Annotated in this window: 61 protein-coding genes, 3 tRNA genes and 1 pseudogene (1 of these 65 only partly in view); 36 read left to right on the top strand and 29 right to left on the bottom strand. The window is 71.0% G+C overall.

Features of this window, described 5'->3' with window-relative positions:
- Positions 1–171 precede the first annotated feature (171 nt).
- The 5 genes from AB0M83_RS31695 to AB0M83_RS31715 form a co-directional block, all read right to left on the bottom strand.
- Positions 172–426 (bottom strand): hypothetical protein, encoded by a 255-nt coding sequence (locus tag AB0M83_RS31695; RefSeq protein WP_364522469.1) that lies wholly within the window; start codon positions 424–426, stop codon positions 172–174.
- 21 nt (positions 427–447) lie between these two features.
- Entirely contained in the window at positions 448–912 is a 465-nt protein-coding gene (locus AB0M83_RS31700) for a hypothetical protein (protein WP_364522471.1), read from the bottom strand.
- Between the two features lie 5 nt (positions 913–917).
- Positions 918–1,472: a SigE family RNA polymerase sigma factor gene (locus AB0M83_RS31705; protein WP_364522473.1), complete on the bottom strand. Its 555-nt coding sequence runs from the start codon at positions 1,470–1,472 to the stop codon at positions 918–920.
- Positions 1,473–1,476: 4 nt separating this feature from the next.
- Positions 1,477–1,779 (bottom strand): hypothetical protein, encoded by a 303-nt coding sequence (locus AB0M83_RS31710; protein WP_364522475.1) that lies wholly within the window; start codon positions 1,777–1,779, stop codon positions 1,477–1,479.
- Positions 1,780–2,094: 315 nt separating this feature from the next.
- Positions 2,095–3,294, bottom strand: a complete 1,200-nt coding sequence (locus AB0M83_RS31715) for an Ig-like domain-containing protein (RefSeq protein ID WP_364522477.1) — start codon at positions 3,292–3,294, stop codon at positions 2,095–2,097.
- A gap of 469 nt (positions 3,295–3,763) precedes the next feature.
- On the opposite strand from AB0M83_RS31715, the gene AB0M83_RS31720 reads away from it, so the two are divergent.
- A complete protein-coding gene (locus tag AB0M83_RS31720; RefSeq protein WP_003097368.1) occupies positions 3,764–3,967 on the top strand; it encodes a cold-shock protein in 204 nt (67 codons plus the stop codon).
- A gap of 85 nt (positions 3,968–4,052) precedes the next feature.
- Here the strand turns inward: AB0M83_RS31720 and AB0M83_RS31725 are convergent, their stop codons facing one another.
- A complete protein-coding gene (locus AB0M83_RS31725; RefSeq protein ID WP_364522478.1) occupies positions 4,053–4,487 on the bottom strand; it encodes a hypothetical protein in 435 nt (144 codons plus the stop codon).
- Positions 4,488–5,905: 1,418 nt separating this feature from the next.
- Here AB0M83_RS31725 and AB0M83_RS31730 point away from each other — a divergent pair.
- From AB0M83_RS31730 to AB0M83_RS31760, 7 genes are all read left to right on the top strand, one after another.
- The gene (locus tag AB0M83_RS31730) at positions 5,906–6,160 is read left to right on the top strand and encodes a hypothetical protein (protein WP_086683067.1); all 255 of its coding nucleotides are present in this window, start codon (positions 5,906–5,908) and stop codon (positions 6,158–6,160) included.
- Positions 6,161–6,327: 167 nt separating this feature from the next.
- On the top strand, positions 6,328–7,092 hold the full coding sequence (locus AB0M83_RS31735; RefSeq protein ID WP_364522480.1) for a hypothetical protein: 765 nt from the start codon (positions 6,328–6,330) through the stop codon (positions 7,090–7,092).
- Between the two features lie 99 nt (positions 7,093–7,191).
- Positions 7,192–7,264 (top strand) — tRNA-Glu (locus tag AB0M83_RS31740).
- A 37-nt stretch (positions 7,265–7,301) separates the two neighbouring features.
- Positions 7,302–7,375, top strand: a tRNA-Asp gene (locus tag AB0M83_RS31745).
- 31 nt (positions 7,376–7,406) lie between these two features.
- Positions 7,407–7,480 (top strand) — tRNA-Phe (locus AB0M83_RS31750).
- 485 nt (positions 7,481–7,965) lie between these two features.
- Positions 7,966–8,316, top strand: coding sequence for a YciI family protein (locus AB0M83_RS31755; protein WP_364522482.1), 351 nt, complete (start codon positions 7,966–7,968; stop codon positions 8,314–8,316).
- 34 nt (positions 8,317–8,350) lie between these two features.
- Entirely contained in the window at positions 8,351–9,136 is a 786-nt protein-coding gene (locus AB0M83_RS31760; protein ID WP_364522484.1) for an arylamine N-acetyltransferase, read from the top strand.
- Here the strand turns inward: AB0M83_RS31760 and AB0M83_RS31765 are convergent.
- Together AB0M83_RS31765 and AB0M83_RS31770 are read right to left on the bottom strand one after the other, a co-directional pair.
- Positions 9,130–11,442, bottom strand: coding sequence for an EAL domain-containing protein (locus AB0M83_RS31765; RefSeq protein ID WP_364522486.1), 2,313 nt, complete (start codon positions 11,440–11,442; stop codon positions 9,130–9,132). The genes AB0M83_RS31760 and AB0M83_RS31765 overlap by 7 nt on opposite strands.
- Before the next feature lie 40 nt (positions 11,443–11,482).
- Positions 11,483–12,232, bottom strand: coding sequence for a rhomboid-like protein (locus AB0M83_RS31770; protein WP_364522488.1), 750 nt, complete (start codon positions 12,230–12,232; stop codon positions 11,483–11,485).
- Between the two features lie 171 nt (positions 12,233–12,403).
- Between AB0M83_RS31770 and AB0M83_RS31775 the strand changes: the two genes are divergently transcribed.
- On the top strand, positions 12,404–12,916 hold the full coding sequence (locus AB0M83_RS31775; protein ID WP_364522490.1) for a hypothetical protein: 513 nt from the start codon (positions 12,404–12,406) through the stop codon (positions 12,914–12,916).
- Here AB0M83_RS31775 and AB0M83_RS31780 read toward each other — a convergent pair whose 3' ends face one another.
- Positions 12,917–13,363 carry a pyridoxamine 5'-phosphate oxidase family protein gene (locus AB0M83_RS31780; protein ID WP_364522492.1) on the bottom strand — a complete coding sequence of 149 codons (447 nt, stop codon included), beginning with the start codon at positions 13,361–13,363 and terminating at the stop codon, positions 12,917–12,919.
- Positions 13,364–13,450: 87 nt separating this feature from the next.
- Here AB0M83_RS31780 and AB0M83_RS31785 point away from each other — a divergent pair, with 87 nt between their 5' ends.
- Positions 13,451–14,026 (top strand): TetR/AcrR family transcriptional regulator, encoded by a 576-nt coding sequence (locus AB0M83_RS31785; RefSeq protein ID WP_364522494.1) that lies wholly within the window; start codon positions 13,451–13,453, stop codon positions 14,024–14,026.
- On the opposite strand, the gene AB0M83_RS31790 is transcribed toward AB0M83_RS31785, so the two are convergent.
- On the bottom strand, positions 13,977–15,308 hold the full coding sequence (locus AB0M83_RS31790; protein WP_364522496.1) for a nucleobase:cation symporter-2 family protein: 1,332 nt from the start codon (positions 15,306–15,308) through the stop codon (positions 13,977–13,979). The two genes, AB0M83_RS31785 and AB0M83_RS31790, sit on opposite strands and share 50 nt — an antisense overlap.
- Positions 15,309–15,427: 119 nt before the next feature.
- On the opposite strand from AB0M83_RS31790, the gene AB0M83_RS31795 reads away from it, so the two are divergent.
- The 5 genes from AB0M83_RS31795 (at position 15,428) to AB0M83_RS31815 (ending at position 19,917) form a co-directional block, all read left to right on the top strand.
- Positions 15,428–16,567: a 5-methyltetrahydropteroyltriglutamate--homocysteine S-methyltransferase gene (locus AB0M83_RS31795; RefSeq protein WP_364522497.1), complete on the top strand. Its 1,140-nt coding sequence runs from the start codon at positions 15,428–15,430 to the stop codon at positions 16,565–16,567.
- Entirely contained in the window at positions 16,567–16,884 is a 318-nt protein-coding gene (locus tag AB0M83_RS31800; protein WP_364522499.1) for an NIPSNAP family protein, read from the top strand. The genes AB0M83_RS31795 and AB0M83_RS31800 overlap by 1 nt, the downstream gene beginning before the upstream one ends.
- 193 nt (positions 16,885–17,077) lie before the next feature.
- On the top strand, positions 17,078–17,863 hold the full coding sequence (locus AB0M83_RS31805; RefSeq protein ID WP_364522501.1) for an IclR family transcriptional regulator: 786 nt from the start codon (positions 17,078–17,080) through the stop codon (positions 17,861–17,863).
- A gap of 63 nt (positions 17,864–17,926) precedes the next feature.
- Positions 17,927–19,147 (top strand): FAD-dependent oxidoreductase, encoded by a 1,221-nt coding sequence (locus AB0M83_RS31810; RefSeq protein WP_364522602.1) that lies wholly within the window; start codon positions 17,927–17,929, stop codon positions 19,145–19,147.
- Positions 19,148–19,179: 32 nt separating this feature from the next.
- The gene (locus AB0M83_RS31815) at positions 19,180–19,917 is read left to right on the top strand and encodes a Clp protease N-terminal domain-containing protein (RefSeq protein WP_364522503.1); all 738 of its coding nucleotides are present in this window, start codon (positions 19,180–19,182) and stop codon (positions 19,915–19,917) included.
- A gap of 96 nt (positions 19,918–20,013) precedes the next feature.
- On the opposite strand, the gene gndA is transcribed toward AB0M83_RS31815, so the two are convergent.
- Together gndA and AB0M83_RS31825 are read right to left on the bottom strand one after the other, a co-directional pair.
- Positions 20,014–21,453 carry an NADP-dependent phosphogluconate dehydrogenase gene (gene gndA, locus AB0M83_RS31820; RefSeq protein ID WP_364522505.1) on the bottom strand — a complete coding sequence of 480 codons (1,440 nt, stop codon included), beginning with the start codon at positions 21,451–21,453 and terminating at the stop codon, positions 20,014–20,016.
- A gap of 85 nt (positions 21,454–21,538) precedes the next feature.
- On the bottom strand, positions 21,539–22,459 hold the full coding sequence (locus AB0M83_RS31825) for an MBL fold metallo-hydrolase (RefSeq protein ID WP_364522507.1): 921 nt from the start codon (positions 22,457–22,459) through the stop codon (positions 21,539–21,541).
- A gap of 234 nt (positions 22,460–22,693) precedes the next feature.
- Between AB0M83_RS31825 and AB0M83_RS31830 the strand changes: the two genes are divergently transcribed.
- The 4 genes from AB0M83_RS31830 (at position 22,694) to AB0M83_RS31845 (ending at position 25,932) form a co-directional block, all read left to right on the top strand.
- A complete protein-coding gene (locus tag AB0M83_RS31830) occupies positions 22,694–23,557 on the top strand; it encodes a helix-turn-helix transcriptional regulator (protein WP_364522509.1) in 864 nt (287 codons plus the stop codon).
- Positions 23,558–23,657: 100 nt separating this feature from the next.
- Entirely contained in the window at positions 23,658–24,485 is an 828-nt protein-coding gene (locus AB0M83_RS31835; RefSeq protein WP_364522511.1) for an SAM-dependent methyltransferase, read from the top strand.
- A complete protein-coding gene (locus tag AB0M83_RS31840) occupies positions 24,482–25,330 on the top strand; it encodes an SAM-dependent methyltransferase (protein WP_364522513.1) in 849 nt (282 codons plus the stop codon). Before AB0M83_RS31835 ends, AB0M83_RS31840 begins: the two co-directional genes overlap by 4 nt.
- The gene (locus AB0M83_RS31845) at positions 25,327–25,932 is read left to right on the top strand and encodes a class I SAM-dependent methyltransferase (protein ID WP_364522515.1); all 606 of its coding nucleotides are present in this window, start codon (positions 25,327–25,329) and stop codon (positions 25,930–25,932) included. The genes AB0M83_RS31840 and AB0M83_RS31845 overlap by 4 nt, the downstream gene beginning before the upstream one ends.
- 245 nt (positions 25,933–26,177) lie before the next feature.
- Here the strand turns inward: AB0M83_RS31845 and AB0M83_RS31850 are convergent, their stop codons facing one another.
- Both AB0M83_RS31850 and AB0M83_RS31855 read right to left on the bottom strand, forming a co-directional pair.
- Entirely contained in the window at positions 26,178–26,432 is a 255-nt protein-coding gene (locus tag AB0M83_RS31850; RefSeq protein ID WP_364522517.1) for a hypothetical protein, read from the bottom strand.
- A 3-nt stretch (positions 26,433–26,435) separates the two neighbouring features.
- Positions 26,436–26,696: a hypothetical protein gene (locus AB0M83_RS31855; RefSeq protein ID WP_364522519.1), complete on the bottom strand. Its 261-nt coding sequence runs from the start codon at positions 26,694–26,696 to the stop codon at positions 26,436–26,438.
- A gap of 285 nt (positions 26,697–26,981) precedes the next feature.
- Here AB0M83_RS31855 and AB0M83_RS31860 point away from each other — a divergent pair, with 285 nt between their 5' ends.
- The gene (locus AB0M83_RS31860) at positions 26,982–27,236 is read left to right on the top strand and encodes a DUF397 domain-containing protein (protein WP_285482105.1); all 255 of its coding nucleotides are present in this window, start codon (positions 26,982–26,984) and stop codon (positions 27,234–27,236) included.
- Positions 27,237–27,347: 111 nt separating this feature from the next.
- Here the strand turns inward: AB0M83_RS31860 and AB0M83_RS31865 are convergent, their stop codons facing one another.
- The 5 genes from AB0M83_RS31865 to AB0M83_RS31885 all read right to left on the bottom strand — a co-directional run bounded on the left by AB0M83_RS31865 (position 27,348) and on the right by AB0M83_RS31885 (position 31,842).
- On the bottom strand, positions 27,348–27,893 hold the full coding sequence (locus tag AB0M83_RS31865) for a hypothetical protein (RefSeq protein ID WP_364522604.1): 546 nt from the start codon (positions 27,891–27,893) through the stop codon (positions 27,348–27,350).
- Positions 27,894–27,948: 55 nt separating this feature from the next.
- On the bottom strand, positions 27,949–29,091 hold the full coding sequence (locus tag AB0M83_RS31870; RefSeq protein WP_364522520.1) for a hypothetical protein: 1,143 nt from the start codon (positions 29,089–29,091) through the stop codon (positions 27,949–27,951).
- Between the two features lie 14 nt (positions 29,092–29,105).
- The gene (locus tag AB0M83_RS31875; RefSeq protein ID WP_364522522.1) at positions 29,106–29,498 is read right to left on the bottom strand and encodes a hypothetical protein; all 393 of its coding nucleotides are present in this window, start codon (positions 29,496–29,498) and stop codon (positions 29,106–29,108) included.
- Positions 29,495–30,892, bottom strand: a complete 1,398-nt coding sequence (locus AB0M83_RS31880) for a hypothetical protein (RefSeq protein WP_364522524.1) — start codon at positions 30,890–30,892, stop codon at positions 29,495–29,497. The genes AB0M83_RS31875 and AB0M83_RS31880 overlap by 4 nt, the downstream gene beginning before the upstream one ends.
- A gap of 95 nt (positions 30,893–30,987) precedes the next feature.
- Complete coding sequence (locus AB0M83_RS31885; RefSeq protein ID WP_364522526.1) at positions 30,988–31,842, bottom strand: alpha/beta hydrolase; 855 nt, start codon at positions 31,840–31,842, stop codon at positions 30,988–30,990.
- 54 nt (positions 31,843–31,896) lie between these two features.
- Here AB0M83_RS31885 and AB0M83_RS31890 point away from each other — a divergent pair, with 54 nt between their 5' ends.
- Positions 31,897–32,451 carry a CGNR zinc finger domain-containing protein gene (locus AB0M83_RS31890; RefSeq protein ID WP_364522528.1) on the top strand — a complete coding sequence of 185 codons (555 nt, stop codon included), beginning with the start codon at positions 31,897–31,899 and terminating at the stop codon, positions 32,449–32,451.
- Here the strand turns inward: AB0M83_RS31890 and AB0M83_RS31895 are convergent.
- From AB0M83_RS31895 to AB0M83_RS31905, 3 genes are read right to left on the bottom strand one after another with little or no spacing between them, the layout of a single operon-like run.
- The gene (locus AB0M83_RS31895) at positions 32,448–33,308 is read right to left on the bottom strand and encodes an oxygenase MpaB family protein (protein WP_364522529.1); all 861 of its coding nucleotides are present in this window, start codon (positions 33,306–33,308) and stop codon (positions 32,448–32,450) included. The genes AB0M83_RS31890 and AB0M83_RS31895 overlap by 4 nt on opposite strands.
- Positions 33,308–33,883, bottom strand: a complete 576-nt coding sequence (locus AB0M83_RS31900) for a TetR family transcriptional regulator (protein ID WP_364522531.1) — start codon at positions 33,881–33,883, stop codon at positions 33,308–33,310. The genes AB0M83_RS31895 and AB0M83_RS31900 overlap by 1 nt, the downstream gene beginning before the upstream one ends.
- On the bottom strand, positions 33,850–35,226 hold the full coding sequence (locus AB0M83_RS31905) for an amidase (RefSeq protein ID WP_364522535.1): 1,377 nt from the start codon (positions 35,224–35,226) through the stop codon (positions 33,850–33,852). Before AB0M83_RS31905 ends, AB0M83_RS31900 begins: the two co-directional genes overlap by 34 nt.
- A 190-nt stretch (positions 35,227–35,416) precedes the next feature.
- Here AB0M83_RS31905 and AB0M83_RS31910 point away from each other — a divergent pair, with 190 nt between their 5' ends.
- Positions 35,417–36,445 (top strand): D-cysteine desulfhydrase family protein, encoded by a 1,029-nt coding sequence (locus AB0M83_RS31910; protein WP_364522537.1) that lies wholly within the window; start codon positions 35,417–35,419, stop codon positions 36,443–36,445.
- An 84-nt stretch (positions 36,446–36,529) separates the two neighbouring features.
- Here the strand turns inward: AB0M83_RS31910 and AB0M83_RS31915 are convergent.
- Together AB0M83_RS31915 and AB0M83_RS31920 are read right to left on the bottom strand one after the other, a co-directional pair.
- Positions 36,530–37,090: pseudogene (locus tag AB0M83_RS31915) on the bottom strand (DUF998 domain-containing protein); the annotation flags it as partial.
- Positions 37,091–37,125: 35 nt separating this feature from the next.
- On the bottom strand, positions 37,126–37,920 hold the full coding sequence (locus AB0M83_RS31920; RefSeq protein ID WP_364522539.1) for a protein phosphatase 2C domain-containing protein: 795 nt from the start codon (positions 37,918–37,920) through the stop codon (positions 37,126–37,128).
- A 170-nt stretch (positions 37,921–38,090) separates the two neighbouring features.
- Here AB0M83_RS31920 and AB0M83_RS31925 point away from each other — a divergent pair, with 170 nt between their 5' ends.
- Both AB0M83_RS31925 and AB0M83_RS31930 read left to right on the top strand, forming a co-directional pair.
- Positions 38,091–38,300 (top strand): helix-turn-helix domain-containing protein, encoded by a 210-nt coding sequence (locus AB0M83_RS31925; RefSeq protein WP_284750436.1) that lies wholly within the window; start codon positions 38,091–38,093, stop codon positions 38,298–38,300.
- The gene (locus AB0M83_RS31930; RefSeq protein WP_364522541.1) at positions 38,300–38,827 is read left to right on the top strand and encodes a Clp protease N-terminal domain-containing protein; all 528 of its coding nucleotides are present in this window, start codon (positions 38,300–38,302) and stop codon (positions 38,825–38,827) included. Before AB0M83_RS31925 ends, AB0M83_RS31930 begins: the two co-directional genes overlap by 1 nt.
- Here the strand turns inward: AB0M83_RS31930 and AB0M83_RS31935 are convergent.
- Complete coding sequence (locus AB0M83_RS31935) at positions 38,824–39,468, bottom strand: hypothetical protein (RefSeq protein ID WP_364522543.1); 645 nt, start codon at positions 39,466–39,468, stop codon at positions 38,824–38,826. The genes AB0M83_RS31930 and AB0M83_RS31935 overlap by 4 nt on opposite strands.
- Positions 39,469–39,529: 61 nt before the next feature.
- Here AB0M83_RS31935 and AB0M83_RS31940 point away from each other — a divergent pair, with 61 nt between their 5' ends.
- Positions 39,530–40,978: a PLP-dependent aminotransferase family protein gene (locus AB0M83_RS31940; protein ID WP_364522545.1), complete on the top strand. Its 1,449-nt coding sequence runs from the start codon at positions 39,530–39,532 to the stop codon at positions 40,976–40,978.
- 496 nt (positions 40,979–41,474) lie between these two features.
- On the opposite strand, the gene AB0M83_RS31945 is transcribed toward AB0M83_RS31940, so the two are convergent.
- Positions 41,475–42,866: a hypothetical protein gene (locus AB0M83_RS31945; protein ID WP_364522546.1), complete on the bottom strand. Its 1,392-nt coding sequence runs from the start codon at positions 42,864–42,866 to the stop codon at positions 41,475–41,477.
- Between the two features lie 694 nt (positions 42,867–43,560).
- A complete protein-coding gene (locus AB0M83_RS31950; RefSeq protein ID WP_364522548.1) occupies positions 43,561–44,727 on the bottom strand; it encodes a pyridoxal phosphate-dependent aminotransferase in 1,167 nt (388 codons plus the stop codon).
- 29 nt (positions 44,728–44,756) lie between these two features.
- Between AB0M83_RS31950 and AB0M83_RS31955 the strand changes: the two genes are divergently transcribed.
- On the top strand, positions 44,757–46,055 hold the full coding sequence (locus AB0M83_RS31955; RefSeq protein WP_364522550.1) for a DUF445 family protein: 1,299 nt from the start codon (positions 44,757–44,759) through the stop codon (positions 46,053–46,055).
- Positions 46,056–46,269: 214 nt separating this feature from the next.
- Here the strand turns inward: AB0M83_RS31955 and AB0M83_RS31960 are convergent, their stop codons facing one another.
- Entirely contained in the window at positions 46,270–46,740 is a 471-nt protein-coding gene (locus tag AB0M83_RS31960; RefSeq protein ID WP_364522552.1) for a CGNR zinc finger domain-containing protein, read from the bottom strand.
- A 90-nt stretch (positions 46,741–46,830) separates the two neighbouring features.
- Between AB0M83_RS31960 and AB0M83_RS31965 the strand changes: the two genes are divergently transcribed.
- From AB0M83_RS31965 to AB0M83_RS31975, 3 genes are read left to right on the top strand one after another with little or no spacing between them, the layout of a single operon-like run.
- On the top strand, positions 46,831–47,199 hold the full coding sequence (locus AB0M83_RS31965) for a VOC family protein (RefSeq protein ID WP_364522554.1): 369 nt from the start codon (positions 46,831–46,833) through the stop codon (positions 47,197–47,199).
- Positions 47,200–47,227: 28 nt separating this feature from the next.
- Complete coding sequence (locus AB0M83_RS31970) at positions 47,228–47,581, top strand: zf-TFIIB domain-containing protein (protein ID WP_364522606.1); 354 nt, start codon at positions 47,228–47,230, stop codon at positions 47,579–47,581.
- 1 nt (position 47,582) lies between these two features.
- Entirely contained in the window at positions 47,583–48,194 is a 612-nt protein-coding gene (locus AB0M83_RS31975) for an AAA family ATPase (protein WP_364522556.1), read from the top strand.
- Between the two features lie 14 nt (positions 48,195–48,208).
- Here the strand turns inward: AB0M83_RS31975 and AB0M83_RS31980 are convergent, their stop codons facing one another.
- Positions 48,209–49,354, bottom strand: a complete 1,146-nt coding sequence (locus tag AB0M83_RS31980; RefSeq protein ID WP_364522558.1) for a methyltransferase domain-containing protein — start codon at positions 49,352–49,354, stop codon at positions 48,209–48,211.
- 148 nt (positions 49,355–49,502) lie between these two features.
- Here AB0M83_RS31980 and AB0M83_RS31985 point away from each other — a divergent pair, with 148 nt between their 5' ends.
- From AB0M83_RS31985 to AB0M83_RS32015, 7 genes are all read left to right on the top strand, one after another.
- On the top strand, positions 49,503–49,928 hold the full coding sequence (locus AB0M83_RS31985) for a helix-turn-helix transcriptional regulator (RefSeq protein ID WP_364522560.1): 426 nt from the start codon (positions 49,503–49,505) through the stop codon (positions 49,926–49,928).
- A complete protein-coding gene (locus tag AB0M83_RS31990) occupies positions 49,925–50,617 on the top strand; it encodes a hypothetical protein (protein ID WP_364522562.1) in 693 nt (230 codons plus the stop codon). Before AB0M83_RS31985 ends, AB0M83_RS31990 begins: the two co-directional genes overlap by 4 nt.
- A 101-nt stretch (positions 50,618–50,718) precedes the next feature.
- Entirely contained in the window at positions 50,719–51,012 is a 294-nt protein-coding gene (locus tag AB0M83_RS31995; RefSeq protein ID WP_329052779.1) for a DUF2516 family protein, read from the top strand.
- Positions 51,013–51,025: 13 nt separating this feature from the next.
- Positions 51,026–51,568, top strand: coding sequence for a YbaK/EbsC family protein (locus AB0M83_RS32000; protein ID WP_364522564.1), 543 nt, complete (start codon positions 51,026–51,028; stop codon positions 51,566–51,568).
- Complete coding sequence (locus tag AB0M83_RS32005) at positions 51,565–52,572, top strand: ornithine cyclodeaminase family protein (protein ID WP_364522566.1); 1,008 nt, start codon at positions 51,565–51,567, stop codon at positions 52,570–52,572. Before AB0M83_RS32000 ends, AB0M83_RS32005 begins: the two co-directional genes overlap by 4 nt.
- Positions 52,569–54,011 carry an aromatic amino acid lyase gene (locus tag AB0M83_RS32010; protein ID WP_364522568.1) on the top strand — a complete coding sequence of 481 codons (1,443 nt, stop codon included), beginning with the start codon at positions 52,569–52,571 and terminating at the stop codon, positions 54,009–54,011. The genes AB0M83_RS32005 and AB0M83_RS32010 overlap by 4 nt, the downstream gene beginning before the upstream one ends.
- A 5-nt stretch (positions 54,012–54,016) precedes the next feature.
- On the top strand, positions 54,017–54,093 hold the 5' end (the start) of the coding sequence (locus tag AB0M83_RS32015; protein ID WP_364522570.1) for a cadmium resistance transporter. Its footprint extends 487 nt past the window's final position; 77 of the gene's 564 nt are visible here — the first part of the coding sequence; the start codon lies at positions 54,017–54,019; the stop codon falls past the right edge of the window.

Raw genomic sequence — 54,093 nt, forward strand, 5'->3', positions numbered from 1 at the left:
CCCGGTGCGGTTGCCTAAACTCTCCCGGCGAGGTCGCCGGTCCCGCTGCACCAGATCCACACCGTTGGCCGCGGCGCCACCGTCCCCCCCGCGGCCGCTCAGCGCTGAGCGGCCGCCGGAAACACGTGTGCCCCGCCCGGATCACCGGGCGGGGCACACGTGTTTCGCGGGTCAGCTGGCGTCGTTCCGAGGAGCGAAGCGCTTGCGGGACCAAGCGGCGAGCGCGCCCGCCACTACAACAGCGATTCCGGTTTCGACGATGAGTGCGGCGAACACCATGTGCTTCCTCCTCGGGTTCTCGGGCCGGCGGCTGAGCGTCCGGCTGAGCAGTTGTCCGGTGCCCGATCGGAACACCACCCGGCATATCGCCACGACCCGGCCCGGTATTTCGTCGGAAACCCACTTCGGCGCGGTGATCTGCGCCACGCCGCTGACCTGGGGAAACATCTAGCGCGAGGTGGTGGCGACGGGCGCTTCCCGGCCAGTATCGGTCGGACTCGCCGAGGGTGGCGACGTCGGCCGCTCCGCCTTCCGGGTGGACGGGGTCGGCACCGTCGTCTTCGACGTGCGCGCCGGCGTCCGGCCCGGCTGGGCCTCGGGCGGCGGCGCGATCGAGGTCGCCGGTACCTCGCTGGGCGGCAGCGGGCTGGGGGCGGTGGTGCCGATCGTGGACAGCACCGGGCCGGCGGGTTGCACGGGGTCGGGCGGCCCGGCGCGGTGACCGGCCAGGAAACCGGCCACCGCGAGGATCACCGCCGTCGCCGTCGAGGTGCCGGCGACCGCCCAGCGCTTGCGTCGTCGCCGGACCCGGCCGCCGCGCTCGATCACGTCGGTGGCGTCGAGGCGCATCGGCGGCTGCGAGCCACCGGCCGCGCCGGTCAGGAACGCGCGGACGTCGTCTTCGGGGTCCATGTTCGTCACCTCCCCTCCGTGGTCGCGCTGAAGCTCAGCGCGCCGTAGTGCGGGCCGAGCCGGTTGCGCAGCGTCGCCAGGCCCCGGGAGGCCTGGCTCTTCACCGTGCCGGCGCTGCAGCCGAGTGCCCGCGCCGTCTCTTCGACGCTCAGGTCTTCGAAGTACCGCAGCACCAGCACGGCGCGCTGCTTGGGGGCCAGTACGGCCAGCGCCTGCCGGACCAGCGTGTCCTGCTCGCTCCCGGCGTGTTCCGCCGGGAGTTCCGGTGGTGCATCGGTGAGCCGCTCCCGTTTCCACCTGCTGCGCCGGTGCTCGGCGAGGAACGTGCGCAGCACGACCTTGCGGGCGTAGGCGTCCAAGGCGTCGTGGCGCGACAGCCTCGGCCAGGCGAGGTAGAGCTTGAGCAGCGCGGCCTGCGTGAGGTCCTCGGCCTGGTGCCAGTCGCCGCAGAGCAGGAAGGCCGTGGACCGCAGGCTGTGCGCGCGCTCGCCGAAGTACCGGGCGAACTCGCCGTCCCACGGCGAGCCCGGCCCGGTCGACGGACGGGAGCGGGAAATCACCTGGTTACCGGGTCTCCCACACGGCCGGCAGGTGCAGGTCACCGGTCGGACCCGCGGGCACGGCCCGCGGAACGCGCTGCGGGCGAGTGCTGGGAGCCTTCGTGGCTTCGCGCGGCGGCGCGGGCACGGCGGTCGGTGCCTCGGCCGGCTTGCGGGTGTCGGTCGGCATCGCGGACGGCGGCTGGGTGGGCCGGGTGGTCGCGGACGGTGCCGGCGGCTGCGCCTCCGAAGCCAGCGCGATGCCACCGGTCAGGGCACCACCGGCGAGCACGAGAGCGCCGAGGGAAAGGGCGATACGGATACGCAAGACAGCTCCTCTTCTCGCGGGCGCGGCCGTCGATCGCCGCGCCTCTGCCCTTAGTCATGCGCCGGGTGATCACCGGGGTTGCATCGAGTTTGCGCTGATCTTCAAGACGTTCGGTGGCGAGTTCGGTGGCCCGCGATGGGGTCGCCTCCGGTGCAGTGAATGACTCATTCCTGGCGTCGGACGCCAGGAATGAGTCATTCACTGCGTTCCTGCGGCCACGCGGCGAGCCGGTCGGCGTGGGGTGAACCCCGGAAACCGCGAACGGCCGGGAAGTCCGCGAGGGACTTCCCGGCCGCCCGGTGTTCGTGAAAGGTCTCAGCCGGCCAGCGCCGACAGCTTCTGCCAGCTCGCCCAGTCGTACGTCCAGTCGCTGTAGTCGCCGTCCTTGGCGGTCAGCGTCTGCGTGCTTCCGGTGATCTCGACGGGGTCGCCCGTGAGCACACCGTCGTAGTACTCCTTGGCCCGCGCCGGCGAGAGGTTCAGGCAGCCGTGCGAGACGTTCTTCTTGCCCTGCGCCCACACCGAGGCCGCCAGGCCGTGGATGAACTCGCCGTTGTTGGAAATCCGGACCGCCCACGGCACCACGACGTTCTCGTAGTGGTACTTCGGGTTGCTCATCGCGTACGTGGACTGCTTGCCCATCACGACGTGCACGCCGCTGTGGGTGACGCGGCCCGGGTCGGAGTCGAGGCCGTAGCTCACCGGGTAGTCGGCGATCTGCTGGCCGTCGCGGATCACCTGCATCGTGTGCTGCGTGGTGTTGCCCTTGACGATCTGCGAGCGGCCGATGGCGAAGCTGGCCGACACGTCCTGCTTGCCGTACACGCCTTCGCCGATCTTGACGCCGTAGATCTTGGCGTTGACCTTCACCGTGGTGCCCGGCTTGTAGTACTCCTTGGGCCGCCAGTGCACCGAGGTGTCGCCGTTCATCCAGCCCCACGAGCCTTCGGTCTTCGGCGTGGTCTCGACCGAAAGCGCCTTCTCGACGGAAGCCTTGTCGGTGACGCGGCTCGGGAAGGTCAGCGCGATCGGCATCGCGATGCCGTACGTCTGCCCGTCGCCGACGTTCAGGCTGGCCGACATCTGGCGCTTCGGCTTCACCGTGGTGAACGCGCCGCCGATCGGCACGTTCTTGCCGTCAGCGCCCTGCGCCTGGCCGGACCAGGTGTAGGTCTTGCCGTAGCCGAGCTGCTCGGTGGTGTTCCAGCTCTTCTTGTCCGCCGACGTCTGACCCTGGACCTGCTTGCCCTCCGGGTTGGTCAGCGTGACCGAGACGATCGTGCCGCTGTCGACCTTGACCTCGACGGGTTCGCCGGGCGGCACGTCCTGCGCGCCGCCGGCCGGCGTCACCGTCAGTTTCGCCGGCTGCGCTGTGGGCGCGGGCGCGGAAGTCGGGCCCCCGCCCGACGTCCCGCTCGCCGACACCGTCGGTTCACTGCTGCACGCCCCCAGCGTGAGCACGGCTACCAAGCCCAATGCCACAGCAGCGCCCCGGCGCCGCGTGGATGTCCTCACCGTCAACCCATTCCCCTTTGCCCCTTTGGTACTACCCCTCAACGAGACGTCTCGTGGACCTGCGACGTTGAGCGAGATCGGCGTGACGAAGGTCACAACCGCTTGCCGACGCTGCTTCACGGAGGGGGCACGAGCGACTGCGAGCCGTATCCGGTGATCACGGTGTCGCTGTGCTGCGCAAGACTAACCGGTGGGTCCGACAGAACGGGGCCGGAGCCCTACGACGTTCCGGTGACCTTGGCCCGGACCGGCGTTTTTCGCCTCGATCACGGGGTTCAACTTTGGCCAGATCCCGGTAGTCTGCTTGCAGGCCGTCGTTTTGCGTGTTCGTGGCTTCACACTCGCGGAACTTCTGACGCGAGCCATGGAGCCGACACGCTCTTGACTCGACTCGTTGGAACCGCCCGGGACGGCCGGGGTGCCGCTTCGGTGGCATTCGAAGCGGATCTGTGTAACGAGGAGAACAGCGGTGGCGCAAGGCACTGTGAAGTGGTTCAACGCGGAGAAGGGCTTCGGCTTCATCGCGCAGGACGGCGGCGAAGGCGACGTGTTCGTTCACTACTCGGAGATCGAGGGTCGTGGCTTCCGCACCCTCGAGGAGAACCAGCGAGTGGAGTTCGAGGTCGGCCAGGGCCAGAAGGGCCCGCAGGCCCAGAAGGTCCGCGCGATCTGAGAGACAGGCCCTTTAGCGTTGTCTTAAGGCCTGAGCGAAGGGCCCCCGGTTGCTGCCGGGGGCCCTTTCTCATGCGTGTTCGAGTTCAGCGGTGCCCGACGGCCGGCGCGTCGAAGGCGTCGGCGGGGAAGTGGAACTCGTCGGTGAGGTCGGTGAGGTCGCCGGTGTGCTGCCGCTGGTCCTGCAGCGAGGCGGCCTGACCTTCCCAGTTGAGCCGCTCGAGGATCCATTCCTGGGCGAGCGCCTGGGGCGAGATGTCCCGATCGGCGGCGATGTCCTTCAGCTGCTGGTTGGCGATGAGGCTCATCCGCAGCTGGATGACCTGAGCTTCCCCGAACCGCTTACCGGTCCCGGTGCTCTCGTTGTCGGCATCGGGTGCCAGGGCGGCGAGGTAGGAGGTGAGTTCCTTGTCCTCGACAACGCCATCGTCCGCAGGCTTCGCGGCACCACGATGGCGTCCGGAGGACGCGGCTTTGAGGTTCGTCCGGCTGCTCAAGCGGCCAAGGGAGGGGAGAGGCACGCCAGTCACGATAACGGTTAGGTCTCACCCCGCAAAACACTGTGAGCCACGACACGCCAACCGCATTCCCCATTCAGCCCAACCGCCACCCATTCAGCCCAACCCACCTCAAACCCAGCGCAACCACCCTCTAACGCAACGAGTCGATCACAAGGCCAGAGCGCCATGTGCGGGCCTCAGAAGGAATGGCTACACGGAAGGCGCGGCTAGGGGTGGCTAGCCGCAAAACGGATGAGGGCGGCAAGGCTCAGCCGTTGGCGGCAGAGCGGAGGAGGGGCGGGGCGGTCGGCGCGGAGGGAAGGGCTGCACGGGCAGGCGCGACGAGGGGCAGAAACGGATGAAGGAGGCAAGGGCCCGGCTATTGGCGGCGGAGCAATTGATCAGGGGCGCCGGCTGCTGGCAGGAGAGGGAGCGCGCGAGGGCGGGCAATTGGCTGCAGAAGGAGGGGTTGCAGGGGGAGGCGCTAGGGAGGTGGCGCCTAGCCGCAGAGCGGACGAAGGAGGCGGCCCGGCCGCTGACAGCAGAGCAAGGGCAAGGGGTGTGAGCTAGCGGCAGCAGGGAGAGGCGCGCGAAGGGTGGAGTCGGCCGCGGAAGGAAACGGGAAGAGAAGGCCGCACAGGGCAGAGAAGGGTCCGCCAGCGCCCAGCAACCAGCTGGAGGGAGCGCCAGGGGCCGGCGGTCGGCTGAGAAGTGGAGGAAGGCCGGGCGGTCAGCGGGACTGCAGGGGCACGGCGGAGCGAGCGAGCGACCGGCGGGCGGCAGAACGGATGAAGGGGGGCAGTCAGCAGGACTGCAGGGGGCACGGCGGAGCGAGCGCGCGCCAGCGAGCGACCGGCAGAACGGATGAAGGATGAGCGGTCAGCGGGACTGAGGAGGAAGGCGAAGCGAGCACGCGCCAGCGGGCGGACATCCACGCAACTGAGGGGAGGGCGCGCCAGCGCCCAAGCCCGGGGAAAGCCGCCAGGGCGCCCAGCGCCCGAGGCGAAAACCCAGCCACGCTGGAAGCCGCACCAGAGGCACCGTGGGGGGTCCGGGGGGCTCGGCCCCCCGGGTAATACGCCGAAATGAAGCGGGTGGCGAAGGGCGAAGCCCGAGCAACCCAAGAAATGGAGGACCCCCGCGCCAGGGGGAGGAACGCGGGGGTCGGAGGGGATCTCCACAGGCGCTGACCGGGGGTGTGTCAGCACTTCGATTGTTGCACGAGTTCCTCGCTTGGGCGAGTGGGCGCGGGAAATTTCCGCGCCCTCTGTCACTTCCGGGGCAGGTGACCGTCGTTCGGGTGGTCCCGTTCTCTCTCCGTGCTGATTGCGCTGCGTTGAGCGGAGCGTGGCCTCAGGTTCACTCTCCGGGGGGCTGTGTGTGGCGGCCGGTGCTGGTTAGCCTCGCGGCCAAGCTGTTGTGAGCCGTTTGGAGGGGCTATGAGCGGGTCTGTTGAAGTGCGGCAGTTCCTCCTTCGGTACGAAGGTGCCGATGGGGGGAGTGCTCCGTTCGCCGGGGGGTTGCCGGCGCAGCGGAGTGGGGCCGCGGATGCGCAGCGGGTGTCGGATGATCAGGTTCGGCGGGCTCGGCTGGCGGTGGCGAACGGTGCGCTGGGGGTCGAAGACTGCGTGCAGTTGCTGGAGATGCTGGGTCTGAACCTGGATGAGGACGGGCAGGCGCCGGTTCAGCGTTGAGTGGTGGGCCGGTGGGTCCGGTGGGCGGCTGTGGGTGCCGCCGGGCCTGTCCGGTGACGTTCGTGCTGGTTGTCGCCGTTTTCGGTGAGTGATTCCCGAGGTTGTCCGGGTGTCTTGACGCTGGTTTCGTAACACTGTTACGTTTGCCGGGTCGAAAGGGGACGACCATGACGGCGAACCGGATCCGGCCGGTGGTGCAGGTGCTGGGCGGCAGGTTCATGACCTCGCCGGAACTGGCGGCGGTCGAGGCGGAGGTGGGACTGCCGTCGCGTTCGCTGTACGTGCGGGGGCGCTCAGCGGTGCTCGGGGACGTGCCGCCGAAGGTGGCCGCGGAGCTGTTCGGGATCTTCCCGCACTGGCTGTTCGACTTCGTCCTGCCGCCGGCGACGGCGGCCCTGGACGCACCCGCGGCCGTCCGCGCCTACACCGAGTCATCGGCTCGGTGGTCGCGCGTCAACCTTTCGGCCGTATCGGAGCCCGGCCGTCCGGCGGATCTGCTGTTCCGCGTCGTCGACGCGGCGGACGCGAGCGGGCTGGCGCTGTTCGCGGGCTGGAGGAACGCGGCGCGCCCTTCCGGGGACGTCGAACGGCTCGGGTTCGCGCTGATGGTCTTCCGCGAGCTGCGCGGCGGCCTGCACTTCGCGGCCCTGCGGGCGATGGGGCTGACGGTGCCCGAGGCGGTGATCGCGGACCCGGAGGGCGGCCGTGAGCGGCTGCTGCGGACGGCGTGGCCGGCGGAGGCGGCCGACGAACTGGTGGCGGCGGCTTCGCGGAAGCCGGATCTACGCGCCCGCTGGCAGCGCGCGGAGTCCCTGACGGACGATCGGATCGACGAGCTCTTGGCGTCGGCGCTGACGTCGTCGGAGCAGGTTGAGCTCGAAAGCCGCCTGATTGAGCTGTTTGCGCAGGTCGCGGCTTCCTCGGGGGCTTAAGGGAACCCCCCTGCAAAGCGGTGGCGGCGTGCCCTATGCTTGTAATCGCTCCCGGGGGGACCTGAGAGCGCGGTCGGTCGGTCACCCGAAACCGGCCGGGCTCCCATCGTCCAGCGGCCTAGGACTCCGCCCTTTCAAGGCGGCAACGCGGGTTCGAATCCCGTTGGGAGTACGCAGTACAGTAGTAGAAGCAAGATCGCAGTACGCAAGGCCCTGTGGCGCAGTTGGTTAGCGCGTCGCCCTGTCACGGCGAAGGTCGCGGGTTCGAGTCCCGTCAGGGTCGCAAGATCGTTCGGCTCCAGGCCGGCGTTCCCGGCCAGGTAGCTCAGTTGGTACGAGCGTCCGCCTGAAAAGCGGAAGGTCGCCGGTTCGACCCCGGCCCTGGCCACCGCTACGAAAACCGCCCCGAACATTCGGGGCGGTTTTTTCGTCTGCGGGTTCAGTTCGGGTGCGGGACCACGACGATCTGGTCCTCGTCCTCGTAGATGACTCGCCCCGGCGGACTCCTTGAACCAGGCGGTCGCGCCCGGGTTGACGGCGTGGTCGTAGACGGCCGGATCGACCGTGGCGGGATTCGTGTAGTGCGCCTCGTACCAGGCGTGGTTGGTCCGGCGGAACTCCTCCTGCCCGGGAGTCAGCCTGCCGGACCGGCTGAGGTTGTTGATCAGGCCGAAGAAGCCGGGGTGCCGGCCTTCGTCGTTGGGCTCGGTGCTTTGGAATCGGACGTACGCCATGGAGAAGTCCTAGCGGATTCGGCGAGAACTAGGCCGAACGAGTGAACCGCGAACGCCCGTGTCCGGTCCACCCCACCGGCTCCGACCACCCGGCGAAAGGCAGCCCACCCCGGGCCGCCACCCACACCGGGGAGCCGACGTGCGATACCTCCTTGCCCTCCACATGAACCCGACCCTCTGGGACACCCTCACCGACGACCAGAAGAACGGCGTCTACGAAGGCCACGGCGCCTTCATCAAGACCGTCACCGACACCGGCGAGATGGTCGAGACCAAGGCGCTCGCCGAGGCCGCCGGAACCAAGACCGTCCGCGTCCAGAACAGCGCGACCCGGGTCCAGGAAGGCGCCTTCGTCGAGTCGGATGCCTTCCTCTGCGGCTACTACGTCGTCGATGTCGCAAGCGAAGAACGCGCCGTCGAACTCGCCGCGATGATTCCCGATGCGCAGTACACCGCCGTCGAGGTGCGGAAGATCGTCCACGAAGGTTGACCTCCAGCGAGGTCGAGGTTGCACTCTGGAACCCATGACCAGCGAGTGGGGAATCGACGCCGTCGACCTGGACGCCTACCTGACGAGGATCGGGCAGAAACCGCGGCCGCCGTCCGAGAGCGCGCTCGCGGATCTCATGCGCGCTCACGTCCAGGCCATTCCGTTCGAGAACGTCGACGTCGTTCTCCGGCAGCACCAAGGGATTTCCCTCGACGTCGTGAGCGCGAAACTCGTCGGACGGCGGCGGGGCGGCTACTGCTACGAACAGAGTGGCCTCTTCGCCGCCGTCCTCGAGCAGCTCGGCTACCCCGTCCACCGGCTCGCCGCGCGCGTCCAGCCGCGGCGGCCGGGGCCGTACACCCACATGACGCTGGTCGCGGAGGCCGACGGAAGACGCTTCCACGCCGACGTCGGGTTCGGCGCCGGGATCCTCGCCCCGATGCCGCTCGTCGACGGCCAGGAAACCGACCAGGCCGGCTGGCCGCACCGGCTGACCGAAAAGGACGGCTGGTGGACGCTGAAGAAGGGCGACGAGGACCTGCTCGACTTCCGGCTCGACGGCATGCACCCCATCGACTACGAGGTCTACCACCACTACACGTCGACCCACCCGAAGTCGCCGTTCACCGGACGGCTGGTGATCATGACGCTCGAACCGGGCGTCAGCCGGAAGCTGCTGGGCCGTGAGCTGACGGTCGAAAAGCCCGATGGCAGCAGCGAAACCACCACCGTCGCGCCGGAAGAACTCGATGCCACCCTCAAGGACTTCGGCATCGAGCTGACGCCGGACGAACTGAGAAGGCTCAGAGAGATCTACTGACCGAACAGCTCGGCCGCCGGCACCGGGCGGCCCAGGTGGTAGCCCTGCGCCTGGTCGCACCCCAGCGAACGCAGCAGGTCCAGCTGCTCCGCGGTCTCGACGCCCTCGGCGATCACCGTCAGGTCGACGGCGTGGGCCATCGCGATGATGCTCGTGACGATCGCCGCCGCGTCGCGGGATTCGGCGATGCCGGTGATGAACGAACGGTCGATCTTGAGCGTGTCCAGCGTCAGCCGGCGCAGCTGCGCGAGCGACGAATACCCGGTGCCGAAGTCGTCGATCGCCAGCAGCACGCCCAGGGAACGCAGGGACGCCAGCACTTCGCCGGCCGCTTCCTGGTCGCGCATCAACGCGCTTTCGGTGACCTCCAGGCAGAGCGCGCCGGCCGGCAGCCCGGTGTTGGCCAGCGCGTCCTGCACCGCCGGCACCAGGTGCGGGTCGTCGAGCTGGCGGGTCGAGAGGTTGACCTTCAGCGTGAGGTCCAGACCCTGGTCACGGCGTCGCGTGGCGAGCTCGCGCGTCGTCGCGCGGAGCATCTCCTTGCCGATCACGTTGATCAGGTCGCTCTCCTCGGCGAGCGGGATGAACTCCACGGGCGAGATCGCGCCGTGCCGGGGGTGCGTCCACCGCAGCAGCGCCTCGACCGCGACCATCTCGCCGGTCCGCAGGTCGACGACCGGCTGGTAGGCCGGCCAGAGCTGGCCGTCGTGCACCGCGTCGCGCAGGTCCTGCTCCATCCGCAGCCGCCGCTGCATCCGCTCGCGCAGGCCGACGTCGAAGAAGTGGTGGCGGCCCCGGCCGAGCGTCTTGGCCTGGTACATCGCGACGTCGGCGTCGCGCAGCAGGTCCTCGGCGCTGCGGCGGTCGGCGCTGCCGACGAGCACGACGCCGATGCTCGCGTCGAGGTGCAGCTGCCTGCCGAGCACGCCGATCGGCTCGGCCAGCGCGGCCCGCAGGTGCTCGGCCAGCGCCCGGACCTCGCCGGGTTCGGTGACCTCGCCGGTGACGACGACGAACTCGTCGCCGCCGAGCCGCCCGACCAGGTCGTCGCGGCCGGAGCAGCGGCGCAGGCGCTCGCCGACGATCCGCAGCACCTGGTCGCCGACCGAGTGCCCGAGCGAGTCGTTGATGACCTTGAACTTGTCCAGGTCGAGGAACAGCACGGTGACCGCGCCGCGCTCGCGGACGTCGAGCCTGCCGAGCACCAGGGTCCGGTTGGCCAGCCGGGTGAGCGGGTCGTGCGTGGCGTCGTGCGCGAGCCGGGCGCTGATCGCGCGGGTCTCGGTGATGTCGGTGAACGACGTGACCACGGCCAGCGCCGCCGGGTCGTCGGGGTTGAGCAGCCGCGAGGTCAGCGACACCCAGACGTCGCGGCCGTCGGGCCGGCGCAGGCGCACGACCAGGCCGTTGTGCGTGACGCCGGTGCGGCGCGTCCGCACCGACGGCGTCTCGTCCGGCGGGATCCACTGCCCGGACTCGGTGAACAGCACGAGCGTGTGGCACGGGACGCCGATCAGCTCGGCTTCGGTGACGCCGATGATCCGGCAGGCCGCCGGGTTCGCCGCTTCGATGAGCCCACCCGGGCCCATGACCAGCACACCTTCGTCGAGGGACGCGACCACCGTGCGGTAGTTCTGCTCGGCCCGGCGGCGCGCGGTTTCGTCGGCGCAGACGAGCACGTACCCGTCGTTCATCTCAGCTGCCGAAACGCGGACCGCCAAGGGCGCGCCGTCCCGCCGCCGGTGCACCGCTTCGCTGACCCCGCCGCCGCGCAGGTCGAGCGGCGCGCCGACCAGCTCGCTCGCCCGCCGTCCGACGGCTTCGGCCGCGGTCCAGCCGTACACCGCTTCGGCCGCCGGGTTCCAGCTGGTCACGACGCCTTCGCCGGTCGTCGCGATCAGCGCGTCGCTGACGTGCGACACGAGCGCGGCCTGGTAGCGCAGGGCGTCCGCGGCCGCCTTCTTCGCCGTGATGTCGCGCATGACGACCTGGTAGGCGAGCCGGCCGCCGAGGCGCACCGACACCGTCTCGACGGCGAACTTGCTCCCGTCCAGCCGGGACATCAGCGCTTCGACCGGCTCGCTCGCCTGCCCCGGCTCGGTCAGCAGCGCGAGCTTCTCCACCAGGGCGGCGCGCGAGTCCTCGGCGACGAAGTCGGTGAACCGGCGGCCGACGACCTCGGCCGCGGACCGCGCCGCGAACGTCTCGAGGGCCGCGCGGTTGGCGTAGGTCAGGACGCCGTGCTCGTGGACGCAGATCGCGTCGGGACTCAGCTCGACCAGTTCGGCGAGGGAGCCTGCCTCCATGAGCGTCGTCCCCCTGGCAGTCGGCGTGTGGCTCGGTCGATTACACCACCGACTCCGGTTCCTGCCTACCCGCCGGAATCCCGGTCCGGCCTGCGGCTGGGCGGCGCAGCCGCGGTCCCCAGAACAGCAGCCCGAAGTGCGCGGCGACCGCGTGGCCGAGCAGCGTGACGACCGAGTCGAGGCTCGCCGGGTCGTCGCCGAGCCAGATCACCGCGATGAACGCCTCCACGGCGGCCAGCGCGGCGAGGCGCGCGCGGCCGCGCAGCAGGAAGACGAGGGCGCCGGCGGTGGTGAAGAAGCCGTAGCTGACGCCGATGTCGAGCCAGTGCCCGGCCGAGTTCGGCAGGACGTGGGCGCTGATCAGCGCCATCACCGGCAGCTCGGTGACGAGCGTGGCCAGGACGTGGCCGGAGAAGAACACGGTCGCCGCGCGGCGGGCGCCGAACCGGCGTTCCAGGGGTGCGACGGCGACCGTGAAGATCACGACGTAGGCGAGCCAGCCTTCGTCGGACAGCCAGAGCGCGCTGGTCAGCAGCGAGGTCAGCGGCCGTCGCCAGAGGTTGTGGGCGTCGGTGCTGGACAGCTGGAGCAGCCGGGCGGTCAGCTCCGGGTCGGCGAACTTGAGCAGCAGTGTCGTGCCGAGGAGGAGAACCAGGTAACCGAACGTGAAGGGGGTCTCCCTCGGATTCGGGACGACCCGGGCGAACACCCGCAAGCCGCGACGCGGAACGGCGATGCGGGGCACCGGCCGATCGGCTTTCAGCAGCATGGTTCGAGCTTCGACGGTCATGCTGGGAGTCTCCCGAACCGCAGCTGTGAATCCGCTGTGGATTGTCACTCACCGTCAAAGCGAACGTTACGTGACGAATTTTTGCCAATACCTCACCCATTCGGGTGCTTTGTGCGGTAAAAATACGATCACGACGTCGGCCGGAAGGCCCTCTCGGGAAGGTCTGTCGGGGTGAACGACGAGGTATCGGTCGCCGAGCTGCTCGTGCGCGAGGGCTGGGGCGACCGTTCGGGACCGGGGCAGTCGCGCTGGCGCGTGCTCGCGGTGATGCTCGCCGTCGTCATCGGCTGCGGAGCCGCCGCGGTGCTGGTCGGGCTCAGCGGTAAGGGCACCGAGAACGCGTCCCCGGTCGACCAGATCCAGGTGATCCCGTTCCCGGGGCGCACCACCGGGCTCGGTGGCGCCGACCAGGCGACGGACTCGCCCCCGGAGGGCGGCACCGGCGGCGGCGACGTCGTCCCCGGCGCCGGCGTGCCCCGCGAGACCGTCACCGAGGTCCCGGGCACCGACCCGACCACCGAGAGCAGCACCGGTTCCGCGACGCCGACCACCACGCCCACCAGCGGCGACCCGACCAGCCCGGTTACCACGACCTCGACCTCGACCCCGCCCCAGGGGCAGCCGCCGGCACCCACGCCGACGACGACCAGGAGGACGACGTGCGTGCTGGTCATCTGCTGGTGATCAGGCCAGTTTCTCCGCGAGGTCGCTGAAGTCCGAGGTGTTCCAGCGCTCCGGGCGCATCACGATCGCGATGTTGTTGCCGTGGGCGTCGTCGGTCGCGTCCGTGTAGGCCTCGCTGATGCCCGGGGGCAGGTAACGGGCCGCCATCTCGTGCCGCTGCGCCTTCGTCATCGGCCACGACTCCACCACCGGGCCCTCGACCGAGACGTACTTGTAGACGCCGTCCTGCTGCTGGACGCACAGCGCGAACCGGCCGGCCGCCTCGATCAGCCGCGTCTTGCGCGAGCCGGGCGAGGTCATCACGACGACGTCGCCACCCGGCTCGTAGCGGTACCAGATCGGCGTGGTGAGCGGCGCCCGGCCGGGCTCCGCGGCGACGCTGAGCACGCCGACCTGCGGCTGGGCGAGGAACTGCTCACGCTCTTCGCGGGACATCTTGCGGGCCATCGAAGTCTCCCTAAAGCCATCTCGTTTGCTTTAAAGCTAGCCGCACCTCGACGGCAAAAGCAAACGCGTTTGCTTTAGGCTGCGGTCATGACCCGACCCGGTGGGCGCAGTGCGCGCGTTCGCGACGCGGTGCACGAAGCCGTCGTCGAACTGCTCGCCGCCGGCGAGATCGACGCCACGATCCCGAAGATCGCCGAGCGCGCGGGCGTGAACCCGACGAGCATCTACCGGCGCTGGGGCAGCCGCGACCACCTGCTGCTGGACGCCGCCGTGACACGCCTGCGCACGACGTCGCCGATCCCGGACACGGGCTCGCTACGGGGCGACTTGCTCGGCTGGGCCGAAGGCGTCGAACGCGCGATGCGCGACCGCCGCGGCCAGATCATGCTCCGCGCGCTCGTCGCGACCATGGCGCCGGACGCGGAGCCGGTGGAGTACCTCAGGGCCCGCGGGGACGACCTGCAGGCCGCGCTCGACAAGGCCGCGGCGCGCGGTGAGCGGGTGCCGACGGTCGACGAGGTGCTGGACTTCGTCCTCGCCCCGCTCTACCTGCGGGTGCTGTTCCGGCGTCCGGTCGAGCCGGGCACCGCGGCCCGGCTCGTCGGACGGTTGCTCACGGCGCTTCCAGCAGGTCCGGCTCCGAGCGCCGGCCGAGGTGGTTGAACAGCAGGTTCAGCGTGAACGCCAGCACCGCCGCCACCGTGATCGAGCTGCCGCAGATGGTCTGCAGCCACGCGGGGAAGTGCTGGAAGATCTTCGGCGCGAACGCCGGCAGCAGGCCGACGCCGAGGGCCACCGCGACGATGAACGTGTTGTGGTTGCCGGAAAACTCCACCTTCTTGAGGTTCTGCGCACCGACCGCGGCGACCATCGCGAACATCACCACGGCCACCCCGCCGACCACCGGCTGCGGGATCGCCGCGATGAACGCGCCGATCTTCGGCACCAGGCCCATCAGCACCAGGATCCCGCCGGTCACCGCGACCACCCAGCGGCTGCGCACGCCGGTCATCCGCACCAGGCCCACGTTCTGCGCGAAAGCCGTGTCCGGGAAGGAGTTCATGACGCCGCCGAGCACGGCCGAGAAGCCGTCGGTGGCCAGGCCGCGCGCGAGGTCGGAGTCGGTCGGCGGGCGTCCGGTGATCTCGCCGACGGCGATCATGTCGGCGGTGGACTCGGTGAACGTCACCAGCATGACCACGCACATGGACAGGATCGCGGCGACCGGGAACGTCGGCGCGCCGAAGTGGAACGGCGACGCGAGCCCGAACCAGCTCGCCACGCCGAGCCCGTCCCAGTGCACGAGCCCCATCGGGATCGCGATCACCAGCCCGATCGCCAAGGCCAGCAGCGGGCCGATCTGGTTGGCGAACCCGCGCAGCACCCGCGTGAAGAGCACCAGCAGCGCGAGCACGCCGAACGCGAGCAGGATGTGCGACAGGGCCGCGTAGTCCGGCGCGCTGGTGTCGTTGCCCGCGATCAGCCCTGCGCCCGGGCCCAGCAGCGAGACGCCGATGACGAGCAGCAGCGTCCCGGTGACCAGCGGCGGGAAGAACCGGATCAGTTTCGCGAACGGCTTCGCGATGATGAGCCCGAACACGCCGGATGCCAGCATCGCGCCGTAGACCGCGGGCAGGCCGTACTGCGACGCGATCAGGATCATCGGGTTGACGACGCTGAACGTCGCGCCCGCGACCACCGGCAGCCGGATACCGAGGATCTTCCCGATGCCGATCGCCTGGATCATCGTGGCGATGCCCGCGACGAGGAGATCGGCGTTGACCAGCAGCCCGATCGTCGCCGGGTCCAGCTTCAGCGCGCTGCCGACGATCAGCGGCACGGCGACCGCGCCGGCGTACATGATCGACATGTGCTGCAGGCCGAGCAGCGCCAGCCGGCCGGCGGGCAGGCCCTGGTCGACGGGGTGCACCGCGGGTTTCGTCATGATCAAGCCCCTTTCCCGGCCCACAGCCAACGCCGCGCGCGTGACCGTGGCAAGACCCGGACGTCATGATCTTGTTTCGGGGGGCGGCGCGACGGCCGCGGATGTGTGACCATCGGTGCATGACTTCGGGTGGTATTTCCCAGGTGGGCCCGCCGTTTCGCGCCGATCACGTCGGGAGCCTCCTGCGGCCCCCCGTGCTGCGGGATGCGCGACGGCGGCGCGAAAGCGGTGAGATCGGCGTGGAGCAGCTCCGCGCGGTCGAGGACGACGCGATCCGCGACGTCATCAAGATGCAGAAGGCGGCCGGGCTGAGCTCGGCCACCGACGGCGAGTTCCGGCGTGCTTCGTGGCACATGGACTTCATCTACGCGCTCGGCGGCATCTCCAAGAGCGACGAGCGGCTGCACGTCAAGTTCCACAACCTCGCGGGCGACCTCGAGTTCAGCCCGCCGGGCCTGCAGGTCGACGGCAAGGTGCGGCTCGAGGAGCCGATCTTCGCCGACCACTTCCGGTTCCTGAAGTCCCATGTGGACCCGGGCGTGACGCCGAAGCTGACCATCCCGTCGCCGAGCATGGTCTACTACCGCGGCGGCCGGGCGGCGGTGAGCGAAAGCGTTTACCCGGACCTCGAGGAGTTCTTCGCCGACCTGAGCGCGGCGTACGCGGCGCAGGTCACCGCCGTGCACGAGCTCGGCTGCCGGTACCTGCAGCTGGACGACACGAGCCTGGCCTACCTCAACGACCCGGCGCAGCGGGAGCTCGTCGCGCGGATGGGCGGCGACCCCGACACGCAGCACGTGCGCAACATCGCGACGATGAACGCGGCGCTGGCCGGCCGGCCTGACGATCTCAGGGTGACGACCCACCTCTGCCGCGGCAACTTCCGGTCGTCCTGGGTCGCTTCGGGGAGCTACGAGTTCGTCGCCGAGGCGCTGTTCGGCGAGCTGGCCGTCGACGGGTTCTTCCTGGAGTTCGACGACGAACGTTCCGGCGGTTTCGAGCCGCTGCGGTTCGTGCCGAAGGACAAGAAGGTCGTTCTCGGCCTGGTCACGACGAAGCGGCCGGAGCTGGAGGACGCCGACGTCCTGGTGCGGCGGATCGAGGAAGCTTCGCGGTACGTCGACATCGACCAGCTCTGCCTTTCGCCGCAGTGCGGGTTCTCCTCGACCGAGGAGGGCAACGACCTCACCACGGACGACCAGCTGCGGAAGCTGGAGCTGATCGTGGCGACGGCCGACCGCGTCTGGGGCGGCCACTGATGATCACCTGCGTCGTCGACTACGTCATCGACCCGGCGAAGCTGCCCGATTTCGAACGCTTCGCCGCCGCGTGGATGCGGTTGGTGCAGCGCGAAGGCGGGATCCACCACGGCTACTTCCTGCCGTCGGAGGGGGCGAGCGACGAAGCCCGGGCGTTGTTCAGCTTCGAGAGCTTCGCCGCGTACGAGCGGTACCGGACGTTGTTCGGCGTCGACCCGGACTTCATCGAGGCCGACAAGATCCGCGAGGAAAGCGGGTGCGTGGTGCGGTACCGGCGGTCGTTCATGCGCCCGCTCCTGCCGGACGACGACCTCTGACGTGCGGCGCAGCGCGCGCCGCCCCGGGTGTGTCCCGGGGCGGCGCGTGCGGTCAGGTGCAGTTTCCCCAGGTGTAGCGGCTGCCGGAGCCGATGCCCGCGGCGCGGATGAGACGCACCGCCCACACGCTCCGCGGCCGCGGGCGGTTTAGCCGCGGTTGCGGGTCCTCCCACCGATGCGAAGACTGATCCCCATGCGACACAGCGCGCAGCGGCCGCCGTCGGTCGTGGATCGCGTCCTGGATCTCCTGGGCGCCTTCACGGCCGAGCGGCCTCAGCTCACGCTGTCCGAACTGAGCCGGCGTGTCGGGCTTCCGCTGTCGACCACGCACCGGCTGGCCGGGGAGCTGACCCGGCGCGGCGCGCTCGTCCGCGACGAAGCGGGCGTGTACCGCGTCGGGCTCTGGCTGTGGGAAGTCGCTTCGCTCGCTCCACACGGAGCCGAACTCCGCGAGAGCGCGATGCCGTTCCTCGAGGACCTTTACGAGGCCACGCACCAGAACGTGCAGCTCGCCGTGCTCGACGGTGCGGAAGTCGTCTACGTCGAGCGCATCTCGGGCCGCGGCGCGGTCAACGTCCTGACGCGCGTCGGCGGCCGGCTGCCCGCGCACGCGACCGGCGTCGGCCAGGTGCTGCTCGCGCACGCCCCGGCCGAGGCCCAGGAGGATGTCCTGTCCGCGCCGCTGAAGACGTTCACCGTGAAGACGATCAGCTCGTCTTCGCTGCTGCGGCGGGTGCTGGCCGACGTCCGCCGCGACGGCTACGCGATCAGCGACGGCCAGATCGAGCTGATCTCCCTGTCGGTCGCGGCCCCGGTCTACGACTCGACGGACGAGGTGGTCGCGGCGATCTCGGTGGTCGTCCCGGCCGAGGGGACGGATCCGCGGACGCTGGTCCCGGCGGTGCGGGCGGCCGCGCGCGGGATTTCGCGGGTGCTCAGGGCGCCGCGGGCGTTGCGGACCAGCGGGGAACCCCACTGATCGACTTCGCTCCTCGACGAGCCGGGCGGGGTGTGCTCAGATGAAACCATGGGTGAGCAGGGAGTGAGCACCGTTCTCGTCGTCGGGGCCGGGCAGAGCGGGTTCCAGGCCGTGGCGTCGCTGCGGGACCGCGGCTTCGCCGGCCGGGTCGTGCTGATCGGGGACGAGCCGGGGGTGCCGTACCAGCGGCCGCCGCTGTCGAAGGCTTACCTGGCCGGGACAGCCGGGCTCGAGCAGCTGCACCTGCGCGGTGCGGACTTCTTCGCCGAGAAGGACATCGAGCTGGTCGCCGGCCGGGTCGCTTCGGTCGACCGGTCCGCGTCGGAAGTACGCCTCGAAGACGGCACCGGACTGGCGTACGACCACCTGGTCCTGGCCACCGGCGCGCGCAACCGGACGCTGCCCGTCCCCGGCGCGGACCTGCCGGGCGTGCTGACCCTGCGCACCCGCGACGACGCCGACCGGCTGCGTGCGTCCCTCGAAGACGCCGAGAACGTCGTCGTGGTCGGCGGCGGCTTCATCGGGCTGGAGTTCGCCTCGCACGCCGGCCGCCCCGTGACGATCGTCGAGGCGCAGGACCGGCTCCTCAACCGCGTCGCGACGCCGGAGATCTCCGGCTACTTCGCCGCGCTGCACCGCGAAGCCGGGCACACGGTGCTGCTCGGCCAAGGAGTTTCGGCGTTGCACGGTGACTCGCGGGTGCGCGAAGTCGAGCTGTCCGACGGCCGGCGGCTGCCCGCCGACCTGGTCGTGATCGCCGTCGGCGTCGTGCCGGAGACGACGCTCGCCGAGGCCGCCGGGCTGGACGTCGCGAACGGTGTCGTCGTCGACGAGCACCTGCGCACGTCCGACCCGCGGATCTTCGCCATCGGCGACTGCGCGAACTTCCCGTGCGTGCAGGCGGGCGCGGCGACCCGGCTGGAGTCGGTGCAGAACGCCGTCGACCAGGCCCGGTGCGTGGCCGCGGCGCTGACCGGCACGGAAGAGCCGTACGCGAGCCTGCCGTGGTTCTGGACCGACCAGTCGGGCGCGAAGCTGCAGATCGCCGGGATCCTGGCCGACGCGGACCGGACGGTGGTGGCGGGCGACCGCGAGGCGGGCAAGTTCTCGGTGCTGTCCTTCCGCGACGACGTCCTCATCGCGGTCGAGTCGGTGAACCGGCCGGCGGACCACATCGCCGCGCGCCGTCTGTTCACGGCCGACCCCCACCCGCGCTACGCGGACCTGGCGGCGAGCGAGTTCAATCTCAAGGAGCTCCTGAAAGCAGCGTCAACCCGCGGTTGACGATCGGGGAGAGTCAACCTACAGTTGACGGCATGGACCTTCCAGCCAACGTCAAGCTCGACGACCTCATCAGCGCGATCAAGAGCAACAACGACAAGGACGCCCTCGCCCAGCTGACCGACGCGGTCTACGTCGGCCAGCACCTCGGCGAGGTGGCTGACCACCTGATCGGCCACTTCGTAGACCAGGCCCGGCGGTCCGGTGCGTCCTGGACCGACATCGGCGCCAGCATGGGCGTCACCAAGCAGGCCGCCCAGAAGCGGTTCGTGCCCAAGGTCGACCCCGGCGGCGACCCGGGCGGCGCGATCGAACGCGTCTACGGCCGCTACACCGACCGGGCCCGGCACGTCGTGGTCGAGGCGCAGAAGGCGGCGGTCGAAAACGGCAGCCCGTTCATCGACACCGTGCACGTCGTGCTGGGCCTGCTCACCGAACCCGCGGCGCTCGCGGCGGGCGCGATCGTCGCCCAGGGCGTGCAACTCGAGGCCGTCCGCGAAGCTGCCGAAGCGCGGCTGCCCGAGGCGGTCGTTCCCACGCCGGACCCGATGCCGTTCTCGCCCGCCGCCAAGAAGACCCTCGAACTCACCATGCGCGAAGGGCTGCGGCTCGGGCACAACTACATCGGCACCGAGCACATGCTGCTGGCGCTGCTGGAACAGGGTGAGGGGAGCGGGTTCGAGGTGCTCGACGGCCTCGGCGTCAAGAAGGACAAGGCCGAGGCGAAGATCCAGGAGGTGCTGGCGGAGATCCTCGCCGCCCGCGGGCAGTGAGACTCCTCCTGGCCGCCGCGCTCCTCGCGCTGGTGCTGGTGACGCTGCTCTGATCGGGATGGACCAGGGGGTCTTCCCGATCAGAGCAGCACCGGATCAGGCGTCGGACTCCGGGCGGCCGTCGGCGGCCCAGGCCGTGTGGAACGAGCCGTCGCGGTCGACGCGGCGGTACGTGTGCGCCCCGAAGAAGTCACGCTGACCCTGGACCAGCGCCGCCGGCAGCCGGTCCGCGCGGAGGCCGTCGTAGTACGCCAGCGCCGTCGAGAAGCCCGGCGTGGGGATGCCCAGCTTGACCGCCGTCGAGATCACCGACCGCCACGAGTCCTGCGCGTCCTCGACCGCCTTGCGGAAGCCGCCGGACGTCAGCAACGTCGGCAGCGAAGGCTCGTCGGCGTAGGCCGAGGTGATGTCGTTGAGGAACTTCGCGCGGATGATGCAGCCGCCGCGCCAGATCGAGGCGACCTTGCCGAGGTCGATGTCCCAGCCGTACTCCGTCGCGCCGGCCTGGATCTGGTTGAAGCCCTGCGCGTACGCGACGACCTTCGACGCGTACAGCGCCTGCTCGACGTCGTCCGCGAAGCGCTCCAGCGACGAACCCGTCAGCGGCGACCGCGCCGGGCCGCCCAGCCCGCGAGCGGCCGAGCGCAGCGAAGTCGAGCCGGACAGCGAACGCGCGAAGACGGCTTCGGCGATGCCCGAGATCGGGACACCCAGGTCGAGGCCGATCTGCACGGTCCAGCGGCCGGTGCCCTTCTGCTCGGCGGCGTCGGCGACGACGTCGACGAACGGCTTGCCGGACGAGGAGTCGACGTGCGCCAGCACCTCGGCGGTGATCTCGATCAGGTACGAGTCCAGCCGGCCGGTGTTCCACGTGCGGAACACGTCGGCGATCTCGGCGGGGGAGTAGCCGCCCGCGCCGCGCAGCAGGTCGAACGACTCCGCGATCAGCTGCATGTCGGCGTACTCGATGCCGTTGTGCACCATCTTGACGAAGTGACCGGCGCCGTCCGCGCCGATGTGCGTGCAGCACGGCTCGCCGTCGACCTTCGCCGAGATGTCCTCGAACAGCGGGCCGAGGGACTCGTACGACTCCTTCGAGCCGCCGGGCATGATGCTCGGCCCGAGCAGCGCGCCCTCCTCGCCACCGGAGACGCCGCTGCCGACGAAGTGCAGCCCGCGCTCGCGCAGCGCCTTCTCGCGGCGGCGCGTGTCGGCGAAGTGCGCGTTGCCGGCGTCGATGATCACGTCGCCCTCTTCGAGCAGCGGCGCGAACTCGTCGATGACGGCGTCGGTCGGGCCGCCCGCCTTGACCATGATCACGACCTGCCGGGGCCGCTCCAGCGCGTTGACGAAGTCCTGCGCCGAGTACGCCGGGATGAAGTCGCCCTCGTCGCCGAACTGCTCCACCAGCGCGCGGGTCCGCTCCTCGGACCGGTTGTGCAGGGCCACCGTGTGGCCGTGCCGCGCGAGGTTGCGGGCCAGGTTGCGGCCCATGACCGCCAGGCCGGTGACCCCGATGCTCGCCTTCTTGCTCATCCGCATCCTTCCGAAGTCTCTCTCGATTCAGACAGTAGTCCGATCGACGCTTCTAGGGAGGCCACGGAGCGCTGGCTCACTCAGTTCAGGAGAAGCAGCGGATCGGGCCGCGGTTGATCGCGACCATGTCCGTCACGGCCGCGACCAGGTCGATCTGCGCGCCCCACTCGGCGCCGTCCAGCTCGGCGTACGCGCGGTGCAGGTTTCCGGGCAGCCGCTCCTGCTCGCTCAGCGACGCGAACTCGCCCAGGTCCGTCTCCTTGGCGACCTCCAGCGGCGACAACCCGGCGGCCTTCCCGCGCTCGGCCGTCTCCTGGACAAAGGCCAGGTACCGGTCGACAGCCTCCACCGTGGAGAGGTCGCACGGGCCGCCGTGGCCGGGCAGGATCACGTCCGGCTCGAGCTCCCGGATGACGTCCAGCCCGGCGCGCCAGCCGGCCACCGAGCCCATCAGCGCGAACGGGCTGCCGCCGTTGAACACCAGGTCACCGGCGTACAGCACGCGCTGCTCGGGCAGCCAGACCAGGACGTCGTTGGTGGTGTGCGCGGCGTGCCCGGGGTGGATCAGCTCGAGGGTGAGGTCGCCCGCGTGCACGGTCAGCCGGTCGTCGAACACGACCTCCGGCGGCCGCGACCGCAGCTCGCCCCAGTCGCTGCCGACGAAGACGCCCTCGAACGTCTGGATGCCCTCGGCGACCATCAGCTCCCGCGTCTTGCGGTGCCCGATGATCGTCGCGCTGCCGACCAGGTAGTTGCCGTTGGTGTGGTCGCCGTGGTGGTGGGTGTTCACCAGCGTCGTCACGGGGCTGCCGGTGGCGGCTTCGACCGTCTCGAGCAGCGCGCGCGTGCGGCGCTCGGTCGAGCACGTGTCGATCAGCACGGTGTGGTCGCCGGCGTCGACGAACCCGCAGTTGTTGATGTACCAGGAGCCGTCCGGCTGGACGTAGCCGTGGACGCGGTCGGCCAGGCGGGTGACGGTGGCGGCGGCGGGCGAACGATCGGTCACCGGCCCAGTCTGCCGGAGACCGGGCTCCGCCGGTTGGCGGAATAATTAGGAATTTCGCTGGTCCAGGCGAGTGAAGACACAGGTGACTGGCGTTCCGCGCCGTTTCCTGGAACGCTGCGCGATGTCATCATCGAGATCCGCAAGGTGAAGCACTAACCTGGGTGGGTTCGATAGTTCGCGTGAGACGGCGGCCCGCGGCCGCCGTCGCTTGTAGTGGTCCGGGAGAGCAGGGCGATGGCCAGCACCGTCACCTCGCGCCGGAAGCAGCTCGGAAACGAGCTCCGGCATGCCCGCACCGCGGCGCGGATGACACAGCAGCAGGTCGCCGAGGTTCTCGGCTGCACCCAGGGCAAGGTCAACAAGATCGAGTCCGGTGCCGTCGGGGTGAAGCTCGGGGATGTGCGATCGATGCTGAACGCGTTCGGGATCAACGGCGAAGAAGCCGACACGCTGATGAACCTGGCGCGGGCCGCCGCCGGGCAGCGCGGCCACTGGTCGGGCTACCGCTCGGTGGTGCCGCACTGGTTCCGCACCTTCACCGACCTGGAGCCCGCGGCCGCGGAGATCCTCACCTGGCACGGCGAGCGCATCCCGGGTCCGCTGCAGTCCGAGCACTACATGCTCAAGCAGTTCACCGAGTTCGGCGCCACGGACGTGACGTCGCTGGTGCGCAACCGGCTCGACCGCAAGGCCGTGTTCGAGCAGCAGCAGCCGCCGTACTACCGGTTCATCATCAGCGAGGGCGCGCTGCGCCGGGCCCCGGGCGGGCACGCGCCCGCGGTGATGCTCGACCAGGTCGAGCACCTGCTCTCCCTCGAACGGCACCCGCGGGTCTACGTCCACGTGCTGCCGTTCGGCGCGCGGCTGGCCGCGGTGCCCAACGACTTCACGATCATGCGCTTCCCGGACCGCACCCGGGACTTCGTCTACATCGAGCACTCCGCCGGCGGGCTGTACCTCGACGACGTCAAGGACTTCAACATCTTCGTCGACTCGTGGGACAGACTGCGCGGAGCAGCGCTGGAGCGGCAGGAGACCCGGCAGTTCCTCAAGGAGCTCGCGGAGGGTTACCGCGGCCAGATGCAGCAGCTCCAATAGGGCGAACGGCCGCGCGAAGGGTCCCGAGCGGTGAACAACTGTCGGTAGAGTGGGCCTGTTGCGCCCCATTCCACCGGAAGTGCCGCCCGAAGGGGACATCGTGGACCCCGACTTCCTCCCCGACGCCGTCGACCTCGACCGGCCGAACGTCGCGAGGATCTACGACTGGGCACTCGGCGGCAGCGCGAACTGGGCCATCGACCGGCAGTACGGCGAGCTGGCGGTGAAAGCGTTTCCGCTGGCGAAGACGCTGGCGCGCGGCAACCGCGACTTCCTTCGCCGGGCCGTGCGCCACTGCCTCAGCGAGGGCATCACGCAGTTCCTCGACCTCGGCTCCGGCATCCCGACCGCCGGCAACGTCCACGAGGTCGCCGACGACTACGCCGACGACTGCCGCTGCGTCTACGTCGACCACGAGCCGGTGGCCGTCGCGCACGGGCGGATGCTGCTCGAGGAAACGGGCGATCCGGACCGGCACGCCGTGCTGCACGCCGACCTGCGCGACGCCGAGGAGGTCTGGGAAGCCGCGCTGGCCACCGGGGTGCTCGACCCCGAGCGGCCGATCTGCCTGCTCACCGTGGCCGTGCTGCACTTCCTGCCCGACGTCACCGGCGTGCGCGAAGCCATCCGCGACTACCGGACGCTGCTCGCGCCGGGGTCGGCGTACGTCCTCTCGCACGCGACCGAGTCCGGCGTCGAAGGTGACGAGCTGGACCAGATCCGGCGGCTCGTGAAGCTGTCCGAGCAGTCGAGCTCGCCGGCGGTCTCCCGGTCGCTCGACGAGATCGCCGCGTTCTTCGGTAACTTCGAGGTCGTCGACCCCGGGATCGTGCCTGTGGGAGAGTGGCGCCCCGAGCCCGGCGCCGCCCCGGTCCCCCTCGCGAGCGTGGTCGGCGGTGTCGGCCGCAAGCCTGGAGGACGGAAATGACGACGCAGGACCCCGAGGCCCCCGAAGGCGTCGACCTCGAGCGGCCGAACGCGGCCCGCATCTACGACTGGTTCCTCGGCGGCAACGCCAACTGGGCCATCGACCGCCAGTTCGGCGAGCAGGCGGTCAAGACGTTCCCGATGATCAAGACGGTCGCCCGCGCCGGCCGCGACTTCCTCGGCCGCGGCGTCCGGTACCTGGCGCGCAACGGCATCGACCAGTTCCTCGACCTGGGGTCGGGCGTGCCGACGGTCGGGAACGTCCACGAAGTCGCGGCGGAGGTGAACCCGAACGCGCGGTGCGTGTACGTCGACAACGAGCCGGTCGCGGTGGCGCACTCGCAGGTCCTGCTGGAGAAGGAGGGCGTCGCCGATCGGCACGCGGTGCTGCAGGGCGACCTGCGCGACCCGGCCGACATCTGGAAGCGCGCGCTCGACACCGGCGTCCTCGACACGAACCGGCCGATCGGCCTGATCATCGTCGGCGTCCTGTACTTCCTCGGCGAGGACGAGCCGGTGGCCCAGACCATCCAGAAGTACCTGTCGCTGCTGCCGTCCGGCTCGTACTTCCTGTCCTCGCACCTGACCACCGAAGGCCTCGGCGCGCTGGCCGACTCCGACAGCCGCGCGTCGATCGTGGAGCAGTACAAGAAGTCGAGCACGCCGCTGCACCTGCGCAGCAAGGCCGAGTTCACGTCGTTCTTCGAGGGCCTGGAGCTGGTGGAGCCGGGCATCGTCTACCTGCCGGAGTGGCACCCGGACGAGATCGAGTCCCGGGCCACGAAGAAGCTCGCGAACGACCCGGCGTTCGTCGGCCACCTCTGCGGCCTCGGCCGCAAACCGTGACGGCGGCCTACGACGCGGTCGCCGTCCAATACGCGGAGTTCGTCCGCGGCATCTGGGACGGCGACCCGCTGGACCGGGCCGCGTGGGCGGCGTTCGCGGACTACGCGCGCGGCCGCGGGCCGGTCGCCGACCTCGGCTGCGGACCCGGCCACCTGACGGCGCACCTGCACTCGCTGGGACTCGACGCGTTCGGCGTCGACGTGTCGCCGGAGATGGTTTCGCTGGCGCGTGCCGCTGAGCCTTCGCTGAGGTTCGAAGTGGGTTCGATGGCGGCTCTGGACCTGCCGGACGCGTCGCTCGCGGGGATCCTGTCGTGGTACTCGGTGATCCACACGCCGCCGGCGGAGATCCCGGGGTACTTCGCCGAATTCACCCGGACGTTGGCGCCTGACGGTCACGTTCTGTTGGGGTGCTTCGAGTCCGGCGACGGGCCGGTCTCGGAGTTCGACCACAAGGTCACGACGGCGTACCGGTGGCCGCTGGGCGAGCTGATGGACATCGCGGCCGAGGCGGGACTCGTCGAGGTGGGGCGGATGTACCGCGAGGCCGTGGAAGGGGAGCGCCCGTTCCGGCAGGGACGGCTGCTGCTGCGGAAACCGTAGCTCGGACGGCATGAACGACCCTTTCACCGCGTCTGACGGGGTGAACGAGTCGTTCAGGGCATCGCCCACCTCGCTTCCAGCGCCCGGGTGAGCCCGAACTTGCCGCAGTGAATGACTCATTCCTGGCGCCAGACGCCAGGAATGAGTCATTCACTGCATCGGAGGCGACCCGGCCTGGCCCGGAAACGGCGAGAGCCCCGGTCCGCGCAGGGGACCGGGGCTCTTCGTCGTGGTGGGACAGCAGTTCAGGCGCGCGAGCCCACCCGGCCGCGCAGGAGCGGGCTCAGGTCGATCGCGGCTTCGAGGGGCCGGGTGGTCCGGACCCCGTCGGAGTGGCGCTGCAGCGGGAGGTCCTGGTCCGTCGCCCACGTCGTGGTCTTGCGCAGGGGCGCCTGGATCAGGCTGAAACCGAAGCGGTTCCTCAGTTCGTTGCCGATTCCGCGGCGGCCGCGGTGCTCTTCTTCCTCGCGGCGCAAGAGCGAGTTCAGCCGGACGGCCATCGTCTACACCCCCAGCTCTCGTCGCGGAGACCGGGCGCGTTCGACGCCGGCCAGTCCGAGACAGGGTTCACACGGCAGGCCGGCCCCGGGGGACGGCCATTCCAGTTCAGTGCGGGAAAACGCTTCCCCGCCCTTGGTTCGGACCAGCTGGCTCGTGATGTCCCGCCCGGAGGCGTGGGCCACCCGGCGGGCCTCATCGGCGGTTCCGCCGGCGAGCCTGCCCATGACGAGAACGCCCGGTGGCGCGCTGTCCTCGACGATCACGCTGATCCTCCCCCATGAGGTCCTGCGGTGGTGGTTTGGTCGGTCGTCAACCAGTGGCCTGCCCTCGGGGACCGCCCGTCGCAGAAAGGCAGTCATTCACCGACACCAGCGCCCCGGCCGATGCGATTAATCCTACTCCTGGAATAATCTTCATGTCGAGGCCGGACCTAGTTGATCACCCGCTTGGCCGTGTGGCGTACTCCATTGAGACACTGAGTAGCCGGACGCGGGTACTTTCGACCTGGTCCCGGCCGCGCCCCCCATCGATCCACGGAGGTACGACCCATGGCGGATTATCCGTCGTTCGCGGATTACGATCCGAACACGGCCGTGTCCCTGTTCCAAGAGGCTGCCTGGGAGAAGTCCTTCGCCAGCGAGCCCAACGGTGGGAGCTGCGTCGAGGTCAACCTCGGCCGCGAAGGCCTGATCGGCGTCCGCGACACCAAGCTCGCGACCAGCCCCGTCTTCGTGTTCGACACCGCCGAATGGGAAGCGTTCCTGGTCGCCGTGAAGGCCGGGCAGTTCGACCTGCCGGCCTGATCCATCCCCTGCTGCGTCCGAAAAAATGGCGAAGGCCCCCTTCCCCGTCTGTGGTGAAGGAGGCCTTCGCGGCGGCGCGGATACGTCCAGGCGCCGATTGTGAGGGGAATCTCACCCGATCGCCGGAAGCTCACCCCCGCGCAACCGGCTCCGGGTCCGGCGCCAGGCCACCACGACCAGCGCCACGAGCCCGATCAACGGCAGCGTGCTGATCGCCCAGCTCAGGCCCATCGGCGGCCCCGGCTGCTCGAGCACCGGCAGCGCGCGCAGGTCGCCGGTGCCGGACCCGGCCGGGCCGTTGACCGTGAAGTGGAACGTCCATTCGCCCGGCCGGGGCATCGAGCGGACGTCGAGCCCCCACACGTCGAGCTTGCGCGGGTGGCGGACCAGCGGCTGCGTGCGGTTCTTGCCGCCCTCCGGGTTGATCATCGTGAGCGTGCCGGACTTGTCCTCGATCCCGCCGTCGGGGATGAACGTGAAGTCCAGCGACTGCATGGCTTTCAGCGGCCAGGTGCTGAACCCGATCGTCATCCCGTACGGCCCGGCCTGCACGTGCTCGGTGTGCACGATGTTGACCGGCTCGTACGCGTTCGCCGGCGCCGCGGTGGCGAACAGCAGCCCGGTGACGGCGGCCAAGGCCAGAACAATCCGCCTTATGGGGGTTCCGGGTGGCAGAGCCCCCGGCCGGGGCGGAGCCCCGAATGACACTGCCTTACGCATCAGCGGTTTCCCCCTTCTTCGCGGGCGCCAGCAGGCAGAGCATCCCGCCGAACCGCCACCCGGCGAACCCGCCGAGCAGCCCGAGCAGGCCGCTGAGCACGGCCGTCGTCGTCAGGTACCAGGCCGGCGGCAGGTGCGCGCCGGTGTAGAGCAGGACGCGCTGCAGTGGCAGGCTCAGCCCGATCAGCAGGCCCGCGATCCCGCCCGCGAGCACCGACACGCGGCCCGCGGACCACCCGCGGCGGCGGCCGGCGAAGTACGCCAGCTCCATCAGCGCGGCCACCGGCAGCAGCGCCATCGGCGTCAGCGACGGCATTTCCGGCACCCCGGAGATCGCGTCGCGCATCGGCAGGCCGACGAGGTCCGCGTATGCCTGGGCCGCCCACGGCGAGAACCACCAGAAGACCGCCTGCACGGCCGCGACCATCGCCGCGGTGCCGACCGCCCCGCCCGGCCGGCGCAGGAACCCGGCGCCGACCGCGACGAGCAGCACCGCCATCATCGAGCAGCCGATCGAGACGGCGTCGGCGTAGTCGTCCGGCACCTGCTGCAGCCCGAGCGCCAGCACTGGCCCGAACGTGAGCAGCACGGTCAGCGAAGCCAGCGTGCCGATCCGCCCCCAGCGGTGCTCCCGCGCCGCGGCGAACACCGCGGTCGTGCCGATCAGCGACACCGTGATCGACAGCAGCAGCCCGATGTGCGGCGGCGAGTCGATGACCGCGTCGAAGCCGTAGAGCCCGTGCCACCACTGGTCCCACAGGCCGTACAGCAGGAACGTCGCCGCGCCGACGCCGGAGACGAGATAGCCGAGCGGGGCCGCGAACGTCTTGCCGAACACGTTGACGACGCGGCCGCCGATCCGCGGGTCGACCGGACGGCCCGCGCGGCGCGCCGCCGTCGTCAGCAGCACGACGGCGAGGCTCGCCAGGCCGACGACCGCGCTGCCCGCGTACAGGAACAGGTGCGGCAGCGTGAAGAACGTGTCCGGCCCGACGTCGCTGTGCCACTGGATGTCCCAGGTCAGCCCGACCAGTGACAGCAGTGACCCCCCGAGCACGACGTTCGCGGGCAGCAAACCCGTTCGCGTCTGTTTCGCCACCGGCGTGGTGCGCACGCCGGATGCGGTGAGATCCATTTCCCCCGACCTTTCTACTTGACCAGCAACGGAAAAACGACTTGGGCGGGCCCGCCGGGGCCGCGCAGGGACACGGTGATCTCCCACTGCCCGGACATCGGCAGCGCGACCCCCGTGGCGCGGAACCGGCCGGAGCTTTCCGCCACGGCGAGCACCGGGGCGAACGCGTGTCCCATCTGCGCCATGACCGGTTCGACCAGGACGCTGTCGGGCGCGGGGCCGGTCACCGCGACCGCGAACGTGTTGCCGCCGATGCGGGGCGCGTCCGCGGAGAACTGGACGGTGTACGGCCCGGAAACCGCCTGCTGCGTGGTGGCTTTCGCGGCGCCGGCGGGCCAGAGCAGCCAGGTGACGCCGGCCACGACGATCAGCGCGACGACGGCGATCAGCACCTTGGGGCGGTTCATCGGCCGGCTCCTGTCGTCGGGACGTCGACCACGGCGGGGATGGTGAGCACGCGGTAGCCGCGTTCGGCCTGCAGCCAGATGCGGTACCGGCCGGGCGCGGCGAAGGTGTAGGTGTAGCTGACGTCCGGCCCGTAGGCGGCGACGGTCTCGTCAGGGCGGTCCAGTTGGCCCGCGACCGGCGGGATCATCGCGTGGACATGGGCCCACGTCGGTGCCTTCGCGGCGTCGGTGCCCGGTTGCCCGGTGATGGGCCCGGCGACGATCAGGTGGCCCAGCATGCCCAGCCACGGCTGGAGGTCCTGGGTCTTGAAGTGCGCGGTGATCGTGGTCGGCGTGCCGGGGGTGATCGTGAGGTCGACCGGCGTGCCGTCGACGGTCCGCGGTCCGGCGCCGGCCGGTTCGGGGACGGGCGCGGCCGTGCCCGTCAAGTCCACAGTGGACCGGACGAGCTGGACCCCGCCACCGCGCCGGACGAGCTCCGCGGCGACGGTGTACGTGCCCGCTTCCGGATCGGCCACGTCGACGCGGTAGCCGCCGGGGCCGACCCGCACCGGGTGCAGGTGGCTCATCCGGCCGGACGGCGAGACCAGTACCAGGTGCACGAGTGCGTTGTCGTGGATCAGCAGGTCGTCGACCGGGCGGCCGGTGGCGCCGTCGGTGAGGTGCAGCGTCAGTCCGCCGCGTTCGGCCTCGACCGCCAGGTTTACCGGTGGCCGCGAGTAGTCCACTGTGGACAGCTGTGCGTTGGCGTACGGGTCGGTGACGTTGTCGTACGTCGGGTCGAGCTGGCTGCCGGGCGCGGGCGGCGGGGGAGTGCTCGCCGACAGCAGCGCGCCGGTGACCGCGACGGCGATCGCGGCGACCGCACCGCCGGCCGGGATCAGCGCGAACGCGGTCCGCCGCGCTCGGACCCCGACCACGAGGGCGAGCAGTAGGAAGACGCCCGCGGCGACGAACCCGCCGTAGGTCGCCTTCTCCCACGGCGGCACCACCCGCGCGGGCACGATGAACGGGATGGTCGCGGTGGTCCCGCTGCCGTCGTCCAGCGACAGTTCCCACGGCCCCGGCTTGCCGACTTCGAGATTTCCCGCGTACACGCCCGGTTCGGCGCCGAGCACGACGTCACCGCGTGAGGTCACGACGCCGTCGGCCGCGACGGCCAGGTGCAGCGTGCCGGGCGCGGTGCCCTGGTGCGTCACGACGTCGACCCGCAGCGGCGACGGCGTGACGTCGACCCGGCGGATGATCACGGTCAGCTCGCGTGCGCCGAGCGTCTGCGCGATCTGGATGTCGCTGCCGGACGGCGCGCCGTCGGCGTGTGCGGTCCCGCCGGCCAGTGCGATCCCCAGCACGGCCAGCAGCATCAGCAACGCGGCTTTCGATTTGGTCCCCATCGTGGAGCGAACTTATCGGCGGTGGACCGTGTCGGGCGTCACGGCGCGGGGGGAACTCCGGTCCCCAGTGCGGGGGACCGGAGCCCCCGGGGATCTCAGGGGCGCAGGAACTTCCGCAGGTGGGAGACGACTTCCGCGGGCTGTTCCTCGGGCAGGAAGTGGCCGCATTCCTCGATCGCGACCCCGGTGACGTCACTGGCGTACTCCTGCCAGATTTCGAGCGTGGGCAGGGTGCCCAGCAGGCCGTTCGCGCCCCAGAGCGCGAGAAGTGGCTGGGTGACGCGCTTTCCGGCGTCGTAGTCGGCGTCGTCGAGTTCGGCGTCGTCCGGAAAGGAGGCTCGGTAGTCGTCGAAACCGGCGCGGAGGGCGCCGGGCTGGGAGAAGGCGCGGACGTACTCCGCGACGGCGTCCGGGTCGAGGGTGTGGCGCTGGTAGGTCCAGCGTTCGTAGAAGTAGCCGAGGTAGCCGGCGATGTTCTGGCCGGCGAGCAGCTCCGGGAGGTCCGGCTGGAGGTGGAAGAGCCAGTGCCAGTAGGCCTTCGCGGTGCCGGTCTCGAGGCGTTGCCACATCGCGCGGGTCGGGGCGATGTCGAGGACGGCGAGGCGGTCGACCTGGTCCGGGCGGTCGAGGGCCCAGCGGTGGGCGACGCGGCCGCCGCGGTCGTGCCCGGCGACGGCGGTCCGCTCGAAGCCGAGGTGCTCGGCGAGGGCGGCGATGTCGGCGGCCATCGTGCGCTTGTCGTAGCCGGTCCGGGGCTTGTCGCTGCGGCCGTAGCCGCGCAGGTCGGGGGCGATGACGGTGTGCGTCTCGGCGAGCGGCTCGAGGACCCGGTGCCAGCAGTGCGATGTCTGCGGCCAGCCGTGGAGGAGGAACAACGGCGGGCCCTCGCCGGCCCTGACGTAGTGCATCCGGATGCCGTTGACGGTGGCCATGCTTTCTAACCTGTTCATACGGTTAGAAGATAGTGGCCCTTCTAACCGTTCGCAACGGTTAGAGTGTGGGACATGGAGTGGGCTTTCGACGGCGGACGGCCGTGCCTCGACCTGGTCAACACGCTGCGCTCCCGGTACGCCGAGGGCGTCGAGATGCTGACCGGGCCCGACGCGCTGGCGGAGTGGCTCTCGCTCGCGGGCTTCACGACGGGCCCGGTGCCGGTGACGGCCGGGAACGTGCTGGCGGCGAAGGCGTTGCGGGAAGCGATCGACCGGGTGCTGCTCGCGGACGGCTTGCCGGACGAGATGGACGTCGACCTGGTGAACAACGCGGCGTCCGCGGCTTCCGCGCCACCACCGCGGCTGGTCGTGGCGGACGGTCGCCTGCGCCGCGAGGTCCCGGCGCCGAAGGACCCGGTGGCGGTGGCGTTCGCGGCCCTGGCGGCGGACGCGATCGACCTGGCGACGAGCGACGCGGAGGTCCGCATCTGCGCGGCGGACGACTGCGGGGTCCGGTTCTGCGACGCGTCGCCGCGGCGGAACCGTCAGTGGTGCTCGATGTCCCGCTGCGGCAACCGCGCCAAGGCCCGCGCCCACTACGCCCGGGTCAGCGGCCGCGACGACTAGCTGGCGGAGCCTGGGCCGTTGCCGCCCACCAGGCGTTGGTAGACCTTCGGGTGGGCGCGGAGCCAGACGTTGAGCCGGCCGATCCAGCGCATGTGCGCGGTCCGCAGCCCAGCCGGGATCGGTGTCGCGAGAAGCCTGACCGCGCCGGCGAAACGCCGGAACCGGCGTTGGTCCCGAAGAGTCCACTGTAGACCGAGACGGTCGCGAAGTACCGGTGGCAGAGTCGCCCGGAGCAGGAACACCTGGGTCCGGGCGTGCCACCGCCACCACGAGTCGGGCAGCCACCGCACCGGCTTGCGTACCGTCCGGATCGTCTCGAAGAGCTGGTCGATCGTCGGATTCCCGGTGAACCCGGCCACCATCTCGTCGTAGTAGCGCTCGAACGACGTCCAGTCCGGCGGCAGGTCGCGCTCCCGCACGCCGAGCAGGCGTCCGACGTCGCACATCTGCGCGTAGTACTCCTCAAGCTCCACATCGGACAGCGGTCGGCCGAAGAAACGTTGCGCGTCAACGGGAGCCTTCACCAGAGTCGCGTGTACCCAGGCATAGGCCTCGGGGTTCAACGCGCTGTAACGCCGTCCGTCCAGCGAGCCCGTGAACGTACGGTGCAAGGCCCGCAACCGCGCGGCTTCCACCCGCGCACCCGCGACCCCGCCGTAGACGTAGATCGACAGCGACGCGCCCGTCCGCATCAGCCGCGTCCAGGGATCGGATGTGTAGCCGGAATGATCGCGCACGCCCGCCGCGACGACCGGGTGCGCCACCTGCAGCACCAGCACCTGTCCCGCCAGCAGCCCGTCGCGGAAGTCGCCGAAGTACTTCCACGCCGCCGTGCCGCGGACGATCGGCGCGGCCATCAAGCCCCGCGGAGCAGCATCATCAGCGGCTCGGCGACCGGGGTGTCCGTCTCGCCGGTCGCCAGGCGGCGCAGCTGCAGCCCGGCGATCAGCGCGACGACCGGCCCGGCCAGCCGCCGCGGCTCCGGCACGCCCAGCGCTTCGAGGATCGTCACGGCCAGCTCGTCGTACGCCGCGAAGCAGCGCGAAGAAGCTTCGTGCAGCTCGGGATCGCGGGCGGACTGGAGGTACAGCTCGTGCGCGCCGAGCTCGTCGGCGCCGAACGGCAGCTGCGCGATCACGTGCTCGACGACCGACGCGGCCTGCTCGACGCTGAGGCCGTCGGCGCGGTAGCCGTCGACGATCGCGCCGAGCTTCGCCGTCTCCTCCGCGGCGAACATCAACATCGCTTCGCGCAGCAACGCCGTCTGGCTGGCGAAGTGGTAGGTGAGCGTGCCGAGGGACACGCCGGCGGCGGCCACGATCCGGCGGTTCGTCAATCCGCCGACGCCGTGCTCGCCGACGACCGTCAACGCGCCACGCAGGATGGCTTCCCGGGTGCTTACCAGCTTGTCTCGGGATGCCGCTCCGGCCACCGTTCGACCTCTTCCAGTTGCGCGGCGAGCGAAACCAGCCGCTCCTCGGCGTGCGAGGGGCCGAGCAGCTGCGCTCCCAGCGGCAGCCCGCCGTCCGTCAGCCCGGCCGGCACGTTGACCCCCGGCCAGCCCAGCACGTTCCACGGCCAAGCGTACGGGCAGGCGGCGATCATGGCCTGGTCGGTCTCCCAGCCGGACAGCCCGTCGAACGTGCCGATCGGCGGTGGCGGGGTCGCGGTCGTCGGGGTCAGCAGGACGTCGACGCGGCCGAAGACCGAGCCGATCCGGCGGTGCAGTCCCGGCTCCAGCGCCCGCGCGAGCCGCAGCGCGGGCCCGGCGAGCAGGCGGCCGTGGCCGGCGTTGCTGCGGGTGCGCGGGTCGAGCCCGGTGCGGTCGGGTACGCGCAGCGTCCAGTCGCGGACACCGGTGAGCGAGCGCGGCAGGAACGTCAGGCCGATCAGCCCGTAGTCCGGCTCGACCTCGACGATCTCGTGGCCCAGCCCGGCGAGCGACTCGGCGAGCCGGCGCACGGCGGCTTCGACGACCGGGTCGAGCCGGGTCTTGGTGGCGGTGAAGGGAATCCGCGTCGACAGCCCGATCCGCAGCCGGCCGGGTTCACGGGTGGCGGCGGTCCGGAACGTGCGGCCGGTGTCGGCGGTGACGTCCAGCAGGAGGGCGGCGTCTTCGACGGTGCGGGCGAGCGGGCCGAGCACGGTCAGGCCGTGGAACAGCTCGCCGTCGGTCGGGATCCGGCCGCGCTGGGTCTTGATGCCGACGAGCCCGGTCCACGCGGCCGGGATGCGCACCGAGCCGGCGCCGTCGGAACCGAGCGCGGCCGCGATGACCCCCGACGCCACCGCGGCCGCGCTCCCGCCCGAAGAGCCCCCGGGGGTGTGGCCGGGGTGCCACGGGTTGCGCGTCACGCCGAAGGCCGGGCCCTCGGTGAACGGCCATTGGCCCAGCTCGGGGGTGTTCGTCTTGCCGATGATGACAGCGCCGGCCTCCCGCAGCAGCGCGACGGCGGGCGCGTCGGTGGTGGCGCACGGGAACTCGCCGGCGCAGCCGAACGACGTGGGCAGGCCGGTGAGGTCGACGTCGTCCTTGATCGCGACGGGCACGCCGAGCAGGGGTTGCCGGTCGCCGGCCCGGAGCCGCTCGTCCGCCTCGGCCGCTTCGGCGAGCGCCGCGTCGTCGCGCAGGTGCCGGAAGGCGTTGAGGGTGGGCTGGCTCGAGTGCGCGCGCCCGAGCGCGGTCGCGGTGAGCTCGGCGGAGGTGACTTCGCCCGCGGCGAGCTGCGCGGCCTGCGCGGCGAGACCGGTGAAGTCCAGGCTCGTGGCTGTCATGGCGGCCCCCGGAGGTTCTCGTTCGTTCGAACGAACGTTACCGGATACCGTCGGTCTCCGGCTACTCCCGAGCGCCCCAATGTGGCGTTGGTTGCGTCCCACGCACCGAACGCCACATTGGGTGCGTCTGACGCACCGAACGCCACATTGGGGCGCTCTAGAGTGGGGGACAGCCGAGCCCGGAGGGCCGATGACGTTCGACTTCGCCGGATTCCCCGACGCCGCTCTTGCCGCGATCCCCCGCGTGGACCTCGGTGGCTGGCCGACGCCGCTGCACGAGGCGCCGCGGCTCGGCGAAGCCCTCGGCCTGCGGAACCTCTGGCTGAAACGCGACGACGTCCACCCGCTCGGCGCCGGCGGCAACAAGCTCCGCAAACTCGAGTTCCACCTCGGCGCGGCCCGGGAAGCCGGCGCGGACACCGTGATCACCTTCGGCGCGCTCCAGACCAACCACGGCCGCCAGACCGCCGCCGCGTGCGCGAAGCTCGGCCTGCGCTGCGAACTCGTCCTCACCGCGAAGGTCCCTCGCGACGGCGAAGCGTACGAGCGGGGCGGGAACATCCCGCTCGACAAGCTCTTCGGCGCGACAGTCCACGTCTGCGCGGACGGCGAAGAGACCGGCCGCACCTACGACCGGCTCGTCGCCGAAGCCACCGCCGAAGGCCGGAAGGTCGCCACCGTCCCGGTCGGCGGCTCCAACGACCTCGGCGCCCTCGGCTACGTCCGCGCCACGTACGAACTGGCGAAGCAGCTGGAAGAACGCGGTGTCGAGCGCGCCCACCTCGTCGTCCCGCACGCCAGTGGCGGCACGGCGGCCGGGGTGGTGCTGGCCACCGCGTTGCTCGGGAACCTCGGCGTCGGCATCGCCTGCGTCAGCCACCCGCTCGACGAGGCCACCGAGAACCTGCGTGACCTAGTCGACGGCGCGGCGAAGCTGCTCGGCGTCGTACCGCCGCCGCTCACGCACACGAAGATGAGCGACTCCACCCTCGGGCCCGGCTACGGCATCCCGACCGACGCGGTCTGGAACGCGCTACGGCTTTTCGGTCGCACCGAGGGCGTTGTGCTCGATCCGGTTTACACCGGCAAGGTGGCCGCCGCGCTGGTCGAATGGGCGGGCCACTTCGCCCCCGACGACCACGTGGTGTTCCTGCACACCGGCGGGATGCCCGGCCTGTACGGCTACGCGCCCGAATTCGCCGAGGCCGTCGAAGGCTGACTCGAGCCGGGTCGCGACCCGCAGCAGCGTGCACAGCAGCACGACGTCGGCGAGCAGCAGCCCCCGCTGCGTGACCCCGATCGGGAACGCGTCCGAGATCTCGCGGAACGGCCCGATTTCGGCTTCGCTCAGCCGCACCAGCACGAAGCTGATCGCGAACAGCCCGAACGCGACCGCGGTCAGCCGGATCGCCCGTACGACGGCGGCGCGCTCCGGCCGTCCCCGCAACGTTTCCAGCAGCGAGATCGCCGCGCCGGGCAGGCTCAGGAACGCGACCAGGCACGCGTAAAGGTGGATCTCGCCGCTCACCGGGTCGGGCGCCTCCGGGTAGCTCGCCGGGAACACCGCGGCCGCGGCCATCCCGAGCGACCAGAGCGCGAGCAGCACCCGGGTCGTCCGCGACATCGGCACAGCGGCGGCGTGCAGCGCGCCGAGCACCGCCAGCGAACCGATGGCCAGCGACAACACGCTCGCCGCGAGCATCCCTTCGCCCCGGTCGGTCACGGTGTAGCTCGACAGCGTGTCGTACACCGGGTCGTGCGAGCTGATGATGTGCAGCACCACGGCCGTGAACAGCCCCCAGCCGATCGCGCCCAGTGCCACGAGCCGCCACGGTCTCGTGCGCTTCCCCTGTTCCGTCCCCATGCTCTCCAGGTTCTCGGAGAACGGGACGGTCGTGATCAGGGAAGACCCTGAATTCCCCCGGATGCGAAGTCGATCAGTACCAGGGCCTGGTCGTCGTGGCGCTTCGGGCGCGGCCAGCGTTCGCCGTCCGGGTCCTGCTTCTCCGCGGTCCGGACGGCGTCCAGCACGGCGTCCGGACCGTCGGCGCGGGTGATCGCGAGGACCTCGCGCCAGTCGAACAGCTCGTACTGGTCGACGCCGATCGAGACGCCGTCACTGGCGAGCAGCACGGCGTCGACGTCGGCCCGCGGCCAGCTGCGGCGGACCGCGTGGGCGGCCGCGCCCGGATCGGCTTCGGCGACCCAGAAACCGTCGTGGGCGTTGCGCCGGCGCCGGACGTCCGCGCCGGTCTGGAGCATCCCGCGCCGCCGCAGCCGGGTGAGCCGGTCGTCGGAGACGACGTCAACACCGGAGTCGCCGAAGCCGCCGAAGCCGACGACCGGGCTGTCGGCCAGCACCAGCGCTTCCACGCGCTCTTCGAGCCACCGCACCCCCGCGACCGTGCTCGACGGCGACTGCTGCGGCCGCAGGGCGTTCTCCGCCGTCACGACGGCGATCGCGCCGGTCAAGAGGTCCGTCAGGTCGGCTTCGGGTGCCGCGCGGAGGTCGTCGGCGAGGCGGTGGGCGAGCCGTTCGGCGTACCAGCCGCCCGGGGGTTGCGAGGGGTCCGACGAGGTGGCGCCGTCGAGGACGAACACGGCGTTGTCCAGCACGACGACGTGGTCTTCGGTCGGGCGGGGGTGGCCGTCGGCGCCCACCCCGGCCCGCTCGGCGATCACGATCTCGGGCATCACCCGACTGTACGTCGCCGGTCCGCGGTCTTCGCGCCGAGAACGCTGCCGAGGAGCGCAGTGAATGACTCATTCACTGCGTCGGATGCCAGGAATGAGTCATTCACTGCATCGCAGCGAGCTGTCAACTCAGGTTGACACAGCCCTGATGTCAACGTAGGTTGACAGGCATGACGGAAGCGACGGACCTGGCCGCCCGGGCCGGCGACCGCGATCCCCGGGTGGGACTGCGTGCGGTCGCCGCGCTCCGGCGGCTGGTGGAACAACTGGAGGCCGTGCAGGTCCGCAGCGCGCGGATCAACGGCTGGTCGTGGCAGGAGATCGCCGCCGAGCTGGGGGTCAGCCGGCAGGCCGTGCACAAGAAGTACGGGAGGCACTGATGTTCGAACGGTTCACGGCGGACGCGCGGATGGCGGTCGTCGAAGCGCAGATCGTGGCGCGGGAGTCCGGTTCGGTGGAGATCCGGCCGGTGCACCTGCTGGCCGGCCTGGTCAAGACCGACGTCCCCCTGCTCGCCGAGCTGGGTATCTCCACGGAAGAAGTCGCCGCCGAACTGGCGCGCACCCGGCGTCGCGGCGGGGTCAGCGAGGCCGACGCCGAAGCGCTCACCGAGTTCGGCATCGACGTCGAGCAGATCGTCGAACGCATCGAGCAGACCCACGGCGAGGGGGCGCTCGCCGGCCGGCTCGGGCCGGTCAAGCGCGGGCACATCCCGTTCACGTCGCAGTCGAAGAAGACCTTGGAGTTGAGCCTCAAGGAGGCGGTCCGGCTGGGGGACAAGCACCTCGGGCAGGAGCACATCCTGCTGGCGCTGGCCCAGCAACGCGACACCGACGACGTGCTCGCCCGGCGCGGTGCCGACTACCCGACGCTGCGCCGGGCGGTGCAGCAGCGCAAGGCCGGCTAGCGGCCCTGCCGCTCTTCGGCGGAACGGTCGCGCCAGGTGGTCAGCGGCAGCAGGATCTGGGTGAGCGGCCCGATGGCCAGCGCGTAGAGCACGGTGCCGATCCCGACCGTCCCGCCGAGCAGGAAGCCGACGGCGACCACGGTGACCTCGATGCCGGTGCGCACCAGCCGGACCGACCAGCCGGTGCGCCCCGCCAGCCCGGTCATCAGGCCGTCACGGGGACCGGGGCCGAGCCGCGCGCCGACGTAGGTGGCGGTCGCGACGCCGTTGAGCGCCACCCCGCCGGCCAGCAGCGCGATCTGCCACCCCAGGTCGTGCTGGTCGGGGAGCACGGCCCGCACGGCGTCGACCATGACCGAGATGACCACGACGTTCGCGATGGTGCCGATCCCGGGCCGCTGGCGCAGCGGGACCCACAGGAGGAGCACGACCACGGAGATCAGCCCGGTGACCGTGCCGAACGTCAGGCCGGTGTGTTTCAGGACGCCTTCGGCCAGCACGCTCCACGGCTCGAGGCCGAGGCCGGCGCGGGTCACGAAGGCGACGCTGGTGCCGTAGAGGGCGAGGCCCCCGAACAGCTGGACACTGCGGCGGACGGGGTCGCGGGAGATCCGGACGGGCCGGAGATCGATCTGAGCCACGTCTCCACTATCAGGGCAAAGTGGCCTTGTAAACCATGGCCACTTCCAGGATATTGGCCTGATGGAACCCGTCATCCCGGTAGGTGGACGCATCTCCGGTCCTCGATTGGCCACCTTGCTGGGCTCCTGGCGGCAAGGCGGGTCGCGGCAGGGGTCAGCCGATCTGGCCGCCGCCATCGAGCTGCAGGTGCTGGACGGCCAGCTCCCGCTCGGCACCCGGCTGCCCGCCGAGCGCGAGCTGGCCGACGCGCTCGGCGCCAGCCGGACGCTGATCGGCGCGGCCCTGGACCGCTTGCGGGAGAACGGGTTCGTCGCGAGCCGCCGCGGCGCGGGGTCGTGGATCGCCGCGCCCGGGCGGCGTCGCCGCGGCCCGCTAGCCCCGGTGGGGGACGGCTCGATCGACTTCACCCACGCGTCCTCGCCGGCCATCCCGGGCACGGCCGCGGCGGTCGACGCGGCCCGCGTCCGGCTCGCCGACCACCTGGGCGACCACGGCTACCAGGAACGCGGCCTGCTCGGCCTGCGGGAGAAGATCGCCCGGCGGTACACCGAACGCGGGTTGCCGACGACGCCCGCGCAGGTGATGGTCACCAACGGCGCGCACCACGCGTTCGTCCTGGTCCTGCGGATGCTTTCGGGCCCCGGCGACCGCGTGCTCGTCGAGCAGCCGACGTACCCGAACGCGCTGGAGGCGATCCGCGCCGCGCACGCGATCCCGGTGCCGGTGGCGCTCGACCCGGCCGGGCTGCGTGGCTGGGACATCGCGGGCATCGACGCGGCGTTGCGCCAGGCGAACCCGCGGTTCGCCTACCTCGTCGTCGACTTCCAGAACCCGACCGGCCTGCGCCTGGACGCCGAAGGCCGCGAACGGCTCGGCGCGGTGCTGGCCCGCGCCCGGACCCCGGTCGTCGTCGACGAGACGCTCGTCGAGCTGGACCTGGAAGGCGACCCGCTCGACGGGCCGCCGCCGCTGGCCACCTTCGCCGGCGACCTGGCGATCTGCGTCGGCTCGGCGTCGAAGACGCACTGGGGCGGGCTGCGCCTCGGCTGGATCCGCGCGTCGGAGGACCTGCTCGGCCGGCTGGTTTCGGCGCGCTACGCGGTCGATCTCGGGTCGCCGGTGTTCGAGCAGATCGTGCTGACCGAGCTGCTGGCCGACGAAGCCGCGCTGGCCCAGCGGCGCGACGAGCTGCGCGGCTACCGCGACGCCCTGGCCGGCGCGGTGCACCGGTACCTGCCGGAGTGGACCTTCACGCTGCCGAAGGGCGGCCTGTCGCTGTGGTGCCGGATGCCGGAGCCGGTGAGCTCGCGGCTGGCGGTGGCCGCGGCGAGCCACGGGGTCCAGGTGGCGCCCGGCTCCCGCTTCGGCGTCCACGGCGGCCTCGAGCGCTGGATCCGGCTGCCGTTTTCCCTGCCGCCGGACAAGATCGACGAGGCGGTCCGGCGGCTGAGCGCCGCGGCGGCGTCGGTCAGCGGCACCCCGGCCTCACTGGACGCGCCGATCGCCTGAACGAACCGGTGCGCTGGATGCGAGCCTGCTCCCAGGGATGGGCGGCGTTCGTGAGCATCCAGCGCACCGGTTCGGTGTGCACACCCCCGTTCGCGGACGTGACCCCGCTCGCGGGTAACCGCTGGCTTCCCGGCACAGCCCCTCGACGTGCCGGGAAGCCCGCGGTTCAGATGCGCTCTCGGTACTGCGAGATCTCGCTCGGCGCGGTGAGCGAAAACTCCCGGAGCGCACCCGGTGTGGGTCCCGGCGTCGCGGGGGCAGCGCGACGCCGGGACCGGGATCCGACCCGGCCGGGCGCGGTCGGCCGGTCGGAAAGACTGTGGTTTCGCATGGGTTTACGCCCCTGGGGTACGTCGGACGCGGTTGAGCGTCACGAGACGTGAAAGAGTCACGGATCGCGTACTGGAGCAGGGGAATCGTTACGCCTTATCGGCGTGCGCGTGCGTCTAGTTGATCTTGTTTTGGACGCAGTTCTCCCCGGCTGCCCGGTCCCGGGTCAGTCGGGGGAGGTGGTGGGCAGGGCGGCTTCCCTGCCCGCGCCGTCGACGTCGTGGTCGAGGCTGGCACCGATGAGCTTCAGCTGGGTGGTGGTGACGTCGTCGGTGTGCACGGCGAACGGGTGGCGGACGCCACCGGGGCCGTCGTGGCCGGGAGCGGCGGTCGGCGCCGGCGCGCTCGGGGCGGTGGTGCCGCCGGGCAGGCCCGGAGTGCTGTCGCCGCCACCGCCGTTGCGAGCGTGGACACCGGAGTCGCGCGGCTGCTCCTGGTGGGCGGGCAGCGTGTGCTGCACCTCGACGAGGTGCACGACCGCGGCCCGGGAGGCCGTCGACGTCGTCGCCGCTTCCGCCGCGGCGGGGGCGGTTTCGGTGCCGGCGGCGGCGGTGGTCACCGGGGTGAGGGTGTCGCTGACGACGCCGGGCACGATGACCGTGACGCCGCCGGAGTTCGAGCTGCCGCCCAGGATCGGGTCGAGGAGGTCGTCGAGCGGGAGCAGGACGGGCGCGTCCGGGTTGTTCGCGGGCGCCTGCGTGAGCGGCGCGAGGACGGTGTGGGACAGCGTGTCCGTGAGGGTGGTGACGGTGTTCAGCGTTCCGCTGACGGTCGTGGTGACCGTGTTCAGCGTGCCGCCGACGACGTTGAGGACGCCGCCGACGAGCCCGCCGAGCAGATCGCCGGACGAGGTCGCCTTCGTCGTGGGCTGGGTCAGCGGTTCGGTCGCGGAGGTGACAGTGCCGACGAGTCCGTTGAGCAGGCCGCCGGAGGAAGTTGCCTTGGTGGTGGTCGCGGGCTCGGTGAGCGGCTTGGTCGCGGAGGTGACGCCGTCGACGAGGCCGCCGAGCAAGCCGCCCGAGGAAGTCGCCTTCGCGGCCGGTTCCGTCGCCGGTGCTGTCGACGGTTCTTCGGCGGGCTGAGTGTCCTTCGTGGACTGCTTCGCGGTGGCCTCGGTGTCCGCGGCCGTCGTCTCGGGTTCGCCGGTCGTGGCCGGGCCGGCCTGGGTTTCGTCCGCCTGGCGTGCGCACTTGGCGTCTTCGCGGTGGCTCCGGTGGTGCCTGCCGTGCGCGAAGGGCTTGGCGGAATGGTCCACAGTGGAGACGGCCGGGGCCTCCGGGCAGCTCGCCGTTTCGGCGGCGCTCGCGGTGCTGCCGGACAGCGCGCCGGTGAGCAGCCAGCCGGCGAGGGTCAGGCCCCCGGCGACGAGGATCTTGGCGGCGGGCCGCTGCAGCGCGGCCGCCCACGGCCGCGGCGTGCGCGCTTTCCCGAGCTGGTGACCTGCGGAAATCGAGTCGCCGCCGAGGCGGGTGCCGGCTTCCGGACCCCGGCGCACTTCACCCGCTGTGAGCGCAGGCCGCGCGGGAGCGCTGCGGCGCGCGTTCGCCGTGCTGCTCACCGCCACCACCACCGTCCGCGCCTGAAACTCTCACGGTGTCCGCTCGAGTTTTGTTCTTGCTGGGGTCTTTACTCCGGCCAGGTCGCAGTTCCCCCGGGGCTGCACTCTTTCTAGCACCGCTCGGGAGTCTTTCATCTCTCCCGCGTTCGATCCAGCCCGTAAGCCGGAACGGCCCTACCGGGCAAGGTATCTGCGGCCGACGAGTTGATCACTCTCAGTGCCGTTCGGGTGCTTCCCGGCCGCCATTCGGACCAGTTCTGCAACTTGCATATTTGAGCGTTGACCTGATGTTTCCCGTACCCCGATAGCTTTCCGTGCCGACACAGTGGCTTTCGGTGCGCGGGCAAGCGTTTCAGCCGGGCGATCGGCACGCGGCCCGGAGAGCGGGACGCGCGCTGCGCCGACGGGGTCCACAATGGTCGGCCGGCCCGCATCCGCGCCGCTCGGACCACTCCGGTCCGTGATCGTCGACGCCCGCGCGCCCGCTGGTCCGGACCGCGCTCGCCAGGCGGCGCCGCAGACGCGAAAGTGCCTTCATGATCGCGGAGCGTGACACCCGGCTGCGGCAACCGGACGACCCCGCCGGCCGGTGCCGCGGCGGTCGCCGGCGCACCCGGCCCCGGGCCCGCACGGCGCGTCGGCATTTCACCCCCGAATTCACCGCCGGAAAGTTTCCGCCTTGCCGGCGCGGTCGTCAGACCAGTTTGCGCAATCGGGTGATGCCCTCGTCGATGACGTCGTTGCGCTTGCAGAACGCGAAACGCAGGAGGTGTTTCCACTCGTCCGGGTGATCGGTGAACACCTTGACCGGCACCGCCGCGACCCCGACCCGCCCGGGCAGCTCCCACGCGAGGTCGGCGGCGTCGGTGAAGCCCAGCGGCCGCACGTCGACGCAGACGAAGTACGTGCCGGCCGTCGGCCGCACCGTGAACCCGGCGTCCGCGAGCCCGGCCGAAAGCCGGTCGCGCTTTTCCTGCAGGCTGGACCGCAGGCCGTCGACCCAGGGCAGCTCGTGGTCGAGCGCGTGTGCGACGGCCGGCTGCAGCGGCCCGCCGGACACGAAGGTGATGAACTGCTTCGCCGCCTTCACCGCCGCGACCAGCTCCGGCGTCGAGCAGACCCAGCCGATCTTCCAGCCGGTGCAGTTGAAGGTCTTCCCGGCGCTCGAGATGCTCACCGTCCGCGGGCGCATGCCGGGCAGCGTGACCAGCGGGATGTGCTCGGCGTCATCGAAGACCAGGTGCTCGTAGACCTCGTCGCAGATCGCGATGAGGTCGTGCTCGACGCAGAGCGCGGCGAGCGCCTCGAGCTCGGCGCGGGTGAACACGGTGCCGGTCGGGTTGTGCGGCGAGTTGACCAGGATGGCCCGGGTTCGCGGCGTGACGGCGGCGCGCAGCCCGTCGACGTCGAGGCCGAACCGCCCGTCTTCGCCCTCGACCAGCCCGACGACCTTGCGTTCGGCACCCGCCATCGCGACCGCGGCGGCGTAGGAGTCGTAGTAGGGCTCGATGACGATGACCTCGTCGCCGGGCTCGGTCAGCGCGATCAGCGTTGCCGCAATGGCCTCGGTCGCGCCCGCGGTGACCAGGATCTCCGTGTCCGGGTCGTACTCGGTGCCGTAGCGCAGCCGGTGCCGCGCGATAGCCGCGCGCAGCTCGGGCCGTCCCGGTCCGGGCGGGTACTGGTTGGCCCCGCCGAACAGCGCGTTCTTGGCCGCTTCGAGCATGCCGGCCGGGCCGTCGGTGTCCGGGAAGCCCTGGCCGAGGTTGACCGCGTCGTGCCGGACGGCGAGCGCGGTCATCTCCGCGAAGATGGTCGAGGTGAACGGCCGGAGGCGGGGGACGAGAGCAGGTTCGCGCACGATCAGCCATCCTCACGGACAATGGCAGGGTGGAGCAACTGACCCCCGCCAAGGTGACGCCCGCCGACCCGCCGGGCGGCGCCGCCGGTGAAGAGGAAAAGCGGCGCGCGCTGCGCAAGATGAAGCTGGTCGCGCTGTCGTTCCTGATCGGCGCCACCATCGTCTTCCTGCTGACGAGCTGGGCGCAGTCGAGCGGCTGGCCGGGCTGGGTCGGCTACGTGCGCGCCGCGGCCGAAGCCGGCATGGTCGGCGCGCTCGCCGACTGGTTCGCCGTCACGGCGCTCTTCCGCCATCCGCTCGGGCTGAAGATCCCGCACACGGCGATCATCCCGAACAAGAAGGACGCGCTGGGCAGCAGCCTCGGCGACTTCGTCGGGTCGAACTTCCTCTCCGAGGAGGTCGTCCGCGACAAGCTGAAGCGCGTCGAGATCGCTCGCCGCCTGGGTGCGTGGCTGGCCCAGGAGGACAACGCCGAGCGCGTGACGTCCGAGCTGGCCACGGTGGTCCGGGCCGCGGTCCGCGTCCTCCGCGACGAGGACGTGCAGGCGATCATGGAGCAGGCCGTCGCGCGGCGGATCATCGACAAGCCGTGGGGCCCGCCGCTGGGCAAGATCCTGCAGGGCGTGTTCGCCGACGGCGCGCACCACAAGCTCGTGGACCTGATGTGCGACCGCGGCTACGAGTGGGTCCGCGACAACCACACGACGATGCTGCGCGTGGTGTCCGACCGCGCGCCGAGCTGGTCGCCGAAGTTCGTCGACGAGATGCTCGCGGACAAGGTCTACGGTGAGGTGCTGTCGTTCGCGTGGGCGGTGAAGACCGACGTCAACCACCCGATGCGGCTGGCGCTGGACAAGTTCCTCGGCGAGTTCGCCCAGGACCTGCAGACCGACCCCGACGTGATGGCCCGCGCCGAGCAGGTGAAGGGCCAGATCGTGAACCACGAGGAGGTCCAGCGGCTGATCGGCTCGGCGTGGAGCACGGCGAAGGAGATGCTGCTGACGGCGGCGGAGGACCCGTCGAGCGAGCTGCGCCGGCGCGTCCGCCTGGGTCTGACGTCCCTGGGCGGGCGGCTGGTGTCCGACGACCAGCTGCGCTCGAAGGCCGACGGCTGGGTCGAGGGCGCGGCGGCGTACCTGGTGAAGAACTACTCGCGCGAGATCACGACGATCATCACGGACACGGTCGAGCGCTGGGACGCCGAGGAGACGTCGCGCAAGATCGAGCTCCAGGTGGGCCGGGACCTGCAGTTCATCCGCATCAACGGCACCGTCGTGGGTGCGCTGGCCGGGCTCGTCATCTACGCGGTCGCGGAGCTGCTGTTCTGACGAGCTTGGTCGTATACCACATCTGGGGGAGGTTCAAACCAGTTGTCCACAGGCAGCTGAGTTATCCCCGGGGTTATCCACAGGTTTTCACGGGGATGGCCTAACGGCTGTCCACAACGTGTGGGGGTGAGGGCGGTCGGGGCGTGGATATGTGGTGCTGGGTCGCGGGGTTGTCCACAGGCTTTCGAGGGTCCGCCGCTCGGATGAGAGCGGGTCAGCCCGCCGCGGTCTCCGCCGCCCGGGCTCGCCAGCCGCGCGCCTTCTCGCGGTTCCCGCACACCCGCATCGAGCACCACGTGCGCGAGCGGTTGCGGGACTCGTCGTAGAACGCCCACAGGCACGTGTCCGCCGGGCAGATCTTCAGGCGGATCCAGTCGCCGCGCACGACCAGCCGCGCGCACGCCGCGAACACCGCTCCGACCACGTCATCCGCCATGAGCGCCGGACCCTCGTCCGTGAGGGAGATCCGCGTGCCGACGTCGAGGCTCCCGCCGGGCAGCCGGGGGTCGCCGATCGCGGCGCGCAGGGCGTCTCGCGCCGCGCGGGCCTCGGCGGCCGGATTGGGGGTCAACGCCCGCGCCGCCGCCCACCCTCGCCACTGCCCGGGATCTTCGAGCAGGTCAGTGCCCTCTTCGACGTTGACCGTGTTGAGGAACTCCACGACGAGGGATGCGTCGGTGTGCACGAACCCAGTGTACGGCGGTCGGTGGTTGCCCCCGCGTGCGCTAACCCACATAATGCTTTCACTGGTTACCGGCAAGCGAAAGGAGCGACGATGAGTGCGGTACCGACGCTGGGTGTGGTGGCGCTCGACTGCCCCGACCCGGTGGCACTGGCCGGGTTCTACCGGGCGGTGCTGGAGTGGGATGCGCCCGAGGTCGCCGACGACGGCCACTGGGTCACGCTGGCCAACCCCGCCGGCGGCGCGGGCATCGCCTTCCAGCGGGTGCCCGACTACCGGCCGCCGGCGTGGCCGTCCGCGGAGAACCCCCAGCAGCTGCACCTGGACCTCAACGTCACGGACCTGGAAGCGGCGCACGAGCGCGTGCTCGGCCTGGGCGCGAAACTGCTGGACGACCAGCCGAAGACGTTCCGCGTCTACGCCGATCCAGTGGGCCACCCGTTCTGCCTCTGCGCCTGCTGACGCGTTTATGCGTAGGCTCTGATGTGTGATTTGTCCGAAGTGTCAGAACCAGATGCGGACCGTGGACAAGAACGGCGTCCACATCGACCAGTGCGAGGGCTGCCGCGGGATCTTCCTGGACCGCGGTGAGCTCGAAGCGATCTCCGGTGCGGAGAGTTCGTTCTACGGCCACCAGCCACCGCCCTACCAGGGTGGTGGCCACGGCCGTCCCGATTCGCCGCGGCCCTACCGCGGTGGCTATCCGGACTCGCCCAAGGGCTACCGGGGAGGCGGCTACGCGGATTCGCCGAAGGGCTACCGCGGCGGCGGCTACTCGGATTCGCCGAAGCCGTACGGGCACGGCCACCGCAAGCGCGGCTTCCTCGAGAACCTCTTCGACTGAGGTGGGTCTCGACCTGCGGATCTGCCCGTCGTGCGGCGACCGGGCAGACCGCCCGGTCGCCGCCGGGGCGGAACTGGAGTGCGTCCGGTGCGGACACCGGTGGCCGTTCCGGCGGCTGCCGCTGTTCGCGCTGACCGGCCCGAGCGGCGCGGGCAAGTCGACGCTCGGCCCGCTCCTGGAGGCCCGCTTCGGCGGCGAGGTCGTGGTGCTGGAGCAGGACGTCCTCTGGACGGGAGCCCTCCGCGACGACGTCGCGGCGTTCCGGGCGGTGTGGCTGCGGATGGCGGCGATGCTGCACCAGAACGGCCGCCCGGTCGTGCTGTGCGGCACGGTCGCGCCGCCGGAGTTCGAGCCGCTGCCGGAGCGCGCGTTCTTCAGCGAGATCCACTACCTGGCCCTGGTGAGCACGCCGGAGTCGTTGAGCGGCCGGCTGCGGGCGCGTCCGGCGTGGCGGGAGTGGGACGAGCCGCGCATCGAGGAGATGCTGGAGTTCAACGACTGGCTGCAGAAGTCGGCGGCGGAACTGGGTGTCGACCTCTTCGACACGACGGAGGCCTCGGCCGAGGCGACGGCCGACCACGTCGAGAAGTGGATCCGCGCGCGGCTGCCGTAGTTTTCCCGTGAAAGCTACGCTCCGGCGAGGGGCCAGGTCCGGCCGCCCGGTTCGTCGAGCCAGAACTCCTGGCGGTCCGCGGTGACCGTCACCCCGAAGCGGTCGCGGTCCGGCTTGCCCAGCTCGCACCACTCGACGTACGCCGCCTCGGCCAGCTCCCACAGTGCTCGCGGGCCGCCCTGGGCCACTTCGTCCGCGCCGGCGCGCTTGCGGTGCCGGACCCACGAGCCGTCCGGGTGGGCCAGCGAGACGCTGTCGCCCGCGCCGTCGCGCACCGGGCGCACGCCCGGCATCGCCAGCCCGGCGAAGAACTCGAACTGCTTGCGCGGCTGGATCACCGACGACATCGGCAGCCGCGTCTGCTCCCAGTCGTCGCGTGACGGCATCGGCAGCGGGTCGGCCTGGGCCAGCCGGTGCGCGCGAAGCGGCATGAAGCGGCCGTCGCGCGCGAGGACGTGGCCCTGCCCGGTGCCGTCCTCGCCGGCGACCAGCCGGATCAGCCCGGCGCCGATCGGCCGGTTCAGCGTCGTCACGATCAGCCCGCCCGGCACCGTCTGCGCCAGCCACGCGGACGGGATCGAGGAGACCGAAGCGGTGCACAGCACCCGGTCGAACAGCGTGCCGGCCGGGAAGCCGAGCGCGCCGTCGCCCACCTCGCACGCCGGCCGGTAGCCGGCCGCGGCCAGCCGTTCGCGCGCCGCGCCGACGAGCACCGGGTCGATGTCCACTGTGGACACCTGGCCGGCGCCGCAGCGGTGGCTCAGCAGCGCGGCGTTGTAGCCGGTGCCGGTGCCGATCTCGAGCACGCGCTGCCCGTCCCGCACCCGCAGCTCCTCGAGCATGATCGCCATGATCGACGGCATGCTCGACGAGCTCGTCGGCGTCCCCGCCACCGGCCCGGTGCGCCGGGCGAGCTCCCAGCGGTCCGGGTCGTCGTCCAGCTGCGTGACCAGCACGTCGCGCGAGTAGACGGCCTCCAGCCAGCCGGGATCCTCCCGGTCGACCGCCGCCCACAGCCCGCCTGCCGGCGTGAAGAACCGCGGCAGGAAGACGTGGCGCGGTACCGCGCGGAAGGCGGCGATCCATTCCGGGGCGTGCAGGACGTCCTCGTCGAGCAGGTGCTCGACGAGGCGCCGCCGCAGCCGGGCCGAGCGCGTCATACGCCCACGTTAGCGGGTGAGGGGCATCACGCCCGTTTGTTGCAAGCAGAGTGCTTGCAATAGCTAGCACTCGCGCGTACCGTCGGAAGTGTCGCGAGGAGGTGACCGGATGGCAGAAACCGGTGGGACGCCAGGATCCGGCAGTCCCATGGAGAAGGTCGCGGACATCGCTTCCGACATCGGCGAGTACATCCGCCAGCAGCGCAACACCGCGAAAATCTCGTTGCGCCAGCTGTCGAAGCTCGCCGGCGTGTCCAACCCGTACCTGAGCCAGATCGAGCGCGGGGTGCGCAAGCCCAGCGCCGAGATCCTGCAGCAGATCGCCAAGGGACTGCGCATTTCAGCCGAAGCGCTGTACGTGCAGGCCGGGATCCTCGATCTGCCGACGGGTGGTCCGGTGGGCGACGCGATTCGCGCCGACGCCGAGCTGACCGAACGGCAGAAGCAGGTCCTGCTCGACGTCTACGAGTCCTTCCGCCGGGAGAACGCCGCGGCACGGCCGGCCGCCGGGTCGTCTCCCGCCACAGACACCCCAGACAGCACACCAGCCGCAGACACCAAGGAGTCAGCATGACGACCCCCAAGACCACCGAAGACGTCAAGAAGGCCGTGACCAGCGCCCTCGACCAGGTCCGCACCCCGCTGCTCGCCGCGCTCGGCGCCGGCAACCTGGCCGGCCAGGCCGTCACCGACGCCGTGGCGAAGGCCAAGGAGAACGTGACCAAGGGCAGCGAGACCGCCCGCAAGAACCTGCAGGAGCTGCCGACCGACGTCGAGAGCCTCCGCGGGAAGCTGGACCCGGCCGAGCTGCGCAAGGTCATCGACGAGTACACCGAGGCCGCGCTCAAGCTGTACAACAAGCTGGCCGAGTCGGGCGAGCAGGCGTGGGACAAGTTCTCGACCCAGCCGCAGGTCAAGAAGGCCATCGAGCAGCTCGAGGAGGCCATGGCCACCGCGCAGGGCCAGGTCGAGGGCGTCGCAGGCGAGGTCCGCGAGCGCGTCGACGGCGTGCTGGGCACCTTCACCAAGCGCACCCGCTCGGTCGGCGAGAAGACCGCCCGCAAGGTGACCGACGTCGCCGGCGACGCCGCCGACGCCATCGAGGAGCTGGGTGACGACGTCGCCCACGAGACCCGCTCCGCGAGCCGCAAGGTCGCGAACAAGACGGCCCCGAAGACGGCCGCTCCGGCCCGTCGCACCACCGGCGGTACGACCACCAGCGCCGCCGCGAAGAAGCCGGCCGCCCCGAAGGCCGACAAGTAACCGAGCCGGATAGGTAAAAACGCCGTGAACACCCCGGCCCCGCCACCGCATGCCGGTGGCGGGGCCGGGGTCGTTCGGGCGGTTTGCCGTAAGCTGTCGCTGTGCTGGTTGCCATCTGGATCCTCGAAGTAGTCCACTGGGGCAGCGCGCTGGTCGGGCTCTTCGCGTTCGTGCACGCGCTCCTTCAGCGCGCCGACGCCTATTCCGCGGCCGACCGCAAGACCAAGCCCGTCTGGATGCTCATCACCGGCGGCGCGACGCTCGCGATGGCGTTGTTCAGCGTGATGGGCCCGGGGATGATCTTCTGGGTGCCGGCCATGGCCGCGGCCCTGGTCTACATCGTGGACGTCCGCCCCAAGCTGATCGAGGTCCAGCGCGGCGGCTCGAACTGGTAGTTACGCTGGCAGCGTGACCTGGACCATTGCCGGGAGCCTCACCGTGGTTCCCGCCCCCACGCGTACCGACCTGCTCGCCGATCCCGTCGCCAAGGCGCTCGCCGCGCTCGCCGATCCGGACGCCGTCGGCGTCACCGAGATCGACCCGGCGCTGGCCGACACCGCCGCCTTCTGCGAGACCTACGGTTCGCCGCTCGAAGCGTCCGCGAACTGCGTCGTCGTCGCCGGCAAGCGCGCGGGCGAAGTCCGCTTCGCGGCCGCGCTCGTGCTCGCGACGACCCGCGCCGACGTCAACGGCGTGATCAAGCGCCGCCTCGACGTCCGCAAGGCGTCGTTCGCGCCGATGGACGAAGCCGTCACCCTGACCGGGATGGAGTACGGCGGCATCACGCCCGTCGGCCTGCCCGCCGACTGGCCCATCCTGATCGACCAGCGGGTCGCCGACGCTCCCGAGCTCGTCATCGGCAGCGGGATCCGCGGCAGCAAGCTGCTGATCTCCGGCGCCGCGCTGGCCTCGCTGCCCGGTGCCGAGGTCACCGAGGACCTCGCCAAGTGACGTCCGTCTGGCTCCGGTACCTGACCGGTGCCGACATCGACTCGCTCGGCGTCACGGACGCGGACATCGTCGGCGCGGTCGAGGACGTGCTCGCCGACCACGGCCGCGGCCAGGTCGTCTTCGAACCGCGGACGCACCTCGTGCCGGACAACGGCGGCAAGGGCCACTTCAACATCCTCCGCGGCCACCTGTCCTCGAAGCAGGTCAGTGGCGTGAAGGTCGTCGGTGACTTCGTGGGGAACTTCGAACGGGGCCTCCCTTCCGAAATGGCGTTGATCCTGCTGCTCGACCCGGACACGGGCATGCCGCGGGCCATCGTCGACGGCACGATGATCACCGAGGCCCGCACCGGCGCGATGACCGCCGTCGGCGCGAAGTACCTGGCGCGCCCGGACTCCCGGGTGCTCGGGCACATCGGCGCCCGCGGTACCGCCTGGTGGAACGTCGTCCTCCTCGACTCGCTGTTCGACTTCGCCGAGATCCGGGTGACCAGCAAGCGCCCGGAGTCCCGTGAGGACTTCGGCCGCCGGCTCTCCGAGCGGCTCGGCAAGGACGTCCGCGTCTGCGCCACGGCCGAGGAGACCCTGGACGGCGCGGACATCCAGGTCGAGGCCTCCCGGCTGGTCGAACCCGAGCCGCTGGTGCGGCGCGAGTTCCTCCGGCCGGGCACCTTCCTGGTGCCCTACGGCACGATCAGCGCGCTCGAGCTCACGCTGCTCGACGACATCGACAAGGTCGTCGTCGACGACTGGCGCGAATCGCGGTCCGGCGACCCGCGGTTCGGCGCCCTGCGCCCGCAGCTCAACGCCGGCCTCCTCACCGCGGACGGGGTCCACGCCGAGATCGGCGACATCGTGGCCGGGAAGAAGCCGGGCCGCGAGCACGACGCCGAGCGGATCCTGTTCTGGCACCGCGGACTGTCCACAACGGACGTAGCGGTGGCGAACATGATCCTCACCCGTGCCGAGGCTTCCGGCGTCGGCACCATGCTGCCGTACCGATGATCATCGACGGAAGCGGGTTCGCCGACGGTGAACGGTTGGTTCTGGACAAACCGCTGGTAGAGACGCTGCGGCGGCGCCGGGAGGCACTCTTGACGGCGCTCGGAAGCCGCGAAAAGCCCGTCTACGGCGTCACCACCGGGATGGGCCGGCTGGCGGGCGTCGCGCTCGACGCGCGGCAGCAGGCAGAACACCAGCGCAACCTGCTGATCGGCCGCGCCGTCGGCGGGCCGCCATGGCTGCCGCCTGAGGACGTCCGCGCGCTGCTCGTCGCGCGGCTGCGCGACTTCCTGCAGCCGTGGTCGGGGGTGAGCGCGGAGCTGGTGCAGTTCCTCGTGGACCGCCTGAACGACGGCTTCACGCCCGCCGTCCCGCGCGGCGGCCTCGGCAGTTCGGGCGAGATCATCCCGCTGGCGCACGCCTTCCAGACGTTCCTCGGCATCGGCACGGTCCTCGAAGACGGCGTCGAGACGCCCGCTTCGGACGCGCTCGCCAAGCGTGGCGTAGCGCCGTACGTGTTGGGGCCCAAGGAAGGTGCTTCGCTGCTTCAGGGTTCTCCGCTGGCCGTGATGCACGCGCACCGCGGCTGGGCCGAGGCGCGGCAGCTCATCCAGCTGCAGACGCTCACCGAGGCGATGGCGATCGACGTCCTCGGCGCGCCGCGCGAGGTGTTCTCCCCGGTCATGGCGGGCGGCGACGACCACCTGCGGCGGCTGTTGCAGGCCCTGACCGGGATGGTGGGTGCCGGCCCGGTGCGCTCGGCGGTCGTGCAGGCACCGCTGTCGGTGCGGGTCGCGCCGCGCGCGCTGGCCCACGCGTCCCGCGTCAACGACGAGCTGGCCGAGACCCGCCGGCGCTGGGGGACGATGCCGGGGGACTCGCCGTCTTTCGTCGAGGGGGAGTTCATCCCGGGGACCGCGTACCACGCGGTGGACCTCGGCCTGCGCATGGACGCGGTGACGGCGGCGCTGGTCCACCTCGGCGAGGTGTCGGTGCAGCGCATGCACCGGCTGCTCGACGAGCGCTTCAGCGGGCTTCCGGCGCAGCTCACGACGGACCCCGGGCCGCGGGCCGGCCTAGTGCCGCTGCACAAACGGGCGGTCGGCGAACTGCACGCGTTGCGCCGGCTCGCGACGCCCGCGACGCTCGGCTCTCTTGATACCTCGGCTGGTCAGGAGGACGTGCAAGCGTTTGCGTGGGCGGCGGGGGAGCAGTTGCGGGCGGCCGCGACGCACTTGTTCGCGATCACGGCGTGCGAGCTGATCACCGGGTCGCAGGCGCGCTACCTGGCTTCGGACGGCGTCGCGGGCTTGGCTGCCGCTTACGAATGGGTGCGGTCGGTGGTGCCGCCGGTGGACGAGGACCGGCCGTTGGGGCCCGAGGTCGAGCGGCTGATCGAGGCTTGCCGGGAGGGCTCGCTCGCCGGGCCGCCGACGCGGTAGTGAGCGTGGACCTGGGGCTGGTGGGACGGGCCGCGGTGATGTTCGCCGTGACCAATGTCGACGACCTCGTGCTGCTCGCCGT

Origin of the sequence: Amycolatopsis sp. NPDC051106 (assembly GCF_040682775.1) — a bacterium.
Lineage (GTDB): Bacteria > Actinomycetota > Actinomycetes > Mycobacteriales > Pseudonocardiaceae > Amycolatopsis.

Excerpts from the sequence above, each read along its gene's own strand:
- AB0M83_RS31805 (WP_364522501.1), top strand. The coding sequence starts at position 17,078 with ATGCGACACAGCGCGCAGCGGCCGCCGTCGGTCGTGGATCGCGTCCTG.
- AB0M83_RS31790 (WP_364522496.1), bottom strand. The coding sequence starts at position 15,308 with ATGACGAAACCCGCGGTGCACCCCGTCGACCAGGGCCTGCCCGCCGGC.
- AB0M83_RS31770 (WP_364522488.1), bottom strand. The coding sequence starts at position 12,232 with ATGACCGTCGAAGCTCGAACCATGCTGCTGAAAGCCGATCGGCCGGTG.
- AB0M83_RS31735 (WP_364522480.1), top strand. The coding sequence starts at position 6,328 with ATGACGGCGAACCGGATCCGGCCGGTGGTGCAGGTGCTGGGCGGCAGG.
- AB0M83_RS31780 (WP_364522492.1), bottom strand. The coding sequence starts at position 13,363 with ATGGCCCGCAAGATGTCCCGCGAAGAGCGTGAGCAGTTCCTCGCCCAG.
- AB0M83_RS31985 (WP_364522560.1), top strand. The coding sequence starts at position 49,503 with ATGGAGAAGGTCGCGGACATCGCTTCCGACATCGGCGAGTACATCCGC.
- AB0M83_RS31840 (WP_364522513.1), top strand. The coding sequence starts at position 24,482 with ATGACGACGCAGGACCCCGAGGCCCCCGAAGGCGTCGACCTCGAGCGG.
- AB0M83_RS31890 (WP_364522528.1), top strand. The coding sequence starts at position 31,897 with ATGGAGTGGGCTTTCGACGGCGGACGGCCGTGCCTCGACCTGGTCAAC.
- AB0M83_RS31795 (WP_364522497.1), top strand. The coding sequence starts at position 15,428 with ATGACTTCGGGTGGTATTTCCCAGGTGGGCCCGCCGTTTCGCGCCGAT.
- AB0M83_RS31830 (WP_364522509.1), top strand. The coding sequence starts at position 22,694 with ATGGCCAGCACCGTCACCTCGCGCCGGAAGCAGCTCGGAAACGAGCTC.
- AB0M83_RS31940 (WP_364522545.1), top strand. The coding sequence starts at position 39,530 with ATGGAACCCGTCATCCCGGTAGGTGGACGCATCTCCGGTCCTCGATTG.
- AB0M83_RS31700 (WP_364522471.1), bottom strand. The coding sequence starts at position 912 with ATGGACCCCGAAGACGACGTCCGCGCGTTCCTGACCGGCGCGGCCGGT.
- AB0M83_RS31895 (WP_364522529.1), bottom strand. The coding sequence starts at position 33,308 with ATGGCCGCGCCGATCGTCCGCGGCACGGCGGCGTGGAAGTACTTCGGC.
- AB0M83_RS31990 (WP_364522562.1), top strand. The coding sequence starts at position 49,925 with ATGACGACCCCCAAGACCACCGAAGACGTCAAGAAGGCCGTGACCAGC.
- AB0M83_RS31930 (WP_364522541.1), top strand. The coding sequence starts at position 38,300 with ATGTTCGAACGGTTCACGGCGGACGCGCGGATGGCGGTCGTCGAAGCG.
- AB0M83_RS31760 (WP_364522484.1), top strand. The coding sequence starts at position 8,351 with ATGACCAGCGAGTGGGGAATCGACGCCGTCGACCTGGACGCCTACCTG.
- AB0M83_RS31920 (WP_364522539.1), bottom strand. The coding sequence starts at position 37,920 with ATGCCCGAGATCGTGATCGCCGAGCGGGCCGGGGTGGGCGCCGACGGC.
- AB0M83_RS31765 (WP_364522486.1), bottom strand. The coding sequence starts at position 11,442 with ATGGAGGCAGGCTCCCTCGCCGAACTGGTCGAGCTGAGTCCCGACGCG.
- AB0M83_RS31800 (WP_364522499.1), top strand. The coding sequence starts at position 16,567 with ATGATCACCTGCGTCGTCGACTACGTCATCGACCCGGCGAAGCTGCCC.
- AB0M83_RS31860 (WP_285482105.1), top strand. The coding sequence starts at position 26,982 with ATGGCGGATTATCCGTCGTTCGCGGATTACGATCCGAACACGGCCGTG.
- AB0M83_RS31730 (WP_086683067.1), top strand. The coding sequence starts at position 5,906 with ATGAGCGGGTCTGTTGAAGTGCGGCAGTTCCTCCTTCGGTACGAAGGT.
- AB0M83_RS31870 (WP_364522520.1), bottom strand. The coding sequence starts at position 29,091 with ATGGATCTCACCGCATCCGGCGTGCGCACCACGCCGGTGGCGAAACAG.
- AB0M83_RS31910 (WP_364522537.1), top strand. The coding sequence starts at position 35,417 with ATGACGTTCGACTTCGCCGGATTCCCCGACGCCGCTCTTGCCGCGATC.
- AB0M83_RS31875 (WP_364522522.1), bottom strand. The coding sequence starts at position 29,498 with ATGAACCGCCCCAAGGTGCTGATCGCCGTCGTCGCGCTGATCGTCGTG.
- AB0M83_RS32010 (WP_364522568.1), top strand. The coding sequence starts at position 52,569 with ATGATCATCGACGGAAGCGGGTTCGCCGACGGTGAACGGTTGGTTCTG.
- AB0M83_RS31905 (WP_364522535.1), bottom strand. The coding sequence starts at position 35,226 with ATGACAGCCACGAGCCTGGACTTCACCGGTCTCGCCGCGCAGGCCGCG.
- AB0M83_RS31980 (WP_364522558.1), bottom strand. The coding sequence starts at position 49,354 with ATGACGCGCTCGGCCCGGCTGCGGCGGCGCCTCGTCGAGCACCTGCTC.
- AB0M83_RS31815 (WP_364522503.1), top strand. The coding sequence starts at position 19,180 with ATGGACCTTCCAGCCAACGTCAAGCTCGACGACCTCATCAGCGCGATC.
- AB0M83_RS31880 (WP_364522524.1), bottom strand. The coding sequence starts at position 30,892 with ATGGGGACCAAATCGAAAGCCGCGTTGCTGATGCTGCTGGCCGTGCTG.
- AB0M83_RS31965 (WP_364522554.1), top strand. The coding sequence starts at position 46,831 with ATGAGTGCGGTACCGACGCTGGGTGTGGTGGCGCTCGACTGCCCCGAC.
- AB0M83_RS31885 (WP_364522526.1), bottom strand. The coding sequence starts at position 31,842 with ATGAACAGGTTAGAAAGCATGGCCACCGTCAACGGCATCCGGATGCAC.
- AB0M83_RS31785 (WP_364522494.1), top strand. The coding sequence starts at position 13,451 with ATGACCCGACCCGGTGGGCGCAGTGCGCGCGTTCGCGACGCGGTGCAC.
- gndA (WP_364522505.1), bottom strand. The coding sequence starts at position 21,453 with ATGAGCAAGAAGGCGAGCATCGGGGTCACCGGCCTGGCGGTCATGGGC.
- AB0M83_RS31925 (WP_284750436.1), top strand. The coding sequence starts at position 38,091 with ATGACGGAAGCGACGGACCTGGCCGCCCGGGCCGGCGACCGCGATCCC.
- AB0M83_RS31850 (WP_364522517.1), bottom strand. The coding sequence starts at position 26,432 with ATGGCCGTCCGGCTGAACTCGCTCTTGCGCCGCGAGGAAGAAGAGCAC.